The 57,671-nt window shown below is 49.1% G+C and carries 48 protein-coding genes and 4 tRNA genes (1 of these 52 running past the window's edge); 26 read left to right on the top strand and 26 right to left on the bottom strand.

Going from position 1 to position 57,671, the window contains the following annotated elements:
* The 7 genes from NXS08_RS06245 to NXS08_RS06275 all read right to left on the bottom strand — a co-directional run.
* The coding region (locus NXS08_RS06245) for a DUF5979 domain-containing protein (RefSeq protein ID WP_259138566.1) at nucleotides 1–2,662 on the bottom strand (2,662 nt) is incomplete at its 3' end.
* A 491-nt stretch (nucleotides 2,663–3,153) separates the two neighbouring features.
* Nucleotides 3,154–3,226 (bottom strand) — tRNA-Arg (locus NXS08_RS06250).
* Between the two features lie 114 nt (nucleotides 3,227–3,340).
* Complete coding sequence (locus NXS08_RS06255) at nucleotides 3,341–4,225, bottom strand: metal ABC transporter permease (RefSeq protein WP_259138569.1); 885 nt, start codon at nucleotides 4,223–4,225, stop codon at nucleotides 3,341–3,343.
* Nucleotides 4,226–4,238: 13 nt separating this feature from the next.
* Nucleotides 4,239–5,276: a metal ABC transporter permease gene (locus tag NXS08_RS06260; RefSeq protein WP_259138571.1), complete on the bottom strand. Its 1,038-nt coding sequence runs from the start codon at nucleotides 5,274–5,276 to the stop codon at nucleotides 4,239–4,241.
* Between the two features lies 1 nt (nucleotide 5,277).
* The gene (locus NXS08_RS06265) at nucleotides 5,278–6,018 is read right to left on the bottom strand and encodes a metal ABC transporter ATP-binding protein (RefSeq protein WP_259138573.1); all 741 of its coding nucleotides are present in this window, start codon (nucleotides 6,016–6,018) and stop codon (nucleotides 5,278–5,280) included.
* A 106-nt stretch (nucleotides 6,019–6,124) separates the two neighbouring features.
* Nucleotides 6,125–7,093 carry a metal ABC transporter solute-binding protein, Zn/Mn family gene (locus tag NXS08_RS06270; protein ID WP_259138576.1) on the bottom strand — a complete coding sequence of 323 codons (969 nt, stop codon included), beginning with the start codon at nucleotides 7,091–7,093 and terminating at the stop codon, nucleotides 6,125–6,127.
* 254 nt (nucleotides 7,094–7,347) lie between these two features.
* A tRNA-Ser gene (locus NXS08_RS06275) sits at nucleotides 7,348–7,437 on the bottom strand.
* Nucleotides 7,438–7,611: 174 nt separating this feature from the next.
* Here NXS08_RS06275 and NXS08_RS06280 point away from each other — a divergent pair.
* Nucleotides 7,612–7,701: transfer RNA gene (locus NXS08_RS06280), tRNA-Ser, on the top strand.
* 300 nt (nucleotides 7,702–8,001) lie between these two features.
* Here NXS08_RS06280 and NXS08_RS06285 read toward each other — a convergent pair.
* From NXS08_RS06285 to serS, 6 genes are all read right to left on the bottom strand, one after another.
* Nucleotides 8,002–8,637 carry a GntR family transcriptional regulator gene (locus tag NXS08_RS06285; RefSeq protein ID WP_259138578.1) on the bottom strand — a complete coding sequence of 212 codons (636 nt, stop codon included), beginning with the start codon at nucleotides 8,635–8,637 and terminating at the stop codon, nucleotides 8,002–8,004.
* A 48-nt stretch (nucleotides 8,638–8,685) separates the two neighbouring features.
* Nucleotides 8,686–9,576, bottom strand: a complete 891-nt coding sequence (gene pflA / locus NXS08_RS06290) for a pyruvate formate-lyase-activating protein (protein ID WP_259138579.1) — start codon at nucleotides 9,574–9,576, stop codon at nucleotides 8,686–8,688.
* A 45-nt stretch (nucleotides 9,577–9,621) separates the two neighbouring features.
* Nucleotides 9,622–9,870 carry an autonomous glycyl radical cofactor GrcA2 gene (gene grcA2, locus NXS08_RS06295; protein WP_259138580.1) on the bottom strand — a complete coding sequence of 83 codons (249 nt, stop codon included), beginning with the start codon at nucleotides 9,868–9,870 and terminating at the stop codon, nucleotides 9,622–9,624.
* 88 nt (nucleotides 9,871–9,958) lie between these two features.
* Nucleotides 9,959–12,052 (bottom strand): pyruvate formate lyase family protein, encoded by a 2,094-nt coding sequence (locus tag NXS08_RS06300; RefSeq protein ID WP_259138582.1) that lies wholly within the window; start codon nucleotides 12,050–12,052, stop codon nucleotides 9,959–9,961.
* A gap of 111 nt (nucleotides 12,053–12,163) precedes the next feature.
* Nucleotides 12,164–13,075: an HAD-IIB family hydrolase gene (locus NXS08_RS06305; protein WP_259138585.1), complete on the bottom strand. Its 912-nt coding sequence runs from the start codon at nucleotides 13,073–13,075 to the stop codon at nucleotides 12,164–12,166.
* The gene (gene serS, locus NXS08_RS06310) at nucleotides 13,072–14,334 is read right to left on the bottom strand and encodes a serine--tRNA ligase (RefSeq protein ID WP_259138587.1); all 1,263 of its coding nucleotides are present in this window, start codon (nucleotides 14,332–14,334) and stop codon (nucleotides 13,072–13,074) included. The genes NXS08_RS06305 and serS overlap by 4 nt, the downstream gene beginning before the upstream one ends.
* 79 nt (nucleotides 14,335–14,413) lie before the next feature.
* Between serS and NXS08_RS06315 the strand changes: the two genes are divergently transcribed.
* From NXS08_RS06315 to NXS08_RS06340, 6 genes are read left to right on the top strand one after another with little or no spacing between them, the layout of a single operon-like run.
* Nucleotides 14,414–15,682, top strand: coding sequence for a hypothetical protein (locus NXS08_RS06315; RefSeq protein ID WP_259138589.1), 1,269 nt, complete (start codon nucleotides 14,414–14,416; stop codon nucleotides 15,680–15,682).
* A gap of 11 nt (nucleotides 15,683–15,693) precedes the next feature.
* Nucleotides 15,694–16,392: a hypothetical protein gene (locus tag NXS08_RS06320; protein ID WP_259138591.1), complete on the top strand. Its 699-nt coding sequence runs from the start codon at nucleotides 15,694–15,696 to the stop codon at nucleotides 16,390–16,392.
* Complete coding sequence (locus tag NXS08_RS06325; RefSeq protein ID WP_259138593.1) at nucleotides 16,392–17,615, top strand: DUF4350 domain-containing protein; 1,224 nt, start codon at nucleotides 16,392–16,394, stop codon at nucleotides 17,613–17,615. Before NXS08_RS06320 ends, NXS08_RS06325 begins: the two co-directional genes overlap by 1 nt.
* Nucleotides 17,608–18,606 (top strand): MoxR family ATPase, encoded by a 999-nt coding sequence (locus NXS08_RS06330; protein ID WP_259138595.1) that lies wholly within the window; start codon nucleotides 17,608–17,610, stop codon nucleotides 18,604–18,606. Before NXS08_RS06325 ends, NXS08_RS06330 begins: the two co-directional genes overlap by 8 nt.
* Nucleotides 18,603–19,916 carry a DUF58 domain-containing protein gene (locus tag NXS08_RS06335; protein WP_259138597.1) on the top strand — a complete coding sequence of 438 codons (1,314 nt, stop codon included), beginning with the start codon at nucleotides 18,603–18,605 and terminating at the stop codon, nucleotides 19,914–19,916. Before NXS08_RS06330 ends, NXS08_RS06335 begins: the two co-directional genes overlap by 4 nt.
* A 54-nt stretch (nucleotides 19,917–19,970) precedes the next feature.
* Entirely contained in the window at nucleotides 19,971–20,771 is an 801-nt protein-coding gene (locus tag NXS08_RS06340) for an RDD family protein (RefSeq protein ID WP_259138599.1), read from the top strand.
* 15 nt (nucleotides 20,772–20,786) lie between these two features.
* Here NXS08_RS06340 and NXS08_RS06345 read toward each other — a convergent pair whose 3' ends face one another.
* Both NXS08_RS06345 and NXS08_RS06350 read right to left on the bottom strand, forming a co-directional pair.
* Entirely contained in the window at nucleotides 20,787–21,614 is an 828-nt protein-coding gene (locus tag NXS08_RS06345) for a glycosyltransferase family 2 protein (RefSeq protein ID WP_259138602.1), read from the bottom strand.
* 89 nt (nucleotides 21,615–21,703) lie between these two features.
* On the bottom strand, nucleotides 21,704–22,588 hold the full coding sequence (locus NXS08_RS06350) for a DUF5926 family protein (RefSeq protein ID WP_259138605.1): 885 nt from the start codon (nucleotides 22,586–22,588) through the stop codon (nucleotides 21,704–21,706).
* Nucleotides 22,589–22,748: 160 nt separating this feature from the next.
* Here NXS08_RS06350 and pgm point away from each other — a divergent pair, with 160 nt between their 5' ends.
* The 4 genes from pgm (at nucleotide 22,749) to NXS08_RS06370 (ending at nucleotide 28,157) form a co-directional block, all read left to right on the top strand.
* Complete coding sequence (pgm, locus tag NXS08_RS06355; RefSeq protein ID WP_259138608.1) at nucleotides 22,749–24,428, top strand: phosphoglucomutase (alpha-D-glucose-1,6-bisphosphate-dependent); 1,680 nt, start codon at nucleotides 22,749–22,751, stop codon at nucleotides 24,426–24,428.
* 296 nt (nucleotides 24,429–24,724) lie between these two features.
* The gene (locus NXS08_RS06360; RefSeq protein WP_259138610.1) at nucleotides 24,725–25,939 is read left to right on the top strand and encodes an MFS transporter; all 1,215 of its coding nucleotides are present in this window, start codon (nucleotides 24,725–24,727) and stop codon (nucleotides 25,937–25,939) included.
* A gap of 61 nt (nucleotides 25,940–26,000) precedes the next feature.
* Nucleotides 26,001–26,885, top strand: coding sequence for a GRP family sugar transporter (locus NXS08_RS06365; RefSeq protein ID WP_259138612.1), 885 nt, complete (start codon nucleotides 26,001–26,003; stop codon nucleotides 26,883–26,885).
* A 12-nt stretch (nucleotides 26,886–26,897) separates the two neighbouring features.
* Complete coding sequence (locus NXS08_RS06370; RefSeq protein ID WP_259138614.1) at nucleotides 26,898–28,157, top strand: App1 family protein; 1,260 nt, start codon at nucleotides 26,898–26,900, stop codon at nucleotides 28,155–28,157.
* Between the two features lie 80 nt (nucleotides 28,158–28,237).
* On the opposite strand, the gene NXS08_RS06375 is transcribed toward NXS08_RS06370, so the two are convergent.
* From NXS08_RS06375 to NXS08_RS06390, 4 genes are all read right to left on the bottom strand, one after another.
* Nucleotides 28,238–28,978, bottom strand: a complete 741-nt coding sequence (locus tag NXS08_RS06375; RefSeq protein WP_259138616.1) for an HNH endonuclease family protein — start codon at nucleotides 28,976–28,978, stop codon at nucleotides 28,238–28,240.
* Between the two features lie 91 nt (nucleotides 28,979–29,069).
* Entirely contained in the window at nucleotides 29,070–29,768 is a 699-nt protein-coding gene (locus tag NXS08_RS06380; RefSeq protein ID WP_259138618.1) for a trimeric intracellular cation channel family protein, read from the bottom strand.
* A 13-nt stretch (nucleotides 29,769–29,781) separates the two neighbouring features.
* Complete coding sequence (locus NXS08_RS06385; protein ID WP_396232258.1) at nucleotides 29,782–30,855, bottom strand: VIT1/CCC1 family protein; 1,074 nt, start codon at nucleotides 30,853–30,855, stop codon at nucleotides 29,782–29,784.
* A gap of 68 nt (nucleotides 30,856–30,923) precedes the next feature.
* Nucleotides 30,924–31,247 (bottom strand): YtxH domain-containing protein, encoded by a 324-nt coding sequence (locus NXS08_RS06390; RefSeq protein WP_259138622.1) that lies wholly within the window; start codon nucleotides 31,245–31,247, stop codon nucleotides 30,924–30,926.
* Between the two features lie 157 nt (nucleotides 31,248–31,404).
* Here NXS08_RS06390 and NXS08_RS06395 point away from each other — a divergent pair, with 157 nt between their 5' ends.
* Complete coding sequence (locus tag NXS08_RS06395) at nucleotides 31,405–32,172, top strand: alpha/beta fold hydrolase (protein WP_259138623.1); 768 nt, start codon at nucleotides 31,405–31,407, stop codon at nucleotides 32,170–32,172.
* A 91-nt stretch (nucleotides 32,173–32,263) separates the two neighbouring features.
* Here NXS08_RS06395 and NXS08_RS06400 read toward each other — a convergent pair whose 3' ends face one another.
* A complete protein-coding gene (locus tag NXS08_RS06400; RefSeq protein WP_259138625.1) occupies nucleotides 32,264–33,256 on the bottom strand; it encodes a PfkB family carbohydrate kinase in 993 nt (330 codons plus the stop codon).
* A gap of 160 nt (nucleotides 33,257–33,416) precedes the next feature.
* Here NXS08_RS06400 and NXS08_RS06405 point away from each other — a divergent pair, with 160 nt between their 5' ends.
* The 4 genes from NXS08_RS06405 to NXS08_RS06420 all read left to right on the top strand — a co-directional run bounded on the left by NXS08_RS06405 (nucleotide 33,417) and on the right by NXS08_RS06420 (nucleotide 41,276).
* Entirely contained in the window at nucleotides 33,417–38,216 is a 4,800-nt protein-coding gene (locus tag NXS08_RS06405; protein WP_259138627.1) for a DUF3418 domain-containing protein, read from the top strand.
* A 64-nt stretch (nucleotides 38,217–38,280) separates the two neighbouring features.
* Nucleotides 38,281–39,987, top strand: a complete 1,707-nt coding sequence (locus NXS08_RS06410) for an ABC-ATPase domain-containing protein (RefSeq protein ID WP_259138630.1) — start codon at nucleotides 38,281–38,283, stop codon at nucleotides 39,985–39,987.
* Nucleotides 39,984–40,394 carry a hypothetical protein gene (locus NXS08_RS06415; RefSeq protein ID WP_259138632.1) on the top strand — a complete coding sequence of 137 codons (411 nt, stop codon included), beginning with the start codon at nucleotides 39,984–39,986 and terminating at the stop codon, nucleotides 40,392–40,394. The genes NXS08_RS06410 and NXS08_RS06415 overlap by 4 nt, the downstream gene beginning before the upstream one ends.
* A gap of 78 nt (nucleotides 40,395–40,472) precedes the next feature.
* On the top strand, nucleotides 40,473–41,276 hold the full coding sequence (locus NXS08_RS06420) for a formate/nitrite transporter family protein (protein WP_259138634.1): 804 nt from the start codon (nucleotides 40,473–40,475) through the stop codon (nucleotides 41,274–41,276).
* 138 nt (nucleotides 41,277–41,414) lie between these two features.
* On the opposite strand, the gene nrdE is transcribed toward NXS08_RS06420, so the two are convergent.
* The 4 genes from nrdE to NXS08_RS06440 all read right to left on the bottom strand — a co-directional run bounded on the left by nrdE (nucleotide 41,415) and on the right by NXS08_RS06440 (nucleotide 46,294).
* Entirely contained in the window at nucleotides 41,415–43,571 is a 2,157-nt protein-coding gene (nrdE, locus tag NXS08_RS06425; RefSeq protein WP_259138636.1) for a class 1b ribonucleoside-diphosphate reductase subunit alpha, read from the bottom strand.
* Nucleotides 43,556–43,957: a class Ib ribonucleoside-diphosphate reductase assembly flavoprotein NrdI gene (gene nrdI, locus NXS08_RS06430; protein WP_259138638.1), complete on the bottom strand. Its 402-nt coding sequence runs from the start codon at nucleotides 43,955–43,957 to the stop codon at nucleotides 43,556–43,558. The genes nrdE and nrdI overlap by 16 nt, the downstream gene beginning before the upstream one ends.
* 80 nt (nucleotides 43,958–44,037) lie before the next feature.
* Nucleotides 44,038–44,286: a glutaredoxin-like protein NrdH gene (nrdH, locus tag NXS08_RS06435; RefSeq protein ID WP_259138641.1), complete on the bottom strand. Its 249-nt coding sequence runs from the start codon at nucleotides 44,284–44,286 to the stop codon at nucleotides 44,038–44,040.
* A gap of 394 nt (nucleotides 44,287–44,680) precedes the next feature.
* The gene (locus tag NXS08_RS06440; protein WP_310546945.1) at nucleotides 44,681–46,294 is read right to left on the bottom strand and encodes an L-serine ammonia-lyase; all 1,614 of its coding nucleotides are present in this window, start codon (nucleotides 46,292–46,294) and stop codon (nucleotides 44,681–44,683) included.
* Nucleotides 46,295–46,384: 90 nt separating this feature from the next.
* Between NXS08_RS06440 and mtnN the strand changes: the two genes are divergently transcribed.
* On the top strand, nucleotides 46,385–47,116 hold the full coding sequence (gene mtnN, locus NXS08_RS06445) for a 5'-methylthioadenosine/S-adenosylhomocysteine nucleosidase (RefSeq protein WP_259138643.1): 732 nt from the start codon (nucleotides 46,385–46,387) through the stop codon (nucleotides 47,114–47,116).
* Nucleotides 47,117–47,188: 72 nt separating this feature from the next.
* Here mtnN and NXS08_RS06450 read toward each other — a convergent pair.
* Nucleotides 47,189–47,272, bottom strand: a tRNA-Leu gene (locus NXS08_RS06450).
* Between the two features lie 124 nt (nucleotides 47,273–47,396).
* Between NXS08_RS06450 and NXS08_RS06455 the strand changes: the two genes are divergently transcribed.
* Genes NXS08_RS06455 through pknB form a run of 7 tightly spaced genes read left to right on the top strand, consistent with a single transcriptional unit; the run spans nucleotide 47,397 to nucleotide 56,058 of the window.
* On the top strand, nucleotides 47,397–48,095 hold the full coding sequence (locus tag NXS08_RS06455; RefSeq protein ID WP_259138646.1) for a DUF3662 and FHA domain-containing protein: 699 nt from the start codon (nucleotides 47,397–47,399) through the stop codon (nucleotides 48,093–48,095).
* 54 nt (nucleotides 48,096–48,149) lie between these two features.
* Nucleotides 48,150–48,638, top strand: a complete 489-nt coding sequence (locus NXS08_RS06460; RefSeq protein WP_259138648.1) for an FHA domain-containing protein — start codon at nucleotides 48,150–48,152, stop codon at nucleotides 48,636–48,638.
* Nucleotides 48,635–49,867: a PP2C family serine/threonine-protein phosphatase gene (locus tag NXS08_RS06465; protein ID WP_259138650.1), complete on the top strand. Its 1,233-nt coding sequence runs from the start codon at nucleotides 48,635–48,637 to the stop codon at nucleotides 49,865–49,867. Before NXS08_RS06460 ends, NXS08_RS06465 begins: the two co-directional genes overlap by 4 nt.
* Nucleotides 49,867–51,267, top strand: a complete 1,401-nt coding sequence (locus tag NXS08_RS06470; protein WP_259138652.1) for an FtsW/RodA/SpoVE family cell cycle protein — start codon at nucleotides 49,867–49,869, stop codon at nucleotides 51,265–51,267. The genes NXS08_RS06465 and NXS08_RS06470 overlap by 1 nt, the downstream gene beginning before the upstream one ends.
* Nucleotides 51,264–52,727, top strand: a complete 1,464-nt coding sequence (locus NXS08_RS06475; RefSeq protein ID WP_259138654.1) for a penicillin-binding protein 2 — start codon at nucleotides 51,264–51,266, stop codon at nucleotides 52,725–52,727. Before NXS08_RS06470 ends, NXS08_RS06475 begins: the two co-directional genes overlap by 4 nt.
* A complete protein-coding gene (locus NXS08_RS06480) occupies nucleotides 52,727–54,178 on the top strand; it encodes a serine/threonine-protein kinase (RefSeq protein WP_259138656.1) in 1,452 nt (483 codons plus the stop codon). Before NXS08_RS06475 ends, NXS08_RS06480 begins: the two co-directional genes overlap by 1 nt.
* Nucleotides 54,172–56,058, top strand: a complete 1,887-nt coding sequence (gene pknB / locus NXS08_RS06485; protein WP_259138658.1) for a Stk1 family PASTA domain-containing Ser/Thr kinase — start codon at nucleotides 54,172–54,174, stop codon at nucleotides 56,056–56,058. The genes NXS08_RS06480 and pknB overlap by 7 nt, the downstream gene beginning before the upstream one ends.
* A 142-nt stretch (nucleotides 56,059–56,200) precedes the next feature.
* Here the strand turns inward: pknB and NXS08_RS06490 are convergent, their stop codons facing one another.
* Nucleotides 56,201–56,470: a cell division protein CrgA gene (locus tag NXS08_RS06490; protein WP_259138661.1), complete on the bottom strand. Its 270-nt coding sequence runs from the start codon at nucleotides 56,468–56,470 to the stop codon at nucleotides 56,201–56,203.
* A gap of 120 nt (nucleotides 56,471–56,590) precedes the next feature.
* Here NXS08_RS06490 and NXS08_RS06495 point away from each other — a divergent pair, with 120 nt between their 5' ends.
* On the top strand, nucleotides 56,591–57,310 hold the full coding sequence (locus NXS08_RS06495; RefSeq protein WP_259138663.1) for a DUF881 domain-containing protein: 720 nt from the start codon (nucleotides 56,591–56,593) through the stop codon (nucleotides 57,308–57,310).
* Nucleotides 57,291–57,671, top strand: partial view of a class E sortase gene (locus NXS08_RS06500; RefSeq protein ID WP_259138665.1) — the start only. The gene runs 402 nt beyond the window's last position; only the first 381 of its 783 coding nucleotides appear in the window; its start codon is at nucleotides 57,291–57,293; the stop codon falls past the right edge of the window. Before NXS08_RS06495 ends, NXS08_RS06500 begins: the two co-directional genes overlap by 20 nt.

A 57,671-nucleotide genomic window follows, 5' to 3' on the forward strand; every position in this document is an offset into this window, starting at 1 on the left:
TCTTATTGTGGCCATCGAAGTCCGGAGCAACTTCACTGATGGTACATACGGTTCCGTGTGGAATACCGTTGATAACTTCCTGCGCATTATTTGCTAAGGTCACCGTCTTATCACGGAAACCATCCGCGTCACAGGTGTAGTTAATGGTGAAAGTATCGTTAGCAAACGCTGCACCCGCAGGAACTTCTAGCACCTTCTTGATAGCCAGGGAACCTGGGTTACGGGTGTAGGTGTTTGTTACCGTCACCTGATGGTCTTGACCCTCTACTACGGTGATCTTTGGCTGGTCGATTACTGGATCTGCCAAAGAGTAACCGGGTACTTCAATTGCAGCTTTATTTTCGCTGATGGTACAGATGTCACCTTCAGGGATGCCAGTAACGGTCTGTGGCTGTCCGTGCTTTAACATCAGTGTCTGATCGTCATGCAGTAAACAGCTAACGGTAACTGGGAACTCTTTAGCGTCGCGTTCAGCATCAGTTTCAAACCCATTAGCAATCTTAGTTACTTGAATATTGCCAACTTTTTGTTTGTAAACGTTATGCATTGCAACTTCTGCAACCGGGGTGCCGGCAGCGAGGGTTACTTGAACTGGTTGAGAAGCTAGGTTATAGCCGGGAACCTGTGCTACGGCCATATCTTCGGTAACAGTACAGTTGCTACCAACTGGAAGCACTTTAGAAGTCCATTTTCCACCCAGGGTTACTTGACCCTTTTCGGTGAACTTATCTGCGCCACTGGTGCACTCCAAAGTGAAGGGGAATGCTTTACCTAAGATTTCGCCTTCATTAATACCCTCAACGGTCTTAGTTACAGAAACTTGAGCACCTGGAGTGTAAACGTTGGTGAAATCAGCTACTGGATTTGCATCGGTCATGTCCAAAGCGATTGGAGAAGGGACAGATACCAGAGCGTATCCGGGAATAACTGTCTTTTCTGCTTCTTCGCTGATGACACATCGGTCGCTTGCTGGTACGTGAGCGTCGACGAGGTGTGCTACCCCATCTGCCATTACCTGTACTCGTCCGGTAGTTCCGCTGTCACAAACGTACTTGAAGAAGAAAGGTTGGTTAGCTCCGCCGGCAGGAATACCTTCGACAACCTTCTTAATGGAGAATTGCTTGGTGGTGAAAATAGCGCGGTTTGTTAGAGTAACGTTTTCGTCTGCCTGATTCTTAATCACCAAAGTGTTAGCCACTTTGTTTTCAACCTTGAATTCTGGTGTTTGCCATTCCAAGCCGTTGATAGCTGGAAGGGCAGTAACATCTTCTTCCAAAGTAACGGTAGTTCCAACTGGCAGTAGCGCGATTACAGGATCTGTTTCGCCGGGAAGCTGCCCTTTGGGGTAGCCTTTCTTCCCTGGGCTTAGCTCAAGCACTACTGAGCCACCCATTTTGTCAGCGTCCAAGGTACCTGGGTAACGGTACGGTCCCCCGTTAGTTTGATAATCATCTGCGGTTTTATTATCTGGGAAACGGTACTTAGCGATTACTCGGTAAGTGGTGTCATTAGGAACTAGTCCGGAAGCATTTCCGCCCAGGCTCTTCATTACGTTAAACAAACCGTAGTTTTGTACCATCTCGATATCGATAGCAAAGGATTCTGCGAAGGAACGAGAATTTTCAGAGCTCAGATCCATTCCTTCTACCTTGACGCTATTTGAGTATTCGTACCCTGGTTGCGCTGGTAGGTCGGTAATATTTGCTGGCAAATACAGCTGGTAGTTTACGCCGGATTCGAAAGCTCCGGAGATGGTTACCTTTGCGTAGGTAGCTGGCGCATTCTTCTCAACTTCCAAAGACCAACCAGGAGTTTCTACTGGTCGATTCTTGTCGATTTGGGAAAGAACTACGGTTGAGCCGTCAATCTTTTTCACAGCCAGTGAGGCTTCTACCCCTTCACCTGAGCTTCTGAACTTTTGCTTCGGCCCTACGGAATCTTCCAGCACGATAGTTGCTGGATTCCCGTCAGTTGGAATTGGCTGGAGTCCTTGTTCTACGCGAACTTTATTCAACTCATCAATTGAGAAACCAATGTACCAGTTACCTGCAGTTGATTTCTCACTCATACCAGTAGAGAATTTAACGAATTTTGTAGGGGTAAAAGGTGGTTTTGGTGGCGCTACGATCCCTCCGCCACCTGGAAGCGTAACTGGTAATACAGTTCCGTTGAAGTTCATGTCTACATGATCAGCGTCAGTTTCTTTATCGGCATTGATGTGCATCTTGCCTTTACCGAATACGCCCTCTGGATGCAGAGCTAATACACTTTCAATTTCATCATTAAAGGTGCAGACGAAATCATCAGCTCCGGTAACACAGGTACCCACTACCTTACCTGAGACTTTTAGAGGAAAGCTGACTCCTGGAACACGAGTGCTGAAGTGTTCCCCAAAGTTAACGGAAAATGAATCTCCTGATTTAATGTCTACGCCTCGGGCATCCCATTCAAAAGACAATAGCCCGGTCTCGTTTAATGGGATGGGTCCTTCAAGGACTTTACCACTTGGGTCAAAACGTACTAGCCCGGAAGGTTTAACTTTAATTCCCGGGTTTGGAGCAGCATGACTTGGGGTGAGGCCAACAAATCCTACTACACCCCCTAAAATGAGTGTGATTACAGCAAAAACAGCTAGTAATCTGTTTTTATTTCCCAATGACATGTACTTCCTTTCGTAAATAACATGTTTTTCATGCCATGCTCGCCATTTAAGGTTTACTATCTGCCTAATATGAAGGGGCTCAAATTCAACTTACTTGATTAAATATGGGGAGATTATATTTTAAATAAACTGATTCCTTTTTAGACACAATACAAATCCATTATATTTGTAGATACAGTTATCGTAAATAGATGGGACTAACATTCCTATAGCATTCACGGCCTCACCGATTTTCTTAAGAAAATCAGTTTCCCATAAAAAACCATGCTTATATCTTTAAATACGTTTATTTAACTTACTAAAAGATTCAAATTTTTTACTTTTTTGCAAAATAACCGCTCTATTAAGCGGATTATGAATTGCCCCACTTATGGTAGATTCTATATTTTCACCAAACCAACATTGCAGGTGCGGCTAGAAAAACCCAACCTGGGTAACTGTTTACGCATATGCTAAACCCCGCCGGTGGGTCTCACCGACGGGGTCTGCTGCGCGCTCGAAGGGACTCGAACCCCCAACCTTCTGATCCGTAGTCAGATGCTCTATCCATTGAGCTACGAGCGCATTGTCATCAACTGACTATATTAGTCTAATACCGTTAGCGCGAAAACACAAAATCAATTCACTGTATCGCTGAACACACTTACTGGCGCCCTCGAAAAGTATTCGACCGAAACCTCACGCAGCCAACCGGTGCAATGCCCGCTGCCCCTTAAACCGTGTCCACTGTTTAGTTGCCACGAAAACAACTAAAAATACCAGCCCATCAACAACTGACATCATTGCTGAGGTCGCCAAGTCAAACTCAAGAGCGATCCAAAACCCAACTAAAGCCGTAACCACAGCAATTCCCAGACTCAGCATAATCATCTGCGGGAGGGTGCGCGCCAGCAAAAGTGCGGTAGCTGGAGGAACCACCATTAATGCCACCACCAGGATCGCTCCGGCAGTATCGAAAGCAACCACCACGGTCATTGAAACTAACAGCATCAAACCATACTCTACTAAGCGAACAGGAAAGCCCATTGTACGAGCCAAAAGCGGATCAAAAGTAGCCAACTTCAAAATCCGGAAAGTAACTCCAATGTAAAGGCAGTTTAGAGCGAAAACTCCCAGCATTATCCACATGGTACGCGGACCAAAATCTAAGGACCCCGCAATAATATGTTCCGGTTCCAGTGCCATTAAATTAATGTCACCCGTGAGCACCGTATCTTCACAAATGTGTACGCTCTGCAAAACTGTGGAAAGCAGGATAATCCCGATCGCCAACAGAACTGGGAAGATAAGTCCTTGGTTTGCGTCCCCCGCGATTAACCCAGTATTCCGTAGTTTTTCTGCACCAATTACCACCAGCATTCCCATGGCTGATGCTAAAACAATCATCAGTGGAGAATGTGTGCTGCCCGAAAGTAAGGCGCCAATCACGATTCCGGGAAGTACCGCGTGGCTCATTGCGTCAATTAGCATGGCTTGGTGACGTAACACCAGGAAAGTTCCTGGAAGTGCGCAAGTCAAAGAAGTAACTACTGCTAGCAGCGCCACAGAAAAAATAAACGACATGATACTTCCTTACTTAGCGTCCCATAGTTTTTTGGTTACGAAACTCGGGCTGATTATTTAATGCCCGCGCATCTTCATAGGACAGTTCTCCGCGTACGATTGCTTCTAGTTCTTTCGCTTTTGCTCGTCTCATTACCAGACGGCGCAGCACGGAACGTTCGGGGGCAAAGGTTAAGGAAACTAGGAAAATCGTAAAGAGGATAATCACTACGATCGGGCCGGTGGGGACTCTTCCTAAGTTAGCGGAAAGGTAAGATCCTACGGCTCCTGAGAAACCGCCAATTAGTGCTGAAAGCAGCACCATTGAGGAAAGCCGTTTAGTCCATTGTCTCGCTGCAGCGGCAGGCATAATTGCAAAAGCGATCATGAGGATTAGCCCAACGGCTTTCACGCCTATGACGATCGCGATGGTAACTGCGCCCATCATCAGTGGGTTGAGAATCCTTGGGTTGAATCCCATTTGGGTAGCGAGTACGGGATCGAAGGTGAATACTTTAAACTCTTTCCAGAAGATGAGCATGATCAGCAGAGCCAAGCCACCGAAGAAACCAATGGTATAAAGGTCGGATTCCAGTAAGGTGGCGGCATTTCCGAACATATATTTGTCGATTCCGCCGCGCCCTTGTAAAGAAGAACGAGTGATTTGGCGCATTAGCACCATGCCGATTCCATAAAAGAGGGAGAGGCTGATTGCCATGGCAGCGTCGATACTGACGCGTGAGTCTTGAGTTACCCAGTTGGAAATCAGGACTGCAATTGTTGCTGAGATAACTGCGCCGATTGTGAGGACTAGCATGGAGCGGCCCTCAATATTTAGGATGCCAGCGGCAATAATGAATGCCAGCATGACTCCGGCGATTGCGCTGTGCCCAATTACGTCTGAGATTAGGGATTGTTTCCGCAGGTAGAGGAAGCACCCCAGTGCGCCGGAAGTTAAACCGATTAGGGTGGTGCCGATTAGCATGGTGCGGAAAGTGTAGTTTGTGAGAAACTCGCTAAGGGAGATGGCACCGTCTAGGGTGACAATCCAGTTTAGGAAGAAGGCAGTCACGTTATTCTCCCAGGTCGATTTGGTCGAATCCGTAGGCGCGGTGGATATTATTTGTGGTGAATGCTTCCGCGAGCGGGCCGCTGGAGATTACTTGCCCTTCTTTTAGTAGGGTTACGTAGGTGCAGAAGTCTTTTACGGTTGAAAGATCGTGGTGCACTATCAGGAGTGTTTTTCCGGCTTCTTTTAGTTTTCCGAGGGCGCCTACAATCGCTTTTTCGCTGGCTACGTCTACTCCGGCAAAGGGTTCGTCCATGATGTAGAGGTCTGGGTCTTGTGCCAGGATTCGGGCCATGAAGGTGCGTTGTTTTTGTCCGCCGGAAAGTTGGCTGATCTGCCGGTCAGCTAAATCGGTGATTCCGACCGTTTCCATTGCTTTTTCAACCAGTTCTTTTTCTTTTTGTCCGCTTCGCTTTAGCCAGCCGAGTTTTCCGTAGGTTCCCATTGTGACTACGTCATAAACTGTGGTGGGAAAGTCCCAGTCTACGTCGGCGCTTTGGGGCATGTAGCCTACCTGTTTGCGTGCTTTGTTTAGGGTTGTGCCAAAAAACTTTGTTTCTCCGGCTAAGGGTGGTACTAAACCTAAGGTTGCTTTGATTAGGGTTGATTTTCCTGCTCCGTTTGCCCCTAGGATGGCCATTACTTCTCCGGCTGGAAGTTCAATATTTACGTCGTGTAGTACGATGCGGTCATGGTAGGCGGCCGTTAGTTTACTGACGGTTAAGGGCATTGCCGGAGTTTTCATTTGCTATTCCTCTGTTCGCAACTGCTTTGGGGCTTTAAGTGGTGATACTCCGCCTGCGTTCTGAGGTGGAGTATCACCGTTACGTGTTTTTGTTTAATGCTTTAGTTTATTTTTTGGGGGTGAGGGCTTCTACAATCGCATTAACATTGTATTCAAACACTCCCAGGTAGGTGTCTACTGGAGCGGCTTCACCTAATGAATCTGCGTAGAGTTCTTTATCAGAGATTTCTACTTCCCAGCCCTTTGCTTTTACGGCTTCCTTGAGGTGCTTGATTGCCCCTGGGTTAGCCAGGTTGTCTTGGAAAATGACGGGGATTTTCTTTTCTGCGATTAGTTTAGCTAGTTCATCTAGGTCAGCTGCGGTAATTTGTGCTTCAGAAGAAACGAAGTCGGTGGCGTGGATTTCGATGTTGAATTCTTTACCCAGGTAGTTGAATGCGTCGTGTCCGGTGATCAGAACACGGTTTTCTGCTGGGATCTTATCCAGTTCTGTTTTTGCCTTTGCCTTGATTTCGTCAATTTTTTGGTTGTATGCTTCAGCATTCTTTAGGTAGGTATCCGCATTTTCTTTATCAATTTCTGCGATCTTTTTCGCGGAGGCGGTAACTACGTACTTCCAGCTATCTGGGGAGTTCCATACGTGTGGGTCGTGACCTTCAACTACACCGTCTTCTTCCCAAGGAAGCAGATCTGCTTCTGGAATGGCTTCAGCGGCGGCTATCTGTTTGTCACCGAGTTTTTCTAGCTGCCCCATCATTTGGTGTTCCATGTCGTGGCTGGTCCACAGAACTACGTCTGCACTATTGAGCTTTTCGGTGTCTTGGGTGGTTAGTGGTTGGGTGTGTGGGTCTCCCCCTGGCCCAACTAGAACGATTACTTCTGCATCTGGTGCAATGTTGCGGGCTGCGTCACCTAGATATCCGGTGGTTGCCACGATGGTTAGTTTTTTGTCGGCTTTAGCGTCTTTTCCTGCTTCCGGGGTTTTTCCGGCGGTGGAGCAAGCTGCCATAGTGAAAGTTAAGGTTGCGATTAAGCCTGCTGCCAGGGTATGTTTCCATGTTTTTAGGGTACGCATTAGTTTAGCTTTCTTTTAGAGCGAATAACTACACTCTAAAATCTTAGCTAGGATAGGCTTGCCTAACTAGGTCTTTTGGCTTTTTTGTAGCTTTTCTATCTGACATTTGTTCACAAAGATATCCGCGCGGCTATTCAAAGAGGCGTATTTCTTTAATGCGCGCATATCTTAAAAAGGATTCCGCTCTTAACCAGACGCAGCTGTATAAAACGTAAAATCCCGAACCGCGTTTCACTTGCGATTCGGGATTTATTTGGCGGAGAGTAAGGGATTTGAACCCTTGGTGCCCGTAAAGACACAACGGTTTTCAAGACCGTCACATTCGGCCGCTCTGTCAACTCTCCAGGCTTATTGCTAAGCTCTCATATTCTATCGAAATTTGTTCTTGATGCCAAACTTAAAGGAACCTTTCACTGATATTTCCGGAAGTAACTTCCCTATCTCAGTTGTTTTTTCCGTACCTTATGCGATTGTCTGTTTGGCATTTTCGTGAGTTTTCGGTACTCTATAAAGGTACTGGAGATGTCGCATAGTGGCCTAGTGCGCCTCCCTGCTAAGGAGGTTGGGGTGTTCGCCCCTCGCGGGTTCAAATCCCGCCATCTCCGCCAGCACCCCGATATTTCTTTGAAATATCGGGGTTTTTCGTTCTACAGTGAATTTATAGTTTCTAGTCCCCTTGCTCTATTAAAGGGAAGGCGGGATCCCATATGACACTAGAATACTTTTAGTTAATAGTTCCCGTTTGAATGAGTTCTTTAATTGCTGGAATCGTTAGGCTCTTGCGGAAAAGATTGCGTTCTTGATATTTAAATAGAACTGTGCGAAGCAGGTGGGTAGATGAGAAAGCAATGAAAGTAAAGTTACTTATTACTTTCCATTTTCCAAACCAGTTTTACTGCAGCTCTCGCTCAAAACTCGCTTAAGTACTCGCCTAGTTGCCGGTTGTATTTTAGGAACGCTACGTAGAGGGCTTTTTTGTCTCTTGCTTTGAGGGCCTGCACTATTTCTTTATGTGCTTCGTAGTTGATTTGCGCCAGTTCTGCTTTTGGCAGGTGCCAGGTCATTAGGAATTCGGTTTGCTGGCAGGTTTCGATCAGGTACTGATTGCCGGTGGTTTCTCTGAGTAGCCGGTGGAATGTAAAGCAGTTTTCTAAAGCGCCCTCGGAATCTTGGTTCTCCAGGGCTTGCCGTGTTTTGGCCAGGTTTTCATCCAGTTTAGTTAAAGTTTCGTCGGTTAGGTTTTCATAGACTAGGCGGATTACCAGGGTGTCTAAAGCGGTGAGCACTTCATGATATTCGCAGTTTTCTTCCGCGTTTACTTCTACTACGCAAAGCCCCACTTCGGGCTTGTCGAAAGCCAGACCGTCTTTGCGGAGCATTAGTAGTGCTTCGCGAACGGGGACGCGGGATACTTCCAGCTCTTTCGCCAGGTTTCTTTCAATTAGTCGAGCTCCCGGCAGAATCTCTTTATTGCAGATCATTTGCTTCAGGCGATCGTAAACTACGCTGGCTAATGATGGTGGTCTCTCATTTAGGTTTGGCATAGTTCCTCCTAAATTTGGTTCCGATAAGATGCGTGCTGGGGATTAACTTTAGAATACAAGCAGTCCGCGGGAGCGGAATACTTCTCGGGCAGCTTCAGTGGCTTCTTTCGAGGGCGGCTGCACGTCCTTTAGTTGATATTCCATACCTAGTTCCGCCCATTTGTCTCTTGCCATTTGGTGGAAGGGTAGGACTTCCACGCGTTCAACGCTGGCCCATTTTGCAACTATGTCTGCTACGGCGTTTACGTTTTCGGGTGAGTCGGTTAGTCCGGGGACCAGGACGAAGCGGATCCAGATGGGTTTACCCATGTCGGAGAGGCGTTGTCCGAAGGCAATGGTGGGTTCTAGTTGCCGGCCGGTAGTTTTTTCGTAGACTTCTGGAATACCGCTTTTTACGTCTAATAGGACCAGATCAACGTTTGCCAGCAGTTCATCTGAAGCGTGGTTTCCTAAGAACCCGGAAGTGTCTATGGCGGTGTGGATGCCGCGTTCTTTAGCTGCGGCTAGTAGTTTCCCTAAGAAAGCTGGTTGCATGAGGGGTTCGCCACCAGAGAAGGTAACTCCTCCGTGGGAAGCTTTGAATACGGGTGCGTAGCGTTCGATCCGTTTAATAATTTCTTCTGCGTAGACGGCGGTACCGTCACGCATTTTCATAGTGTCGGGGTTGTGGCAGTAGAGACAGCGTAAGGGGCAGCCGGCTAAGAATGTGGTCATGCGAGTTCCGGGGCCGTCTACTGCGGTTACCAGTTCCCAAGAGTGGATTGACCCAATTTCGCCGGCGCGAACTGCCATTAGGTGTTCGTGGTGGCTGAGTTCTCCGGCGCTTTCTACTCCGGCCAGGCCGGCACCTTTTACGCGGGGAACTTCATAATCTAAAGGATCGGGACGGTATTCTCCTGTTGACCCGTCTCCGGTGAAAGATGAGTTTTCAGAAGTCATTACTGTCCCGATCCTTTATTTAGATTTTAGGTTGAAAAGTAGTTATCACATACCGTCGTGGAAGGTACGGGAGATAACGTCCAGCTGCTGTTCGCGGGTGAGGCGTACGAAATTAACTGCGTAGCCGGACACGCGGACGGTTAGCTGTGGGTACTTTTCTGGGTTTTCCATGGCATCTACCAAGGTGTCCTTGTTAAGCACGTTGATGTTTGCGTGGTACAGGCCTTTTACACCACCGGTGGCAGCGCGGTTTGCCTTCATGGATGCTAGGCGGTCTTCGAATGAGGTTGCCATTGTTCTTCTCCTATTTTGTGGGTGGGTGGGATTATTTTCCGAGGGCGGTTTTCTAATCCCGTTTTGTTTGTTGGAAGGTCTGTTTGGTTCAGCCCTTCTTGATGAATCCAGCATCCATGATGCCGACTAGGTTTGTGATTTGTTCGTCCAGGTTGCGTCCCAGTGAAGATGGCACGATGGTGTTGGTTAGGGATATTCCGTCCAACGCATCGTTGTAGTCGAGTTTACCGACGGAGAGCATGGAAGCTAGCATTCCATGGGTGTCGTAGCCGTTTTCTGGGTTTGCACCTGGGGCGAATGGGGTGCCTGCACGGTGTCCGGATGGGAAAGACCCGGTTGCTTTTCCGTAAACCACGTTTGAGGTGATGGTTAGTACGGATTGGGTGGGGATTGCATCGCGGTACATCGGGATGGACTTGATCTTTGACATGACGGTGTGAACGATGGTGGCAGCAATGTCGTCTGCTGCGTCGTCGTCGTTTCCGTATACCGGGAATTCTCCTTCGGTTACGTAGTCTACGATCAGACCGGTTTCGTCACGTACTGGAGTTACCTTCGCGTATTTAATTGCTGAGAGTGAGTCCGCTACGATTGATAGTCCGGCGATACCGCAACCCATGGTGCGGATGATGTCGGAATCGTGGAGGGCCATTTCCATTGCTTCGTATGCGTAACGGTCGTGGCAGTAGTGAATGATGTTAAGGGCTTCTACGTAGGTGCCGACTACCCAGTCGAGCATGTCTTCGTATTTTTCCCAAACTTCGTCGAAGTCCAGTGGGCCGTCACCCTTGATTGGTTCGTATCCGTTTACTACCTGTTTGCCTGAGACTTCGTCGCGTCCACCGTTGATGGCGTACAGCAGTGCTTTGGCTGCGTTAACGCGAGCGCCGAAGAACTGCATTTGTTTACCGATCTTCATGGGGGATACGCAGCAGGCGATGGCTGCGTCGTCGCCCCATTGGCAACGGATTTGTTCGTCAGCTTCGTACTGGACTGAAGATGTTTCGATTGAGATACGTGCACAGAAACGCTTGTATCCTTCAGGTAGTTTTTCAGACCAGAAGAGAGTGATGTTGGGTTCTGGGGCGGGACCGAGGTTTACCAGGGTCTGCAGGAGACGGAAGGAGGTCTTTGTTACTAAGGAACGTCCGTCTTCACCGAAGCCACCATCTGACCAGGTTGCCCAGTAGGGGTCGCCTGAGAAGATTGCGTCGTAGTCGATGGTGCGTAAGAAGCGAATGATACGCAGTTTGATTACCAGCGCGTCGATGATTTCCTGAGCGCCTTCTTCGTTTAGGATACCGCGTTTGAAATCGCGTTCGAAGTAGATGTCGAAGAAGCCTGAGAGACGTCCAATGGACATGGCGGCGCCGTCTTGGCTTTTCACGGAAGCTAGGTAGCCAAAGTAGGTCCACTGTACGGCTTCTTGTGCGGTGTTTGCCGGACGGGAAATGTCATAGCCGTAGCGTGCAGCCATGGACTTTAGCTTCTTTAGAGCTTTGATTTGCTCTGAGTGTTCTTCGCGGTAGCGTGCCCAGTGTTCTGAGAATGGCTGGTTGGCTACCAGGTCTTTGTCGCGTTCTTTTAGTTCGATGAGGCGGTCTACGCCGTAGAGGGCTACGCGGCGGTAGTCTCCGATGATACGACCACGGCCATATGCGTCTGGCAAGCCGGTGATGATGTGTGAGGAACGGGCAGCGCGAATGCGGGGAGTGTAGATGTCGAATACTGCGTCGTTGTGGGTTTTGCGGTATTCGGTGAAGATCTTTTTGATGTCTTCGTTTGGTTCTTTTCCGGCTTCGCGGATTGCGGTTTCAACCATACGCCAGCCACCGTTTGGCATCATGGCGCGCTTTAGTGGCACGTCAGTTTGTAGACCTACGATTACGTCGTCATCTTCTGAGATATATCCGGCAGGGAATGCGTCTACGTCTGCTGGGGTGTCCGTGTCTACGTCGTAGACGCGCTTTTCGCGTTCTACTGAGAGGTAGTCCTTTTCCAGGGTTTGCCATACGCGCAGGGTTTTTTCAGTTGGTCCTGAGAGGAAACTTTCATCCCCTTCGTAGGGCAGGTAGTTTAATTGGATGAACTCGCGGACATCGATTTCATCAGTCCAGGCGCCGGTAGCAAATCCCTCCCAGCATTCCTTTTCGATGTCGGTTAGTTCCCGCTTCTGATTCATGCTCACGTATATCTCCTTTGGGTCTACGTTAGGATTACCCTATATCTTGAATTTTACGCTCTTACCTGTTTTTACCCAACGTGATTACAAGATTTGTGCGTATATCACACTTCATTCTGCGGGTAGTTTTAGGTGTCGAATTAAGGCTTCTAAAACGGCTCCGGCGCCGTCATGTTCTACTGGCCCGGTGACCGCTTTTGCACTTTCTATTACATCCCGAGGAGCTCCGCCCATGGCTACTGAATAGTGCGCCCACTGCAGCATGGGAATGTCGTTCCTTCCGTCTCCAACTGAGATGGTCCCTAAGTGAGAAACGCCCAGTTTTTCACGCATTTCTTCTAATCTGCTGGCTTTGGTAACACCTTTTTTCATGATGTCCATCCAGGCTGTCCAGCCCATACAATGCTGGTAGTTTGACAGGTCAAGTTGCTTGATTTTTTGTTTAAATTCCTTACGGGTGAGGTGGGGCATGCGGACAATAATTTTTGTTACGAGGGCGTCGCGCAGCACCTCTGGGGGAGCGGATTCCCACTCTCCGAAGATTTCATCTTCCGGAAACCCCTCCAAGACCAAAGTCCTATAGTTTTTTCCTTCGGTGGCTATCGTCGCCTCTGGAACATTCTTTAAAACCTGGTCAATTATTTCACTGCCTTCAAACAAGGTTGCTTCAACAACTCTAATTTCTCCGTCTTCTACCTCTAAAAGAAGAGCCCCATTTGAGGCCACTATCCAGCCGGTAGCTAATCCCAATTCGTCAAGAATGTTTCTAGTTCCCGCTATTCCACGTCCTGTGGCAATAAGCAGTTTTACCCCCGCTTCAGAAAGTATCTTCATCCGAGACTTCACTGCTGCCGTCACGCCCTCTTTAGTTAAAAGAGTGCCATCAACATCCAAAGCAACCAGCAATTCCGAAGCAGTAGTGGGAAGATCCGGCGGAAGAGTTACCAAAAGCCCCTCCACTTGCGTCTCAAAAGGAACATAGGGAAGTGACGAAGGTGGAGGGGTTAGGAAAGTTCTTTTCACGCAGTTGGCTCCAGTTTTTCAACGCCACCCAGGTAGGGGCGCAAAGCTACTGGAACATAGATAGAACCGTCCGCATTTTGATGATTTTCTAAGAAGGCTACCAGCCAGCGGGTTGTTGCCAACGTGCCATTTAGGGTAGCAACAATCCGTGTGCCCTCCGCGGTGCGTTCGCGAATATTTAAGCGACGCGCCTGGAAAGTGGTGCAGTTAGAAGTGGAGGTAACTTCCATCCACCGATTTTGTGTGGGTAACCATGCTTCACAATCGAACTTTCGCGCTGCGGAAGTCCCCAAATCGCCGGCAGCAGTGTCAATAACTCGGTAAGGTAGTTCCATTTTTTGAAGCATTTCTTCTTCCCAAGCTAAGAAACGAGCGTGTTCTGCTTCCGCTTCTTCAACCGGGCAGAAACTAAACATCTCTACCTTATTAAACTGGTGTACGCGAATAATCCCACGGGTATCTTTTCCAGCTGAACCAGCTTCACGCCGGTAACAGGTAGACCAACCTAAGTAGCGTTGCGCAGTTCCGTTTAACTCCAAAATTTCATCTTTGTGATAGCCCGCCAACGCAACTTCAGAAGTTCCAGTTAAATAGAGGTCATCTGCGGGAAGATAGTAGATTTCATCCGAATGTTCATTTAAGAACCCGGTTCCCCCCATAATCTCTGGGGTCACTAAAGTGGGAGTAGTTAAAGGCGTGAAACCGTACTTTAACCCCTGATCTAACGCCATGGTCAGTAGTGCCAGTTCTAAACGAGCGCCAATCCCAGTTAGGTAGTAAAAACGCGATCCTGATACTTTTGCGCCGCGCTTCATGTCGATTGCTTGGAGGCCTTCCGCTAATGCCAGGTGGTCGGCTGGTTCAAAGTCAAACTCACGGACAGTTCCTTCTTCGCGTAAGACAACGTAGTCTTCTTCAGTTCCTACCGGCACGCCAGGCACAATGACGTTAGGAATTTTCCGAATCAGCTCTTCCGCTTTTTGATTTGCTTCGTCAGCGCGCGCTTCCAGTTCTTTAACTTCTTTAGCAAGCTCCTGGGCCTGTGCTAAAACCGCTTGCCTTTCAGCGGGGGCAGCTTTCCCAATGGAACGGGAAATTTCTTTTTGCTCTGCTCGCTTAAGTTCAAATTCTCTCAGCGTCTCACGGCGCAGCTCATCTGCAGCAAGAATTTGATCCACCAACGCAGGGTCTGCTCCACGAGCGATTTGCGATTGGCGGGCTGGTTCTGGGTTTTCGCGAAGTGCCTTAATGTCAATCATGTTTATAGATTACATCTTCTAACTAATTTTTAATAACATTGCTATCCTTAATTTGAGCAAAGACGTGAAGGAGAAGACCATGAGCGATACACATCCGGAAGAAACTCCGCAGCCTAGTGGCTGGACGATGGGAGAAAGCTCCGCTGATAGCTCAAACTTAACAAATTCTCCTCAGGCTGGATACGGACAGCCCACCTCTGCACAACCAGGGTCTCAGCCAGGTTATGGGCAAACAGCCCCCACCCCAAGTGGTTACGCACCCGCGGATTTAACACAACCTGGATACGGGTATCCCACTACCTCACAACCTGGATACGGGTATTCCACTACCGCACAACCTGGATACGGTTATCCAAATGGTTACGGCTCCGAGGGTAATACGCAAGCAACAGTCCGCCCAGGTAACTTCACGTGGGCACAAGCAAAACCAGGAATTATTCCAATTCGCCCGCTGCAATTAGGCGACCTCTTTTCAGGGGCCCTTTCACTACTGCGCTACAACCCTAAGCCCACCTTAGGAATCCCCGGGCTAATCATCGTTATTGGTATAATTTTCAGCACCTTCTTTTTCATAGTCTCAGGTGTGCCCCTGGTGCAATCACTCGATGAAAATAGCCCCAACTTAGCTGCAAGCTCAATTTTGGGAATTAATTTATTTCCAATTTTGCTCGCCACCTCTCTTTCTTCCGGACCACTCTCGATTGTCACAATTGAGGCAGTTAAAGGCAGGAAAATTTCCATCAGTGAAACCTGGGCTGCGTTTAAACCCAATTTATGGAAATATCTTGGAGTTTCCCTTTTGACATCACTGATCGTGTCTTTAACCACCGGCGTGGTTATAGGCATCAGCTCAGTGGCTCTACTGGCTATCTTCATAAATTCCGCTACAAGTTCCGATATTTTAACTGCAATAATTTTCTCTATATTCGCTTTCTTACTAATCGCGCTTTTCTCTTACGGTTTATACATGAAGTTCGTTTTCGCACAACCAATTTCTGTAACTACTAATTTGGGTGTGCTTAGCAGCATAAAACGCGCCTGGAAGCTATCTAACAAAGGTTTCTTACGTCTAGTAGCTCTGGGACTGATCTTCATGTTTGCGCTTAATATCGGGCTTTCCTTGCTCCTTGGTCCCTTCAGTGTAATTTTCTCTATACCTTTATTCCTAGTGAATAATCCAGCATTTGCCGCCGGAGCACTGGCTTTTATCCCCCTCATCTTCAACGCAATCACTACTTTCATAACCGTCCCTCTTTACACCAGTTTCCACACGCTTTTATACGTTGATCAGCGCATCCGGTTAGAAGGCTACGATATTGAGCTTCTAACCTCAGGGGAATTAAAATAAGGTAAAATCCGATGCTCCCTTTATTCACTATGCTGTCCACTATTGAAGACTACAGCCCAGATCCAGACAAGCTCCAAAAAGAACTAGTAGACGAAGCTACCCGTTGGGAATACCTATCAAAAAGAAACTGGATTGAGGAAATACTAGACATAATTTTTTCTCCTCTACGGCACTTAACAAATACTGCCGCCAGTACCACCAGTATTATACTTACGATTTTTTTCGTCACCGTTCTTTTAACCCTAATCACGTGGATTGCGTACACCTGGCGCCCTCGGAAAAAAGAAATTGTCGAAGAACAAGAAGAGCAGCTAATCGACCCCCGGATTCCTCCCGAAAAATACCACCAGTGGGCTTTGCAACTGAGAGAAACCAACCCGGACGAAGCTGTGAAGAATGCTTTCCGTTGTGCAGTAGCCACTTTGGACCGCGCGGAAATTATTGTAGTTACTCCCGGACGCACAGCTGGAGAAGTTGCCCTGCTAATGCGGAAAAACTACCCGGACTTAACTCAAACTATTAACGCATCTGCCCTGGCTTTCAACACGGCTGCCTACTCCACCTTGCCCGCTCCCAGAGTAGATGTAAATGCGGTAAATACTGTGCTGATTTTAGCTGATGCGCTCAGAACCCGAATCGAAGCAAATGCCACCGCAGCAAATATCATACCCCCAGAAATACCTAGCCCCCAGTGGGAGGTGAACCTGTAATGAGCGAGCCTAGTTTAGCAACCCCCGTTTCCAAAAGCATTAAAGAACACCTTAAATCTTGGCGCACCTGGGCAACGGTAATGATTGTTTTCATGACCCTCACCATCTTGCATGTGGTAACCAGCCAAACCCCGGAAGCCCAGCTCTCCCCCTATTCCGCCGCTCCCTCCGGAACCAAAGCTTTCTTTAAAATCCTCAGTAAAAATGCTGAAAGCGTCGAATATTACACGGATGCTTACGCTGCTCCCGAAGCAGATGAAGATACCACCGTCGTAATCATAAATAGTACCCATACAAGCCCTTACGACATAGCAAAAATCTTCGAAAAGTCTTCTCAGGCTCGGCGGATTGTCTTAATCGGTATCTCAGATACTGCATTAGAAGAGGTGGGCATAGTAGTAAAACTATCCAGACCCAATTTCGATCAGCACGAAACGCTACAAAAAGGAATCTGCCCCGTTGATATTTTCGGCCAAATTGATGAAGTAAGCTCCACCCAACGCGTTTACGATTCTAGTTTCCATCGCCCACCCTATCAGTGCTTCCTCAAATACGGGCAGTCACCGATTGCAATCTGGCCAGCAAATACAACCACGCACTATGATCAGAAAACTATCTCCCACCCGCAGATTGTTGGTTTTGCTGACGGCACATGGTTCACCAACCGGAAAACTATCGATCATCAAAATGGGGCTTTAGGGATCACCGTAATAAACCGTACTCCAAAAATTCAGGTCTACTATCACAGTTATAATACGTATACTGACCCAGGTTCTGAGGGGAATAGAAACCCCGACGAAACCTTGCAGGAGTTCTTCCCCCTCTGGGTAGCCCCGGTTGGTTACCTGCTGATTTCTGCTATGCTCTTCGTCATCGTTGCACGTCGTAGAAGATTCGGAAGATTAGCTTATGAAAAACTCCCCGTCACTGTTAAGTCTTCGGAAACTATCCAATCTCTGGGGCGTTTATACGCGCAAAATCAATCAAACAAGCATACCGCTCACCTACTCCAAACCGATGCTGTTCGGCGGTTACGGAGAGTGCTTTACCTGAACTCACAAAATACGGACGCTGACTTAGTACACGTAATTTCAGTTCGCACCAATAGAACTCCCGCAGAAATTAATCAACTTCTGTTCCAGCCTTTCAACGGTTCAGCTAACGAACTTGTAATATTCAATAAACAACTCGATGCCCTTATCCAGGAGGTCACAAATGTCTGATACGCCAACCACCCCAGCTGCTCCCCTGCCAGCTGACGCTTCCACACAAGCTCGTGACGCTCTGCTTCGAGTACAAGCGGAAGTTTCTAAAGCAGTAGTTGGGCAAAATGTGGCTGTAACCGGTCTGATAATTGGTCTACTCTCCCAAGGGCATGTCCTTTTAGAAGGCGTTCCCGGCACTGCGAAAACCCTGCTTATCAGAGCCCTCTCTAAAGCCCTCTCAATAGAATCTAAACGTGTTCAGTTCACCCCAGACTTAATGCCGGGGGACGTAACCGGTTCACTAATGTACGACCGGGCGGAAGCCGAATTTAAATTCCGTCCCGGCCCGGTATTTACCAACCTCCTGTTAGCTGACGAAATTAACCGTACCCCTCCTAAGACTCAAGCGTCTTTGTTAGAAGCCATGGCTGAACGTCAAGTTACTGTAGATGGCCAGGCAATGCGACTGCCCTCCCCCTTCATGGTTGCTGCCACACAAAACCCGATTGAACAAGAGGGAACTTACCCGCTTCCTGAAGCCCAGTTAGACCGTTTCTTACTGAAGTTAAAACTGGATCTTCCTGCACGTAATGAAGAAATTGAGATTGTTAATCGTCACGCCGCCGGATTTGATGCTTCCAACCTTGATGCGGCCGGTCTACGTCCAGTTGCATCTGCAGCGGATATTGAAGCGGGCATTGCCGCTGTGAAGCAGGTTTCTATCAGCCCTGAAGTTTCCGGTTATATTGTTGATATTGCCCGAGCCACCCGAGTGTCCCCTTCCCTTTCCTATGGAATGTCCCCTCGTGCTGCGGTGGCTTTGCTGGCAACTTCTCGCGCTTGGGCTTGGCTTTCTGGCCGTGACTTTGTCACCCCAGATGACGTGAAAATGCTGGCTAAACCAACTATTGCGCACCGTTTAGCACTACGCCCAGAAGCAGAACTAGAAGGTGTGAATATTGAAAACGTACTTAGCTCTGCATTGGATTCAGTACCGGTACCGCGATGATTATTAGCTGGCGCACGCCAGTGCTGGTCCTTTTAGGGCTACCACTGGTTGTATGGAAACCAACGATTCTTACAGTGACCAGCTGGTCCCTGTTCGTAGCTTTACTTGTTCTTATTGACGTGCTGCTGGCTCCCAATCTTCGGTTGCTCAGCATCCGCAGAGAACAGCCGAAAACAGTACGTGCCTTGCAGCCGTCTGCTTCAATCATTGAGCTGCGCAGTCCGAAAAAAATGAAAATCCAAGTCCGGGACGCTTGGCAGCCCAGCGCCCAAGCTGGTTACCCGAACTTAGAAAAGCACTTTGGAAATCGGCATACAGTCCAGTTGCTTCCAGAAGAGCCAAGCTACGTGGAGACTCCTTTACTTCCGGCGCGGAGAGGAAAGTTGTGGGCAGACCATGTGACAGTGCGTTCCTGGGGGCCATTTGGTTTAGGTGGCAGACAGCTTTCCTTTAAGACTGCTACATTTTTAGAAGCCCTCCCTGCATTTCCGTCAATCAAACAGCTTCCGAGGGCGCTGGCGAAACTACAAATCGCCGAGGGGCAAGCGTTAGCTAAACAGCGTGGGCAGGGAACTGAATTTGATTCACTGCGCGAATGGGTTGATGGTGATGATGTACGTTCGATTGACTGGCGGGCAACCGCCCGCCACGGGGAATCTATTATAGTACGCACTTGGCGCCCTCAGCGGGATCGTCACATTATGATGCTGTTAGATACTTCCCGAGTGTCAGCAGTGCGTTTAGGGGATGTTTCTCGTTTGGATGCGCAAATGGATGCAGCTCTTTTACTTGCTGGTGTTTGTGCTAAAGCAAATGACAATATTTCTTTAGTGGCTGGCTCTCAAGCTGTGCGCGCCAAGTGTATTCTTCCCCAGCGCAATCAGGTGTTAAATGCCATGTCTAAAACCATGACTGAGCTGCCGGCAGAGATTATCGAAGCTGATTGGAATAAATTGGCTCACTCGTTAAATGAGTTCGGTAATAAGCTTTCCCTACTGGTGATTTTCTCTCCGGTGGAACCGCATATTCTGGAGGCTTCTTTGCTTCCAGTTTTAGCTACTTTACGTAAGCGCACTAAGGTACTAATTGCTTCAGTTATCGACCCTGATTTAACGGATTTAACTGAACAACGTAATTCTAAGACTGATCTTTATACCGCTGCCGCAGCGATCTCAGTGCGAGATGACCATGAAAAAGCTCTCCAAGGGTTACGAACTGCCGGAATTTCAATTGTGGAGGGAACTCCCCAGTCACTTCCTATGAAGGTGGTTGATCATTATCTACTGTTGAAATCCCAAGCAGAACTTTAAATTAAAAGAAGATTCTATAGGCGTTTTTGTTTCGCTTATTTTGAAAGGATTGTCATGGAAACCCAAAATCACTTAGTTGCTGACGATATTATCGTTGGCGAGGGGGTGGCTCTGGATGTCCCCAAGGCAAGCCCTGTTCAACGTATTTCCGCAGCCCTGATTGACGCTTTTATCACTGTTTTGCTTATTAGTGCGGTTTTTTATACTTTTTCCAATTACCTTCTTTTCAGTAACGCCGCTATTGCCCGCACCATTTCAATTAGTGTGATTGTGTTCTTCCTTGTAGTTATGCCCACGTTAATTGAAACGCTTTCTAAAGGTAAATCTGTGGGGCGGTTCATCATGGGGACGCGGGTGGTACGCACTGATCATGGGGCGATTTCTTTCCGACATGCTTTTACTCGCGCCATGATTGGAGTGATTGAAATCTGGTTATCAGCTGGATCTATTGCCGCGGTAAGCGTGTTTTTTTCAAAACATGGTTTGCGCGTTGGTGATTTCGCTGCGGGCACGCTGGTAATCGTTGATCGGATCCCGTTGCGGCTTACCCAGCCGATCTTGATGCCTAAAGAAATGGAAGCTTGGGCAAGTTCTGCTGATATTGGGAGTATTCCTACCCCTACAGCTTTAAGTGCCCGCCAGTTTTTGCTGCGTAAAGACACTCTAGCGCCAGCTTCACGTCAGGAAATTGGTTTACAGTTAGCCCAGCAACTACAAGAATTCGTTTACCCACTTCCCGCCCAAATGCCTCATCCGGAAGTTTTTATTAGTGCGATTTTAGCTGAGCGTAGTCGGCGCGCCACGCAGCGGGCTTTAGCTAATCAGAAGATTGCGCGGACGCTTTTAAGACAGTGATAGTTTATGCTCCGGTTAGAATTCTAGGTGATAGGGAATTCCGGGGCCCTGTTTGCTGGTAGCGGTTTGGATCGCGTTTTTCATTTGCTGGCGGCTTACTTTTTGTCCATCTTTCACGGTGAAAAGCTGTTTCATTCTGGCTAATTTTCGGCTGGCGACAGCCAGTAGTACATCTTTGTATTGTTCTGCGCCATGGAGTTTTCCAACAACATCTGTTCCCAAGTCGCGGTGGCTGAAATCGCAGGGGACTTCCTGGACGGTAAAGCCAGCTCTTAGCAGGTCAATGGTCATGCCTACTTCCACTCCCCAACCGTTTGCAAATGGCATGACCTGATCCAGGGCTTGGCGGGTGATTAAGCGTTGGCCTGAAAGGGGGCATTGTGGTTTCCACCCGGTGGCTCGGTAGATTGCTTTGCGCGCTAGTTTGACTGCGGTTTTGTTCTTCGGTTGTTTCGCCGGAAGTAGGGTGGCTATCGCGCAATCGACTTGGCCGGTTTGGAGGATTTCTATTAGGGCAGTTGCTTCTACTGCTGAGTCTGCTAAGTCTGCGTCGAGAAAGAGAATATCCCGGGGTTTTCCATTTTCGAGGTCGCGCATAGCAGCAACTTTCACTCCGGTTTCCATAGCGGATGCTTTTCCACGGTTCACTGCGTGGCGGACTACTACGGCTCCGGCTCCGCGAGCGTAGTCTTGGGTGTTATCTGCTGAACCGTCATCTACTACGATGAGTAAGTCTACGCCCGGGAGGGCGCGGCAGGCGCGCACAGTGGCGGCGATTCGTCTGGCTTCATTATGAGCGGGGATAACTACTGCGATTTTGTTTTGCCGACGGGTGGTTTCCATGGTTGCTCCAGTAAGTGCGTCCAGGCTGGGGATTATTTGTCCGTGGGTTAAGTGAATTTGTGCCCCGAGTTTCCTCGGGGCTTTTCACTTTAGCGGAGTGAGACTTGGCGTGAGACCAGTCCGGCGCGGACTCTCCGTTCGGTTTCACTCAGTGGTTCAGTTGTTTGTAAGGCTTTTTCGAGTTCTTTCTCCAGAGTTTGTACTGCGTCTGTAAGTTCTTCTGCGTCTACTTTTTCTGGGAATTCAAAGACGGGGATAGATAGTCCGGCGGCACGGAACGCGCCGATACAGCGGGAGTTGCGTCCCAGGGTTAGTTTATCGGCTGCTCCTAGGCGGGCGAGGGCGGTAAGTAGTTCTGTTTCGTCCTCGTCACGGATCCAGCGTACGAAGATTTTGGTCATGTCGTGCCAGTAGGTGTGGTTGGTACCGGGGATTGCTTTGGTGGGGATAAGTTCGGTGGCTGATTCTTCGATTGCGGCTTTGGCTTCAGCGGCTTTTGCTGAGCCGGGCGCCAACCAGAATCCCAGGTCGCCTTTGAGTTCCAGTTTGTCGTATTCGGCAACGATTTCATCTAAGCGGGGGCCGGCTACGCGGACATCTACGGCGATTACGGCTGGTTCGGCTTCTCCTGCTTCAACCAGTTTTGCGTGATCGAGGGCAGCTACGATTGCAACTCCCAGGTCGTGGCTGTTGTCGCCAGTGCGGGAGCGGGTTTGCAGGGCGATGAGGATTTCACCATCGGCGCGGATCATCGCAGTAGCGGCATCTGGGAGGACGGTTACAAAGGTGATTTCTTTTTCGCCGTATTCTTTGGTTAGTTTTGCTTTAAGGGTGGCTGCGGGGAGGATTTCTCGCATGGCAACCAATTCGCGTTCTGCGGGTAGCCCAGCAAAGGGGCGTGCTACGTGGGGGATTACTGGCAGGGCTGGTTTGATTGGTCCGGTTACTTTTTTACGGCGAGAGGCTTTGCCCATGTTTTTCTTCTTTCTGTCCAGTTTTTCTTTCCCGAGGGCGGCGCCCCACGGTACTGGTTAGTTTTACGGTTTCGCCTTATTTTACCGAGTTTTTGAGTGCTTTTACAGGTGGGGTGGTTAAAACTGTGACAAATCGTTTTCTTCCTGCGAAAATGGGTTTATGCATGAAAGAGCGGGCACTGTTGCCAAACCAGAAGATTTAATTAATGTTGAAGAGCTTTTAAACTCGTACTACGAGTTAGAGCCTGATGTGAATGTGGCTGATCAAAAGGTTGTTTTTGGAACTTCCGGTCACCGCGGTAGTTCTTTGGATCGGGCTTTTAATGAGGCTCATATTGTGGCTACCACGGCTGCGATTGTTGAGTATCGCAAGGCGCAGGGGTTTGATGGCCCTTTGTTTATTGGACGTGATACTCACGCGTTGTCTGAGCCTGCGTGGCGGTCAGCTTTGGAAGTTTTAGTTGCCGCTGGGGTTGATGTTTATGTTGATAGCCGTAACTCTTATACTCCTACTCCCGCGGTTTCTCACGCTATTTTGAAAGCTAATGGGGCGGGGACTCCAACTGGAGTGCGTTTGTCTGGTTCTGGTTTAGCTGATGGGATTGTGGTGACTCCGTCGCATAATCCTCCGCGTGATGGCGGGTTTAAGTACAATCCTCCCCATGGTGGTCCAGCTGATTCTGACGCAACCAGTGTGATTGCTGCTCGCGCAAATGAGATTTTAGCTTCGGGTTGGTCTGCGGTAGCTCGTTACACGGCAAATGATTTGTTGGAACACCCGCGGGTGCATCGCTATGATTTCCGCGCTAATTACGTTGCGGACTTAAGTTCCATTATTGATATGGATGCGATCCGTAATGCTGGCGTGCGTATTGGAGCTGACCCGCTTGGTGGCGCTTCGGTAGATTACTGGGCGGCCATCGGTGAACACTACGGTCTGGATCTAACGGTGGTTAATCCGAAGGTTGATCCTACGTGGCGTTTCATGACTTTAGACTGGGATGGAAAGATCCGTATGGATTGTTCCTCTCCTAATGCAATGGCTTCGTTACGTAAGCTGATGACTCCGGATGCTTCTGGGAAGACTCCCTATGATGTGGCACATGGTAATGATGCGGATTCTGACCGCCATGGGATTGTTACTGCTGATGGTTTGTTAAATCCTAACCATTATTTGGCGGTGGCTATTGAATACTTATTTAATCATCGCCCTAAGTGGCGTAAGGACTGTGCGGTGGGTAAGACTTTAGTGTCTTCCGCGCTGATTGACCGAGTAGTGGCTGATTTGGGTCGCGATTTGGTGGAAGTTCCGGTTGGTTTCAAGTATTTCGTCCCCGGTTTGCTGGATGGTTCAGTTGGTTTCGGCGGGGAAGAGTCTGCGGGAGCGTCTTTCTTACGTAAGGATGGGACTGTGTGGACTACCGACAAAGACGGAATCATCCTGTGCTTGTTAGCTGCTGAAATGATTGCTGTTACCGGCAAGACTCCTTCACAGTTACATAAAGAGCAGGTGGAGCGCTTTGGGGCTTCTGCGTATGCGCGGATTGATTCAGCAGCTACGCGAGAAGAAAAAGCGAAATTGGCGAAGCTTTCACCTGCTGATGTGACCGCTACTGAGCTGGCCGGTGAAGAGATTACGGCTCGGTTAGTTGAAGCTCCAGGAAATGGAGCGGCGATTGGCGGGCTAAAGGTAACTACTGAGAACGCTTGGTTTGCGGCACGTCCATCTGGCACGGAAGACGTATATAAAATTTATGCGGAAAGTTTCCTGGGAGCAGACCATTTGGCGCTGGTACAAGAGCAGGCGAAAGTGGTTGTTTCTGACGCTTTAGCACAGTAGTTTCCCAGTTTTATTTGGATTAGGGAGTGACTCGTAGATGCGAGTGACTCCCTTTTCCTTTTACCACACGATAGATAATGGAATACTTCTCCACTTGTTTCTCTGGATCCCAAACGGCTTGGCGCGTGACTGCTAATCCAGCAGGGCTTTGGCTTTGTTCCAAGCTCACTTCAATCTTTTCAGGAAAACTTTATGAAAGTTTACAGGTTTTCAAGTAAAAACTCCCATCCCAAGGTAAGCAGTATCTCACCACTGTCGAGGGTAATTAATTCCCGGCATACCGCTAGAATTTGAATGTGCTGAAAAACTATCGTGAAATCTTAAGTATCCCCGGAGCCTGGCAATTTTCTGCCGCCGGACTAATTGCGCGTTTCCCTATGTCTATAGTTGGAATCGCGCAAATTCTCATGATTACTGCCCTTTATGACTCTTATACTTTAGCGGGGCAAGTCAGCGCAGCCAGTATAATTTCCTATGCGATTTTCGCTCCTCTCCTGGCCAAACTCGTAGACCGCTACGGGCAAGCAAAAATAATGACACCAGCTTTAATAATCTGCGTCACCGCCCTGGGGTTACTAATCAGCAGCGCCTTTCTTAAAGCAGCTCCGCTCTATCTTTACCTCTTCACTTCAATTGCCGGAGCTTCTTCAGGATCACTGGGAGCCTTAGTCAGGTCGCGCTGGACTATGGTAGTGAAAACTCCAGCGCAAATGCACACTGCCTACGCTATGGAATCCACCATCGACGAATTCGTGTACGTTGTGGGTCCCGTTTTAGCTACTCTCCTAACCACCAGTATTCACCCCGCTGCCGGTTTAGTTCTAGCAATCACTTTCACGCTCACCGGTGGAGCCTGGCTACTGAGCCAAAAAGCCACTGAACCACCCGCAAATGTAAAGCAGATAAGTGGACCGCAAACGCAGATCATTCTCCACCCGTTAATCCTCTCCCTCGGACTGGTATACCTATGTGCGGGAACAGTTTTCGGTTCCATCGACGTAGCCGTAGTGGCCTTCACTGACGAACTCGGAAATAAAACCATGGCCGGCGTCCTCCTGGGAATCTTCGCCGCCGGATCAATGGTTGCCGGACTTCTCTACGGCTCCCGCACCTGGCGTTTTCCCCTATGGAAACTATTCGTCTTAGGCGTAACCGCCCTGGCAATTGGAACTACTCTCATCACCTTCTCAAATACAAACTTCTCCATGGCGCTAACCATGTTCATCACCGGCTTCACTATCAGCCCCACCATGATTAACGTAAACACCATGGTGCAACGCACCGTTTCTGCAAACCAACTCACCGAAGGCCTCACCTGGATGTCCACCTTCATGTCCATCGGCATTTCCTTAGGGGCGGCACTCACCGGAAGAATCATTGACCACACCAACTCAGCCGGTGGCTTCACCGTCGCGATTGTAGCCGCCTGGGTAATGGCTACTATCACCCTAGCAGCCATTCCAATTCTGCGAAAAGCCTCCCAAGCAACTGACGTAATGGGAACACACTAATCTGCTAAGCTTCCTCTAAATACTGTTTTCAACACAATCAAAATTCACAAAGGACACCAGCTTGGACCTGCTAATCAGTTTACTCCCCTCCCTCATGTTCGGAGGTATGAACGTATTAACCGGATACATCGGCGGAAAACCTCGACAACAAAACCTCGGGTTAGCTTTGGGAGCTGGCACTCTCTCCCTGTGCCTACTTCCCCTCATCAACCACAGCTGGTCACTGCACACATTCACCCTTGGTTTCCTCGGAGCCGTGTTCTGGTCCTGCGGTCAAGTATTTCTTCTCCTAGCATTCAAATACCAAGGCGTCTCCAGATCCATGCCCGTCATTGTCGGCGTGCAACTTGTACAAAATGCTCTAATTGGAGTGCTCCTATTAGGGGAATGGCGTTCCCCCATAGCTTTCACCCTGGGATTCACTGCCCTGACTATGATTATCACCGGCATCTACTCCACCAGTTGGCATGAAAAAACCTCCGTCCAAACCGGAACTTTCAACCTTAAAAAAGGCATGACCGCTTCGATTATTTCTGGAATGTTCTACGCCATCTATCCGGCAATGTTCCAATACTATAAGCTTCCCACCGAAGACGTACTGGGCCCTATGGGAATCTCTATCCTCACCTGCGGAATCATCTTCACCGTACTTTTGCGCCCAATCGACCCCGTTCCAGTCCTAAACCGAAAACTAACTTTTCTAATGGTTCCCGGCATGATGTGGGCCTTAGGTAACTTAGCGTTACTTACTTCCGCGACCAAACTGGGCATTGCCACCGGCTTCACCCTCTCACAGCTAGGGGTAGTTATTTCCACCCTGGGAGGAATCTACATTCTGGGAGAAAAACGAAGCCAGAAAGAAAAAATCTTCGTATTTATAGGCATTGCCCTGGTAGTAACCGGTGGAATCCTATTAGGTATAGCCAAAAGCTACGAAATTAATTGATAGGCTATTAAGGTGATTCTTACAGCAGTAACCCGTTTCGGAGACTTCTTTAACGCCACCATCGCGCAACTAATGCACGAGCTAGGTTGGCGTCCTGAAATGATCGGCTACGGCGGTGTAGGGTCAGAAACTGAAGCCCGCATCATTGGGCGCGCTCTCATGTCCCCCACTCCTTTCGAAGAACGTTTCGAAGCCTGGGCAAAAAATGTTGGGGTCCCCACTGTTCACGACGTAGCAGAACTGGCTACCTCAGTGAAACTTCCCGGCGTGAACCTGATAGCCGACGCCCTCGGAGAAAACTATCAATCCCCCAGCGGCGACCCAACTTCTTCCGACTCGCGTGGCGAACGGGGTTGGCGCCAGTTCATTGACGCGCAAATCCCCTTCCAACCCGTCTTAGTAACCCTCGGAAAAGCTCGCAAAGTCCTCAACGCTGACCGAGGTGGCTACGTGGATGTAGTCCTCAAAAATCACGCGCTGGAACCCGGCTGGCAAATCGCCACCATCCAAGCCTTAGACGCAAGAGCCGTGGAACGCGGGGATAAACGCGTGCGAGCTTCCAAACCCATGCTGGTGCCCGTGCGGATTATTTCCACCCAAGAATCGCATGGCATTATTTCTGACGTAGATGACACGGTAATGATTTCTTGGCTTCCACGCCCCATCGTGGCCGCTAAAAATGCTTTCTTCACCTACGTTTCAGACCGGCAGGCAGTTCCGGGAATGAGTAAATTCCTGCAATTCCTCTCCCATTCTCACGCCACTAAAACCTTGGCAGATTCAGAACAGGTGAAGAAATTCCTGCCTCCTACCGTCTATCTTTCAACCGGCGCTTGGAACGTAGCGCCCAGTTTGCGGCGTTTCCTGGCCCGCGGTATTTTCCCCGCTGGCATTCCTCTGATGAGCGACTGGGGCCCCTCCCAAACTGGTTGGTTCCGTTCCGGCCCTGAGCATAAGCGAAAAGAACTACGCCGACTAACCCAACTGGCTCCGCATATCAAGTGGTTCCTAGTAGGTGACGACGGTCAGCATGACCCGCAACTTTACGCCGAATTTGCGAAAGAATTCCCAGATCGCGTAGCTGGGATTATGATTCGCACGCTCACTCCCGCTGAGCTGATTCTTTCTTCTGGCAAGCCCAGTGCCTTAGGGCAGCTTTCGCAGGTTTTCGAGGGCGTTCCCGATACTATTCCCGTTTACGTGGGGCATGATGGTTTTGATTTAGCTCGTCAAGGTCGGATTAGTGGTCTTATAAAATCAAGCTACCGGTAAACGCATTTACCGTTGGTTTCCTAAGCGACTAAAAGCGACCTCGGTTTTCTGCTTTTAACCCGACTTACTGCTGGTATACCTTATTCCACGGCGGGACACTTCGCCAGCACCGCAATCATCGTTTCTTTCTCAGCGGAAGTAACCGACAGCTCCCACTTAGCTTTCACCCTAATCTGCCTAGCCACATAAGCACAGTGATACTGCGAGTTAGGCGGAAGCCACTCGTCCGCACGTTGCCTTCCCTTATCCTCATTCGCGTAACCAACTACTGCCAGTAGATTCTCAGGGTCGTTCGCAAACTCTACTCGCTTAGCAAAACCCCACTGGTAAGCCCCGGCTCGCCAAGCGTCCCCCAAAGCAACCACATGGTCTATCTGCACTACAGGGGAAGTCTCTGGCCCACGAACAAAATCTATTCGCTTTCCCGTATACGGGTCCTCTAAGACACCCCGATTAACCACACAGTTACGAGGGCGCCCCTTTTTGAACTCTACCTGCGTTAAATCTCTACGCAGAACATCATTTCGAGTATCACACCCATTATTATCCGTATCCTCCCAGCTTGGCCCGAAAACCTCTCTCCTATATTCCGGGGCTTGCTCTTTATCACGCACCTTTAGAGACAGCAAAGCAGTTTTCGCCTGCGAAGCCGGTAAATCTTCAACTCGTTTTCCCCAAAAAAGGTTTCTGCCAATAGTTGGATTCAGAAGAAAAAATAACACTAAGGCAAGCAAAGCTACTACTGCGTAAATAAAAAGGTCTGCTTTGGAAACCCCAAATTTAGCTGACTTTTTTGGAGGATTATTTCCAGTTGAAACCATTTTCACCGCCCTCGAAAACTATTCTATCCACAGCCACTTGTGGAAAACCTGTGTATTTTTCTGAAATCTGTGGAAAAACCAAGTGAAATTGTTAATTTCCCCAGCGGGCGCGAGACTTAAAATTCCGCAAGTCCAAAGTCCACTCCGGATTAGTTGGCAACCGCCACTTCCGCCAATGCGCCAACACTGTGAAAGACGAACCCACAATAGTTGCCACCAACATTCCCAACATCGGCAACTCCAAATAGAAAAACCCAATCGTAATCAACGAAGCAACAAAAGCTGGCGTCGCATAAAGATTATTCCCCCCAAAAACCATGGGAACACTTCCTGAAGAAACATCGCGGATCATGCCACCCCCCACAGCTGTCATTACCCCCAGCATCAAAGCCGGCATCACGCCAAACCCCAAACTAAGCGTCTTAATCGCACCCGTTGCTGCCCAAGTACCCAAAACCACTCCGTCAGCGAAAATAATCATTCGCACCGACCACTTAGAATCTAACTTCCACAAAAACGCAATCAAAGCACCGGATAAAGCCGTCACCAAATAGTAAGGGTCCGTCAATGCCACCGGCGGGCCAGCTTGTAACATTACGTCACGTACAATCCCCCCACCTAAAGCAGACATGATTGCCAACACCGCAAACCCCACAAAATCAAAATGTTTTTGCCGAGCAATCCGACCGCCAATAATGCCGTTTAAGAAAACTCCCGTTAAATCGATTACTCGAAATAAATCCGGCAAACTCTCATTTAAATAATCCAACCAAGCGTATCCAGTCACCATCAGCAATCACCAACTAACCTATTGCCGCTACCCCAAAAATCCAACCCAAAAAGTAAGTCACCGCCGCAGCCCCGTAGCCAACCGCCAGCTGACGAACCCCCCGCAAAAACGGTGGTTTCCCTGACAAAATCCCCACTATTCCCCCAATCAGCAGTAAGGCAACTCCCACCAGTGCGGTAGCCACCACCACCCCAGTTAAACCAGAAAGCCCAAATAAGAAAGGAAGCAAAGGAAGTAAAGCACCCGTAGCGAAGAAACAGAAAGAAGAAACGGCAGCACTTAAAGCCGTACCAATTGAAATATGCTGATTCGTGGCGGTACGCGCATAATTACTGCCCAGCATCGACATGCGAGTTACCATAAAACCGGTAGAAACATCCGTTTCGGGTTTGTTAATCGCTGCAAATAACGTAGCCGCATGAGAAGCAGCTTGCTGCGGAGAATCTCCGCGAGCGCGAAACACCAGTTCTAACTCATTCGCATTCACATTTAGTTTAGTTAAGGCGCGGTGAGCTTGAGGATCTGGGTCTGATGCTTCCAACAGGTCACGTTGGGAAGCTACTGAAATGTACTCTCCTGCACCCATTGAAAGTGCGCCTGCTAAAAGACCCGCTAATCCGGTGATTATTACTATCAGGTTAGACGTGCCAGTGGCGGCAATTCCTAATATTAGCGCCAGGTTAGAAACCAGTCCGTCGTTGGCGCCGAAAACTGCGGCGCGGAAAGTTCCGGACATATTTTCGCGGGAGCGGGCTGCTAAAGCGCGGACAACTTCTTCATGAATATGCTCATCAGCAGCCATTTCGGCAGTTGCGTCACTGTCCGTGTCGTAGCCGCTACGCTGTTCGGCGCGTTGGGCTAGGGCGAGGACGAAAATTGAGCCGAAAAGTCGCGCTAAAGTCGCTAGGATTCGTGAACCTACGGGGGGTTTTGGTTCCGGGTGGGCGTGTTCACCCAGTCGGTCACGCCAATACTGCTCGTGGCGTTTTTCGGCTTCTGCTAATCCGCGGAGGATCTCAGCTTCTTCCCCGGTGCGTTTCGCCGCCATTTCCCGGTAGGTTCGCCCTTCCATGCGTTCTTCCGCCATGTAGCGGCGCCACCGTTTAATTTGTTCGGCAGTGGGTTGCCCGGCTTTTTCTTCAGTCACGCAAAATCCTATTTGTTTTCGGTATTTTGGTTTTGTTCTGAGGATACTTCTACTTCAACTACTTCCGCTTCAACGTATTCAACTCGCGTTTGGGATTGTCCGAAAAGTTGTTCTTTTACCAGGGAAACTACTTTGTCGGTGGCAGCTTCTCCGCCTTTACGAACTGCGTCTGAGACTTTTTCAGCGGCAGCGTCTAAGGGTTTGGAAACGAGTTTATTTTGGCGTATTTTTGTAGCCCAGGTGCGCAGTTGTTCATAGCGTTCTTTCCCAGCGCGAGTTCCGAGCACGTATCCTAAACCGGCTCCAACGAATAAACCGAACTTAGTTCCCATTCTGCTTCCTCTCTTAGGCGTTATTTGTTCTCTTTGAGTTTATCTCACTTCCCCAGCTCCATAAATGGGATAAACCTTTTATTATGGGTCTGTACTTAGTATGTAACAGCTTGTCACTACCCCAGCAAAAGCTCGTTGAATCACGTAATCTTAAAGAGTGAGTGAAATCAGCATCCCCACCCCGCGAGGTAAGAATCTTTCCGGCACTTTCGTCAATCCAGTTGACGCCACTGATTGTGCTGTGATTTTTTCGCATTCGTTTTTAGCTGACCGTCATTCTGGTGAACATTTTGACCGGTTAGCAGCCGCCTACCGGGCGGCTGGTTACGCGACTTTAGAGTTTGATTATTCTGGGTGTGGTACTTCGGACGATGACGTAATCACCTTACAAAATCAGGTTGAGGATCTTCATTCTGCCTCTAACTGGTTGGCTGACCAGGGGTTTGACCGGCAGGCGTTACATGCGCACAGTTTCGGGACGCTTCCCGCGTTGAAAGCTTGCCCGGCGCGGGTGGAAACGATGGTGCTTACTTCTTTAGTTGCCGGTCAGTTATCGATTCCGTGGAATCTTATTTTTGATTCGTCGCAATTGGACGACCTCGAGAAATTAGGGCACGCGCGGATTCCTGACGATTCTTGTGCGGAGCGGGATTTCTTTGTGATTTCTCGGCAAACTCTGCTGGATCTGTCTTTGAATCGGACGGAAGATATTTTCGCAGCTGTTAATGTTCCGCTGCTGATTATTCACGATTTGGCTGATGAGGATCGTGGTTTACTTGAGCTGACCGAGGGCGCTAAAGAGCTTTTCCCAGCTGGTTCGCATTTGGAAATTACTCGCAAGTATCGTTTTGGGTTGGGCGAGGGCGCAGATTTCTTAAAGAACCAGTCTGTGCAGTGGGTGACGCAGCATTTGCCTGTGCGCTAAGTTTACTAGCTGTTCCCGCTGCTAGCTGTTCCGGCTGGGTTTATTAATGTTCCGGCAAGGTTTTTTAGGTGTTTGCTTTAGGGTAAGCCGTTCACCAGTTATCTGGGCGAGTTCCAAACGTCTGCACTGATTTTGCTGCGATTGAACTGGCAAACTCGATTGCCTTCACCACCTGCCCGGTGGATTGCAAGTTTCCTTGGTCAGCGCAGTACCAGGCGAAAGCCCCGTGGAAAATGTCTCCCGCTCCCAGTGTGCAAACTGTTTCTACTTGGGGCACTTCCACCTGCCCAGTTTCGTTTTCCCAAAACCAGCGAACCGACGCTTCCCCATTAGTTTGGATTACTTTCGTAATCCCAAATCCGCGTAAGAATTCAACGGTGGATTCTAACCCTCCTCCTAAAGGAGTGGTGAAATCTGCAGAAATAATCGCAACGTCGATGAAGGGAAGGAGCGAGGGTAGCCAAGGTTTCCAAGAGCCGCCATCAAGAATCCGCAGATAGTTTGGTTTGGTTTCTACCGCTGCAAAAGGGTCAGCTGCTGCGAAAGATTCGACTGAGTGGGCCTGTGGCAGGTGCGCTTTCAAAGCCGCTTCTGCGAGTTTCGGGTTATGCCCATCTACCAGCATCACTGCGGTTGGCTGGTCATTCACCACAGGTTCCACCAGCTGCACAGTCAGTGGCAAGCGCGAGTTAGTGCTCGCTAAAGTGCGGGCACCGTTACTTCGGTTTACAAAAATCGTTGATACCGCGGTAGTGAAATCAGTTTGCGTTGCGTCCCCAAAGTCGGTGCAATCATAGGCATTTACTTGGTTTTCTTGCAGATCTGCACGGATTATTTCAGCGGTTTTTCCTTTCCCGAGGGCGCTGAGCAAACTCGTTTTAATATAAGGACGTACCTTTGTTTGATTTTGGGATGCGGCTGCTTTTTTCGCTTCCAACCGTGCAAATGTAACTGCTGCGTTAGTGGCGGGCCCGCCAGCGCAAATTAGTTGCGCTAAGGAAGTTACTTTTTGATTTTCCGCAACCGTTTTAGAAACCAATTGCGCTACGTCTAAAGTGGTAAGTCCAATGAAAACTGCTTGCATACCCCGATTATGCCATTACTGGAGGCAAACAGTACTCTAAAAAGCTCCTTCAAGAAACCCTTGTTTTCCCAAGGTACATCAACACCAAAAGCCCACAGCTTCCCTCCCGCCCACAAATTCTCAAGGTACGTCATTGCCGGAAAACCCGTAAACTAAGAAGGTGGCAGATTCTCAAGCTCATTTTTCACAAGCACGTACCTCCAGTACAGACCGGCCGGGGCAAACTCACGGCGGTAAATCAGGGGGCTTTAACCGGCGTCCTCGGAAAAATTCGCAAAAAACTCTGCCGAAAAAACAGCGTAGGCACGCGCGGAAAAGTTACTCCCCTGAACAACTAGCTGCCCGCGCCGCTTCGATTCCCGTAATTGACTATCCTGAAAACCTCCCTGTAACCGCCTTACGCGCAGAGATAGCCGCGGCAATCAAAAACCATCAGGTAGTAATTGTTTCGGGGGAAACCGGTTCAGGGAAAACCACTCAGCTTCCAAAAATCTGTTTGCAACTGGGGCGGGGCGTAAAAGGCTTGATTGGGCATACGCAACCACGGCGTTTAGCTGCCCGCGCAGTTGCTTCCCGCATAGCCGAAGAACTTTCCACCACCGTGGGGGGAACGGGCATAGTCGGATACCAGGTGCGTTTCACTGACGAAGTTTCCCAGCATACGCTGGTTAAACTCATGACTGACGGCATTTTGCTTGCCGAAATCCAAAATGACCCGCTTTTACGCCAATATGACACCATCATCATTGACGAAGCCCACGAGCGTTCACTCAATATTGATTTCCTCTTAGGCTACTTAAAGCAGCTACTTCCCAAACGTAAAGACCTAAAAGTCATCATCACCTCTGCCACTATTGACTCGCAGCGTTTCGCTAAGCACTTTGCTGATTCGGCGGGTAATCCCGCTCCGGTGATACGTGTTTGCGGACGGACTTTCCCCGTGGAAATTCGCTACCGTCCCCTAAGCCCCAGTGAACCTCCTTTACCAGCTTCACCTCAGTCCAACGCCGGGCAGGCAGCGGCTGACAATGGTAGCGAGGGCGGCTTTGAAACCGAAGAACAATTTAAGAACCTAGTTTTAGAAGACCCCGACGATGACCTGGCTTTAAACGGTTACGGCTATGGGCAAGACATTGACTATTTGACGGCTCTTTGCGCGGCGGTTGATGAGCTGTGCGAAGAAGCCGACGCTACAGCCACTGACCGTGATATCTTAGTTTTTCTTCCGGGGGAAAGAGATATTCGCGACGCCACTAACGCGTTAAAAGAGCATTTAGGGACGCGTTTCCTAAAAGCCGGGCACGCCCAAGCTGATTCTCCGTTAGACGCAGTTGAAGTCGTGCCGCTTTATTCGCGGCTTTCCGCGGCAGAGCAGCAACTAATCTTTACTACCCACCCGCGTCAGCGGATTGTTTTAGCCACTAACGTAGCTGAAACCTCCCTTACTGTGCCGGGTATAAAATACGTGATCGACCCTGGTTTAGCGCGTATTTCCCGTTATTCTAACCGCACTAAAGTGCAGCGGCTTCCCATCGAACCTGTTTCACAAGCCAGCGCTAATCAGCGAAGTGGCCGATGCGGGCGCGTCTCTGACGGGATTTGTATTCGCCTTTATGCGCAACGTGATTTTGACGCTCGCCCCCACTATACGGAACCTGAAATTCTACGTACTTCTTTAGCGTCAGTTATTTTACAGATGGCTGCTTTAGGGTTAGGTTTAGTTGAAAAATTCCCTTTTTTGGACGCTCCCGCCCCTAAAGCAATTAAAGACGGTGTGGCCCTTTTAAGTGAGTTAGGTGCGATTACCGTTGATAAGCACCAGTTGCAACTAACTAAAATTGGTAGAGATTTAGCTAAACTTCCCATAGACCCGCGGTTAGGGCGGATGCTTTTGGAATCCGTAAAGCTAAGTTGTGCTTCCGAAGTACTGGTAATCGTCGCTGCTTTATCAATGCAGGATGTGCGTGAACGCCCCGAAGCAGCTGCGGCAGAAGCTGATTTAGCACACGCCCGTTTCTTAGATCCCACGTCTGATTTCCTAACCTACTTAAACTTGTGGCGATACCTGCGGGTAAATGACCGAGAGCTTTCTAACTCTGCGCTGCGCCGACTATGTAAACGCGAGTTCCTACACTACCTGCGTTTTCGAGAGTGGGAAGATGTCGTTACTCAGCTGATCGAGTTGGCAAAACCACTAAAACTAAACTTAGAGCCACTTTCCTTACCTTCTAAAGCTGAGATTGTGAAAGCTCAAAATATGCAGGGGCTGGCCAAAGGTGATTCCTTAGCTGCGGTTAGTGCCGTGAAGTCTTTTACGGAAAAAACTTCTGCACGTAATGCTGATTTGATTCATCAGGCTCTGCTAGTTGGTTTACTTTCTAACCTGGGAGCTTATAGCCCGCAAAAAAGCGCTTACTTGGGGGCGCGGGGCACAGTTTTCACGATTTGGCCTGGCTCTGGTTTGGCGCGTAAACACTACGATTGGGTGATGGCTGCTGAGCTGGTGGAAACGTCTCGGCTTTTTGCGCGTACCGTGGCGCGGATTCGCCCAGAGTGGGTGGAGCAGATTGCCCCGAACTTAGTGAAACGTTCTTATTCTGAACCTTTTTGGTCAGCTACCCGCGGAGCTGCTTTAGTCCGCGAAAAAGTCACGATTTACGGTTTAACCCTCACTGCAGATAAAGAAGTTCTTTTAGGTAACTTACCGGCTTCAGTTAATTTGGATGCTTCCACCGGAAGTGGATTCAGTATTGGACAGCGCACCGAAACGGTAGCGCCTTTAACGCCTTTAACGCCTGCTGAAATTGCCAGAGAAATGTTTATTCGCAACGCGCTGGTGGAAAATAATTGGCGTACTCACCATAAGTTTTTAGCTGATAATCAGCGGGTTTTAGATGAGATTCATGCAGAAGAAGCGCGTCTGCGTACCGGTGGGGTGGTCAGTGAGGAAACGATTTTCGCTTTCTATGATGAGCGTTTACCTGATTCGATTGTTTCCGCAACGCATTTTGATAGTTGGTGGAAGCGCCAGCGCAATAAGCGGATTTTGCTGCTTTCTAAAAAGGCACTTTTACCTGATGCCAGTGATTTAAGTGCTGTTGATTTCCCTACGGTTTGGCGCCAAGGTGATTTAGAGTTCCCGTTGCACTATCAGTTTGATCCCGGTTCTGCCCGTGACGGGGTGAGCGTGCAGATTCCGTTGGCTTTACTTCCTCGCGTTAGTGAGCTTGGTTTCGCCTGGCTGGTTCCAGGAATGTTGGAAGAACTTTTAACTGCGGTTATCCGTGGGCTGCCTAAATCGGTGCGCCAGCAGTTAGTTCCCGCTCCGGATGTGGCTCGTCAAATAGCTGGTTGGATTCGCACGCACATATGGGGGGAAACTTCTGCCGAGGGCGAAGTTAGCGACCTGCTTTTGCCATCTACCGAAAATAGTTCTCAAGCAGATGATCCCCTGTCTTTAGAAGCCTCTTTAGCTCGTTTAGCTGACTGGGGGGCCGCCACCGGCACCGTCCGGCAAAGCAACGCAAAGAAACCCTCCCCTTCCCGAAGCGTAACACGCCGAGATGACCATACAACTCCCCGAAGCGTAACACGCCGAGATGACGAAAAACCCACCTCACCTCCGGCAGAACCACTCATTCCCGGAACCACCCATTCCCTCGAAATTCCAGACTTTCACGCAGCCTTCACTCGCGCCGTACGCACCCTAAAAGGCATTGACGTACCTTCAGAAGTTATAGCTGAAGTAGAACTACCCGCCCACCTACAGTTCACCTATATCGTGGTAGACGAAAAAGGCAAAGAACTCAAAGCCGGTAAAGACCTCTTATGGCTTCAAAAAGAACTTGCCGGACGCAGTCAAAAAGCCGTCCGTACCGCCCTAAAAACCGCTTTAGCTACCGCCCTCGAAGCCCAACAAGAACGCGGAAAACCCAAGAAAAAATCAGCTTCACCCACAGGAAAAGACGCCCCCCAACGCCCTCGGAAACCGCAAACTACAACTGACCCCAACACAACTGACCCCAACCAGCTTTTCACCCAAAACTTCACAGAAATCCCCGCGCTCACAAACTGGCCAACAACCGGCTTAACCGATGACGCACTCCCCAAAGACATTGACGCAACCGCAGTCACAGGACTACAGGTACGCGCCTACCCCGCGCTGTGCGCCAACCCCACAACCGGCTTAGAATACCGCGCCGGAACCAGTATCTTCACCACCTTAGCGGAAGCCGACCAAGCCCACCGCGAAGGACTAACCCACCTGCTCTTAACCCAGTTAGCTCTAACCCCCACCCGCGTAACCACCCGCTGGAGCGGAGCCGAAGCCCTCATGTTAGCGGCCTCCCCCTACCCAAACACACAAACCCTCGTCTACGAAGCCCACCTGGCCGCCACCCGCGCCCTCTTAACCAGCTACCCAACAAACCCAGTACTGATACGAACTCGCTCAGCCTACAACGAGTTATCCAACTGGGTGAAACAACGTTTAGAAGACAAAATCTACGAACTAATCGGCTACCTCAGCAAAGCCCTGGAAGCCTCTGCCAGCTTAGAAAACACTCGCAAAACCCACGCCACCCAGTCACTGCTAAAAGTAAATCAGCAGATAAAAACCCACGCCAACACTCTAATAAACGACCGTTTCTTCACCCACATTCCCGCTCAATGGTTACCGCACATAGCGCGCTTCATAAAAGCTGACGAACTACGCCTGAAAAAAGCCGCCCAATCCGCGAGCGCCCTCAACCGCGACCAAGAAATCCAGCAGGAAATCGCTGAGCTGGCAGCAGAAATCAACCAGCTAATGCAGGTGACTGCGCCCACCGAAACCACTCGGCAAGCCAGGCTAATCGAAGCCAAATGGCTTCTTGAAGAACTGCGCGTATCTTTATTCGCCCAAGAGCTGGGTACTTCGCAGAAAGTTTCCTTAAAGCGCCTGTGGAATCTGCTTAACTAGGGCGGGCAAAAAACTGCTTCCACCCCGCCCAGCTATACTAATAGCAGACTTAGAAAGGACTCCCATGTACTCAGAGGACACTCGGCAAACCGGTAGTGACCGTGATTTGATTGACCGTTGTTACGACCTAGACGGACGCAACTACGGAGCGTACAAGTCACTGCGCGGAGACTACGATTATCAAGACTTCACCCTCCATATTGATCGAGTCCAATCAGACCCCTACGCTCCGCCCTCGGCCCTGCGAATCACTGCCGACCCCCGCCAACTGGGGATCCCCGCGCACTTACTGGACAGCAAAGCCAAACAGATTGCGGTAGCAGATTTCCTGGCGCGGCTTTTCCATCAAGCAGTCAAACAAACTCCGGAACTTTCCATTGCTCGCTGCGGGCAAGAAATTTTAGAACGCTCTTACGCGCACGCCACCGCGAAAACCATAGAACTGCGTTTCCAATGCCAGTTTCCCGCTCGCGGGCGCACCATTTTAGGGCGAGCCATGGCGCAGCTTATGGACGTAGAAATTCCCTATACGGCGCAAGATACTTTAGATTTCACCTCCCCCGAAGCTCCTTTAGCGCAGTTACAGGAACACGTGGAAACCTACTTGGATTACCTGGCGTTGCAGCAGGCGTTGAAAGAAAATAACTGGGTGTCATTTATTGCTGACGGCGCTATTTTGCCGCGCCGTTCAGGGATTTCTGATCTGCCTTTAACTGACGCGATCGCCTTTAGCAGCCCTGCTTCTTTGCGTGCCACCGTGGAACTTCCCTATGTGGGAAGTGTAAGTGGCATGGCGCTTAAACCTGGGGTTACTTTGATTGTGGGTGGTGGTTTCCATGGGAAATCTACCCTGTTGAACGCTATCCAACGCGCAGTTTACCCGCATGTTCCGGCAGATGGGCGTCAGCTTGTTGCTACTCGCCCGCAGGCGATGAAAGTGCGTGCCGCTGACGGGCGAGCTGTCACGAAGGTGGATATTTCTCCTTTCATTACTAATCTGCCCGGGGGTGCGCGCACAACCCAGTTTTCCACTGAGAATGCGTCCGGTTCCACTTCCCAGGCTGCTGCGATTATGGAAGCCTTGGAGGGCGGTGCAGATACCCTCTTAATTGATGAGGACACCTCTGCTACTAACCTGATGATTCGTGACGCGCGGATGCGTCAGTTGGTGGCTAAAGAAAAAGAACCGATCACGCCTTTAGTGGATCGGATCAGAAGTTTAGCTGCTGCGGACGTTTCAACGATTTTAGTGATGGGTGGCTCGGGTGACTACCTGGACGTTGCTGATACTGTGCTGTTAATGGACGAATATCAGTGTAAGGACGTTACCGTTCAGGCGCACGAAATCGCCAGAGAGCTTCCCCGGGATCGTTTCGATGCAACTGAGTTTCCGCGGTTTTTGCAGCGTTACCCGCAGCCTTTAGCTTCGCCTAAGGGGAAGTCAAAGACGCGCAGTCGCGGGTTGAATCAGATTTCTTTAGACCGTGTGGATATTGACCTTTCTGACGTGGAGCAGATTGTGGATCCGGGGCAGACTGAATCGATTGCTTGGGCGTTAAGAGGTTTATTGGATAGTTCTCGGCCCACTGGATTTAGGCAGGGGCTTTCTTTACGTGAAACTGTGGATGCTTTAGATCAGGCGATTGAAACTCACGGGCTGGTTGCTTTAGGTGGCCCTGATAAACCGGCGTTTTGGGTGCGCCCTCGGAAGATTGATATTGTGGCAGCTTTAAACCGGTTGCGCACTTTGAGTTTAGGAGCGTCCGCATGAATGCGCGTCCTCGCCCAGTGACTTTTCCGCGTGTAGCTGATGGTTTCCAACCGGCTTGGAGTTGGGAGGGGCAGCGGCTTACGCACGCGTATGAAGCTCGGTTGGAGTATCTTTTTAACGCTATTTCTTTATTTCCGAACTGGACGCCAGCGATTGAGTTCGAGGGGTCGGAAGATGGTGAGGCTGTAGTTGCCTACTATCAGGACACTTCTAAGTGGCGGTATTTGTTTGCGATTGAAAATCCAGCTGAACAAGAGTGGGTGGATCAGCTTATCGCCGCCGATCAGCGTTGCGGTGTTGCCTGTGAGGAGCCGGATACTGCGGAAACGGAAGTAGTTTTAGGCATGGCGGTAGCTAAAGATGGTTTATTCGCACATTTGCAGCGGGAGCTTCCCGATACGTTTTAGGGGCGCTTAGCGGGCTGTTTTGCTGATCCGGGACTTGCGGGCCGTAAGTTTTAGGTGCTGACCTTTTAAACTAAAGTCATGCTTAATCTTCAAGAATCTTTAGCCGCGCAAATGGAATCAGGTCACCATAAGGCTGCTGGCATTAACCGTCCTTTAGCTTTCGCTGTTGCTACTTTACTTGGTGGCATTTTTATTGGAATCGCAGATATTCTTATGTTTACTGCGGCCGGCCCGTTTTATGTGGCGCAAAGCCCGGCTGCGCCACTGCTGTCTGGGTTGGTTTTTGGTTTAGGTTTAGTGCTGGTGGTTTTTGCAGGGGGCGAGTTGGCTACTTCTGCGATGATGGCCTTACCCCAGGCGGTGGCGGGTAAACAGGTGGCGTTGCTTCGCGCTGTTACTGTGTTAATGCTTATTTTGCTTGGTAACTTAGTGGGTTCTGTTCTTTTGGCGGCGCTGGTGAGTTATTCCGGTGTTTTCGCTGCTGATACTGCGGCGGGGGGAATGTTGGAAGGCGTTGTTGCTGCGAAGGTTCATAAGAGCGATTTGGAGCTTTTTGTTCGCGGGATTATGTGTAACGTGCTGGTTTGTTTAGCGATTTGGAGTCAGGCGCGTACTCAGAATGATGTGGCGAAAATCCTGCTGATGGGTTGGGCTATGTTCGCTTTTGTGACTTCTGGTTTTGAACACGTTGTTGCTAATATGACTACTTTTTCGTTGGGGTTATTCCTGGGCGTTGAGCAGGCTACTTTATTTGAAGCTGCCCGTAACTGGCTGATTGTGGGGGCGGGTAACTTAGTTGGGGGCGCTGTGTTTATTGGGGGTGCTTACCTGCTGGTGGGTGGCCCGGTTAAAGAGGCTACCGCTTTGGTGAAGCGCCACTGAGTTTCCGCTGTTTCGCATCCAGGTGAGCGGTTTACGAGTCGTAACGGGGGCCTAGACTCGTATTTCACACCGATTTCGGTATTTTTAAGGCGGTTTACGAGTCTTACCGGGCTGGTAGACTCGTAAACCGCCTTTTTCTTATAGCTGGCAAGAAACGCAGTCTTCTACCTGAGTACCTGCTAAAGCCATCTGCCTAATTCGCATGTAATACATGGTCTTAATCCCTTTACGCCACGCGTAAATGTAGGACTTGTTCAGGTCTCGGGTGGAAACTGTGTCCGGATAGAACAAAGTTAAAGACAGCCCTTGATCGACGTGCTGGGTAGCTACTGCGTAGGTGTCGATAATCTTTTCTGGCCCGATTTCGTAGGCGTCCTGGTAGTACTCTAAGTTCTCATTTGTCATGTAAGGCGCCGGATAGTAGACGCGCCCAATCTTTCCTTCTTTGCGGATTTCGATCTTTGACACGATCGGGTGGATCGAAGAAGTTGAGTAGTTGATGTATGAGATGGAACCGGTTGGAGGTACTGCCTGCAGGTTCTGATGGTACATTCCGTATTCGTGTATGTCGGCGGCGAGCTGCTTCCAATCTTCCGGAGTTGGCAGGTAGATGGTGGAGTTAGCGATGATTTCGCGAACTCGGTCTGTTTGTGGTTCCCAGGTGCCTTCAATGTACTTGGTGAAGTATTCTCCGGTGTAGTACTTAGAGTCGGTGAAGCCGTGGAAACTTTCGCCGCGTTCGCGCGCAATCTTGTTGGAGGCGCGCAATGCCTGGTAGGTCACTGCGTAGAAGTACATGTTGGTGAAATCTAGGGCTTCTTCAGACCCGTAGAATATGCGTTCGCGAGCCAGGAAACCGTGCAGGTTCATCTGTCCCAGCCCGATTGCGTGGGACATGCGGTTTCCACGTTCGATCGAGGGCGCTGAAGAAATGTTAGATAGGTCAGAAACTGACGTTAGCCCGCGGATCGCGGTTTCTACAGTTAAAGCGAAGTCTGGTGAGTCTACTGCTTTAGCGATATTTAGTGAACCCAGATTGCAGGAAATGTCTTTACCTACGTGTGAGAAAGTGAGGTCTTCGTTGTAGGTGGAGGCTTCTGATACTTGGAGGATTTCCGAGCAGAGGTTAGACATGGTGATGCGTCCCTTAATGGGGTTTTCGCGATTCACGGTGTCTTCAAAAACAATGTAGGGGTAGCCGGATTCAAATTGGATTTCGGCGATAGTTTGGAAGAAACGACGCGCGTTGATTTTCTTCTTGCGAATCCGCCCGTCCTCTACCATTTCACGGTACTTTTCGGTTACTGAGATTTCGGTAAAGGGAACTCCGTAAACCCGTTCAATATCGTAGGGAGAGAATAGGTACATATCCTCATTGTTTTTTGCCAGTTCGAAAGTAATGTCGGGAATAACTACGCCCAGAGAAAGTGACTTAATCCGGATTTTTTCGTCGGCGTTTTCGCGTTTAGTGTCAAGGAATTTCATAATGTCCGGGTGGTGTGCGTGTAGGTACACGGCTCCGGCTCCTTGGCGTGCTCCCAGCTGGTTTGCGTAGGAAAATGCGTCTTCTAGTAGTTTCATGACTGGCACGATGCCTGAAGATTGGTTTTCAATCCGCTTAATGGGGGCGCCGGCTTCACGTAGGTTGGTGAGGGACAGGGCCACTCCTCCGCCTCGTTTGGACAGTTGTAGCGCTGAGTTAATCCCTCGAGCGATAGATTCCATATTGTCTTCTACCCGCAGGAGGAAGCAAGAGACCAGTTCCCCTCTAGCTTTTTTCCCGGCGTTGAGGAAAGTTGGGGTAGCTGGTTGGAAGCGTCCGCTAATGATTTCATCTACCAGGTATTCCGCTACTTCTTTGTTCCCGCGGGCCAGGTAGAGGGCAACCATTGCAACGCGATCTTCGAAACGTTCTAAGTAGCGTTTTCCATCAAAAGTTTTCAGCGTGTAAGAGGTGTAGTACTTAAACGCGCCCAGGAATGAGGGGAAGCGGAATTTATGTGCGTATGTACGTTGGAAGAGGCTCTTAATGAAAGGAAAGTCGTACTGTTCTAAGACTTCTGGTTCGTAGTAACCTTCAGTGACTAAGTAATCGAGTTTTTCTTCTAAGTTGTGGAAGAAAACCGTGTTTTGGTTGACGTGTTGCAAGAAATACTGGCGGGCAGCTTTCTTATCTGCGTCGAATTGAATCTTTCCGTCTTTGTCGTAAAGGTTCAATTGGGCGTTTAGTGCATGGTAATCCAATTCCGGGGAGGGTGCCGTTTCCAAGCCGGTGTCGGTTAGATTTTCTGCCAAAATTCTCTCAGTCCTTCTTGCACTTTAGCCACGTCACTTGCCGTGCCTAAAAGTTCGTATTTATACATGTGGGGCACTTTTAGCTTAGCTGAAATAATGTCACCTGCTAGGCAAAAGGCCGTTCCGAAGTTGGTGTTTCCTGAAGAGATTACTCCCACGCATTGTGCGCGGTTTGCCTCATGGTTGAGAAACTTAATCACTTGTTTTGGGACGGCTCCTTTAACGTTTCCGCCGCCGTAAGTGGGGGTGATTAGCACGTAGGGTTTATCTACGTATAAGAGTGGTTCCATTGCTCTGAGCGGAATACGGTCAGCTTCAAAACCAAGCTTTTCAACAAATCGCTTAGTGTTTTCAGTTGCTGAAGAAAAGTAGACTACATAAACCATGGAAGTCTCTTAACTGGATAACTACCGTCTTTAACAAGGCTTAAATAGGCTTTGTTAAAGACGGTAGTTTCCGTTTAGTTTTAACCGTTTGCCACGGCAGCGGCAGCTTGAGCAATCTGTTTGATTAGGTCTGGACGGTATCCTGACCAGTGCTCGTCGCCAGCCATCACTACTGGTGCTTGAACGTAGCCTAGTCCTTTAACGAACTCTAGTGCTTCCAGATCGAGGCTCATGTCGATGACCTCAAAGTCTAAACCCTGCTTTTTTAAAGCTCGTTTAGTTGCATCGCACTGCACGCACTGTGGCTTGCTGTAAACGGTAATTGTCATCGGAGCCTTCCTTTCTATTCTTAAAGACTTACCGACACGTTTAGCCTACCGTTAGGGTCTGACATATTTTTTGTCTTATCAGTAAGTACTTCCTGCTAAGAGTTACACCCCTGTGTTTATTAATTCTCAACAGTATTTTCTTCTACCTCAATAAACACTACACCTAGTGGTTAAAATGTTCCACCACCACAAAATGGCGTGTTTCCACCTTGGTGATTCGCTCTCTGTGGAAGAGAATTCGTGCATTCACTTGAAATATAAAGAAGACCCTGTTTCGCTTCAGTGGAAACTGAAAATTAACAGCCTGTGAAAATGTGGAAAAGCTCGCGAAATTAAAACCCTCGTACACCCGCATTCGGGCGTGTCGATTAGGGTCATTTGAGAACAGGACAGTTCAACATTCGACCACATTAACCGCTAAACCACCGGCGGAAGTTTCCTTATATTTCGAGTGCATATCCACCCCGGTCTGCCGCATAGTTTCAATCGCCGCGTCCAAAGAAACCGTATGCCGGCCATCTCCCAATAACGCCATACGAGCAGCATTAATCGACTTAACTGCCGCAATCGCATTACGTTCAATACAAGGAATCTGCACCAGCCCTCCAATCGGATCACAGGTGAGCCCCAAAGAATGTTCCATCGCAATCTCTGCCGCATTTTCCACCTGCGCAGATGTTCCTCCCAAGGCGGAAGCCAACCCAGCAGCTGCCATTGCAGAAGCTGAACCTACTTCGCCTTGACACCCAACTTCCGCTCCCGCGATCGAAGCATTCGTCTTAATAATCGCCCCAATCGCAGTGGCTGCCAGCAGGAAGTTCCGAACCGCTTCAACACGGTTTTCCTGCCCCTCAGGACAAAAATTCACTAAGTATCCGAGCACTGCTGGAATCACTCCGGCCGCACCGTTTGTTGGAGCAGTTACGACTCGATGCCCTGCAGCATTTTCTTCATTTACTGCCAGGGCATACAGATTAACGAACTCCATCGCTCGTAACGGATCGTTCTCGCACCCCAGCCAAGCACCTGGGCCACACGGGTTAGCTACCGCTTCTTCAACCGTTTCCCCTTTACGCCCTCCTAAAGCTCGGAAAAGACCCGGCGCACGGCGATTCACCTTTAACCCACCCGGTAAAACTCCTTCGGTGGAACAACCAGATTCAATACATTCAGCCATAGTTTGATGAATTAAATCTAAATAGGCATTCACTTCCGCCCTCGGACGCGAAGCCTCCTCATTTGCTCGCACTACATCGGCAATACTCAACCCGTTTTCCGCACAAATCTCCAATAGCTGCGCGGTATTCGCAAACGGATACGGAGCAGGATTAGCGTAAGTTTCCACTGCAGCTGGAGCAGCTAACGCAACCACATCTGGGATAGCTGGATCAGCGGAACGGTCCTCCATCACAAAACCGCCCCCCACTGAATAGTAGGTGCGCGCAAAATCAATCGTCTGCACCGGTTCAACCTCGGTGTTCACCAAACGCGCTGTAATCGTCAAACCATTCACATGATAGGGCAAAACTGTAAACGGCTTGAACTGCATATCTTTAGCATGGTCAAAAGCAACTTCACAGCCGCAGGCTAAGTTAATTTTCTGCTCTGCGATCACTCTTTCTAAACAGTTAGCTACCACTGGTCCCGGAACAGTATCCGGCAAGTACCCCTCTAAACCCAGTAGCACTGCCCGGTCAGTGGAGTGACCTTTCCCAGTTGCCCCTAAGGAGCCGAAAAGTTCCACCGTAAACCCGACGATTTGTAGTTTCCCATCTTTAATCTGATGTGCGTGGGCTTCTTCTAAGGCAGTAACAAAAGCTAAACCGGCGCGCATCGGACCCACCGTATGTGAAGAGGAAGGGCCAATCCCAATTCGGAACATGTCAAAGACAGAGAGGGGGCGAGCCACTTCCTCAGCGCGGTCATGTCCAGAGATTAACCCAGCTGCCGTAGCAAATTCAGTTGGCTCAATCAGAGGCTGGTTAGAAACCTGGTTTGCGTCCCCCACGTTACCTGCCCTTTCGCGTTTTCTCAGTTAAGATTTCATTGTTAAGTATTTACTAATACTACCTGCCTACGCGAATTTGGAGCGGTTAAGATGAAGTTTCCTCAGTTCAAGTTTGAAACGCCCGCGGTAACGGTCATTGTCGCCGCGATGGAACTGGAATTGGCGCCCTTTTTGCAGGCAACTAAAGTGCGGCAGTCATTTTTGGTAGCGAATCAGGAGTTTCATTTAGGCACTTGGCTGGGCAGAGAAGTTCTTTTAGTTCGCTCTGGAATTGGTTTAGTTAATGCGGCCACTGCTGCTAGTCGAGCACTTTCATTTGTATCTGCTGGCAGTAGCGCCGTGGCCGGTTACCTGTGCGTCGGCACCTGTGGCGGTTTGGCAGCTTCAGTTAGAGTTCGCGACGCGATTGTGGGGAGTTCTTTTATTTTCTCGAGGGCGGACGCCACTGCCTTTGGTTATGCCCCCGGTCAGGTCCCCGGACTTCCGGTAGATTTTCCTGCAACGTTGGAGGTTTTACCGAACCTATCTAAAGTAAGTGCTGACAGTGAGTTTCCGCGGGTGCTGGTGGGGGCGGTAGCGTCATCGGATGCTTTTGTGACGGAAGCTAATGTGGAAGATACCCGCGAGCGTTTCCCCGCTGTGTTGGGAGTGGATATGGAATCTGCTGCGGCTGCGCAAGTGTGCTTTTTAAGTGAGGTGCCGTTTGTTTCGGCGCGGGGAGTTTCTGACCTGTGTGGTCCAGCGGCGGGGCAGGATTTCCATATTGCGGCAGAAGAAGCTGCGTTAGTTTCTTTCCGAACTGTTTCAAAACTTTTAGGGTGATTTATCCCCCAGTTATAGGGGGGTAGATAGCAAAAAACTCCGTCGCCAATTTGGCTTCGGAGTTTAATCTTGTGCGCGAGGGGGGAGTCGAACCCCCATGCCCGCAAGGGCACACGGACCTGAACCGTGCGCGTCTACCTATTCCGCCACCCGCGCAAGACTAGATAAGTCTACCTAAAAAAATCCCGGTTACGCAAATTCAGTTTCCTTTCCTCTAGGGTAAACTAGAAATAATACGAGTATCTAAACGGAATCGAACATCTTATGGAAGGAGCCAAAATTGGGTATCCTAAGTCGGTTTGAATCCGCCATGGAAAAAGGCGTGCAGGGGACTTTCGCGAAAGTGTTTCGCAGTAGTCTAAAACCGGTTGATATTACTTCTGCGGTGCGTAAACGCATGGAGGAAGATGTTCAGGAATTTGCGCGTGACCATATTGTGGCTCCTAATCGTTTCGTGGTGAGTGTTTCACGGACTGATTATAAGAAGTTAGAAGATTTGGGTTTAGAAGCTATTGCCAGCGAAATTGAAAATACGGCACTGCAGTATGCGCAGGAAAATGATTATTCTTTGCTGGGTCCAGTTTCCGTTGAATTTGAGTTGGGAGCTGATGAGCTTACTGGACAGTTAGAGATCAGCGCTCAGTTGGAGCGTGGTCCGGTGGCTCCAGCTGTTAGCCAAGCTGCTTCAACTGATCATCCGATTATTGAAATTGAAGGGGAGCGTTGGCTTTTAACTCAGCCAGTTACGGTGATTGGTCGGAGTGTGGAAGCCGATATCACTATTGCCGATTCAGGGATTTCGCGGAAGCATTTGGAGTTACGGAAAACTCCAGACGGGGTGATTGCCACCGATTTAGGTTCTACGAATGGGCTATTCGTTGAGGGCTATAAGGTAGATGCCGCAACTTTGGTTGATGGTAATCAGCTGGTGATTGGCCGGACACGGATTTTGTTCCGCACCTCTGATGAGGTCTACTGAACTCATTTCAACTTTATCCATGCACAGTAACTATAGTTTTCAAGGACAGCACTCATGACTTCAGATTTAGCGTTCACGGTTTTCCGTTTCGCCTACCTGTTTTTATTGTGGGCAGTTGTTTTGGGAACTATCTCAGTGCTGCGCCAGGATATTTTTGGAACCGTGGTTACTCCCCGGGGTAAAGGGCGGTTAAGTAAAGAAGTTAAGGAAAAAAAGCGGCGAACCCGCGGTTTGGGTAAAGCGCCACTTGATAATCCGGCTTTACTGATTACGTCCGGTCCACTGCTGGGGACTTCGTTAGCTCTGACCAATGCGGAAGTAATTATTGGTCGGTCTCCGTCCGCTACTTTAGTTTTAGATGATTCTTATGCTTCTTCTCAGCATGCGCGGATTTATAAGGCAGAAAATATTTGGTATGTCGAAGACTTAGGTTCCACTAATGGAACTTATTTGGATGATGAGCGGATTCATTATCCGCAGCCACTTAGTGTTGGGAAAATTTTAAGAATTGGTCAATCTACCTTTGAGTTGGTGAACCAATGACCGTAGAGTTTCGTTATGCTGCCCGCTCTGATGTGGGTTTGATTCGTAAGTCTAATCAGGATTCTGGTTATGCTGGCCCGCATCTGCTGATTTTAGCTGATGGTGTGGGTGGCTCTGCTGGGGGCGATTTAGCGTCTTCAATTGTGGTGGGACACTTAGCTCATCTTGATACCGACTCTTATCCTGCTGAAGATATGTTAGGTCTGTTGCGTAAAGGGTTGGCGGATACGCGTACGGAACTTTTAGAGCGCGCTAAGGTTGATCCGAAGTTAAAGGGGATGGGAACTACCTGCATCGCTTTAATGCGTAGTGGTAATAAGTTAGCGATGGTTCACGTGGGTGATTCGCGAGCTTATTTGCTGCGTGATGGGCGTCTTACGCAGGTTACTTCTGACCATTCTTTTGTGCAGTATTTGGTTGATACGGGGCAGATTACTGAAAAGGAAGCTGAAACTCACGCGCAGCGAAACGTGGTTTTGAAGGTTCTTTCTTCTACGGAAATTGATGGCACCCCTGATGAGTCTTTGCGTGAGGCTATTGTGGGTGACCGCTGGCTACTTTGTTCTGATGGTCTTTCCGGGGTGGTGTCTGATGATACTATTTGCGCGGTTATGCAAGAGTATGCTGACCCGGACGAGTGTGCCGACATACTACTTGAGTTAGCTTTGCGTGCGGGAGGACCGGATAACATCACAGTTGTGTTAGCTGAGGTGGTTCCGGCAGGTACTTTAGTTGAGCAGACTCCGCAGATTGTTGGTGCGGTTGCTGTTGATCGGGCTCGTCCTACTCGTGGTTCTAAAGGGGCGGCGGGGAAAGCAGCTTCTATTTCTGCGGCAGATAATTTAGATTTATTCGAGGACGATGCTCCGTCCCTTCCGGTACCTCGACGCACTTGGCTAACTCCGTTTTTGGCTTTAGTTATTACTGCGGTTCTGGGCTTAGGAATTTGGGCTGGTTATGCCTGGTCGCAACAGCAGTATTATGCGTTGATTAAAGACGATAAAATCTTAATTTATCAAGGTATACCACAGACTATTGGTCCGATTGAACTATCTCATCCGGTTGGAATTTCTAAAGTTGATCCAAAACTATTGCGCCCAGTTGAGTTAGAAAGACTTAAAGAACCAGTCCGCCGCAATAGCCGCGAAGCTATCGATAGCTACCTGGAAACTTTAGAGAAACAACAGGGAGCAGGACAGTCTAAGCCGGAAAGTTCCGGGGGGAACTAATGGCAACCGTAACTGTTTCAACCAGTAAACCGCAACCCGTTTTTCAGTATGTTTTGCTGCTCTTAGCGTTAGCGATGGGAGTCGGCGGTTACATCCTCACTTCTTTAAACCGCACCGGAGCACTCCCTGCTAATTTAGGGGTTCACATTGCCCTTTTGGTGGCGTTGGGCCTGGGGGGAACTCTCTTAGTGCGCTACTTTGCCCCTTATGCCGATCCGGTGATTTTGCCTTTAGCGGTTGGCTTAACCGGTTTAGGTTTGGCCATGATCTATCGGATTGACATGGCTTATACGATTACCGGCGAACCGGTGGTCGGCATTAAACAGCTGATTCTGGTTGGGGTAGGCTTAACCGCAGCATTCGTAGTACTAATCGTAATTCGCGATCATCGAGTACTGCGAAAATACACGTTCACCGCCATGTTCGTCTCCATTTTGCTGCTACTGTCTCCATTTATTCCAGGTTTAGGGAGAGCTAAATACGGAGCTAAAATCTGGATTTCCCTGGGGCCTTTTTCTCTGCAACCAGCTGAGTTCGTGAAAATTACCCTGGCTGTTTTCTTTGCCGGATACCTGGTAGCAAATCGTGATTCTCTGGCGGTTGGCGGCCCGAAAGTATTGGGAATTCGCTTGCCTCGAATTAGAGATTTAGGGCCGATCTTAGTTGTCTGGGGTATCTCTGTCATTATTTTAGTAATGCAACGTGACCTGGGTACGTCTCTTCTCTACTTCGGTCTTTTCGTAGCGATGATTTATGTAGCTACCAACCGCACTTCTTGGATTATTTTAGGTGGTTTGCTTTTCATTCCGGCTGCACTGGTGGCTACAAAACTATTTAGCCACGTAGGGCGACGGGTGAATATTTGGCTCAATGCGTTTGACCCTGAGATTTATGATATGGTGGGCGGTTCCCACCAGGTTGTGCAAGGACAGTTCGGCATGGCCTCTGGAGGACTCTTTGGTACCGGTTGGGGGTTGGGCTATCCGAACCTGGTTCCTTTTGCGAACTCTGATTTCATTTTGGCGTCCTTAGCAGAAGAACTGGGTTTAACCGGTTTAATGGCTATTTTACTAATGTACTTAATCTTGATTGAACGTGGTTTCCGCGCTGCGATTGGGGTAAGAGACGGGTTTGGAAAACTCTTAGCTGTCGGTATTTCTTTCTCTCTAGCCCTGCAACTTTTCGTTGTTTTAGGGGGAATCACCCGACTAATTCCACTAACTGGTTTAACTGCGCCTTTCTTAGCGCAAGGCGGATCATCCATGGTTTCTTCTTGGATCGCGATTGCGCTTTTACTTCGCATTTCTGATGCGGCGCGTCGCCCCACGCCCCTGCCAGTAAACGATGCGGGGACAGAAAAATCTAAGAAAGTTACTGTCAGAAGTGGAGCGTCCGCATGAACCCGCAGATTCGTAAACTTTTCTTAGTTGCTTTCTCAATGGTTATTTCATTGATGCTAGCCTCCACCTACTTGCAATTTTGGGCAGCGCCTTCTTTAAATGCCGACGGGCGTAATACGCGCACTTTCTTACACGCCGCAGAAAAAGACCGCGGCCCAATTGTGGTGGACGGTGAAGCAGTCGCAAAATCTGTACAAATTGCTAACAGTCGCCGTTTTGATCGCACCTACCCGCAGGGACCTCTCTATGCGCCTGTAACCGGCTGGTTTTCAGCAAACTTAAACTCGGCAACTGGTTTAGAGTCTGTTTCAGCGCAGGTTCTAAACGGGGAAGCTCCCAGTTTGTGGACACAACGTTTCCTTAATACGATTACTGGTAAACCACGCCAAGGCAACGGCATTGAACTCACCTTAGATTCTCAAATGCAGCAGGTAGCAGCTGCCGCATTAGGAGACAAAAAAGGCGCGGTTGTGGCATTAAATCCGAAAACCGGAGAAATCTTAGCTCTCTACTCATCTCCCAGTTTCGACCCTAATCAGCTAGCGGGAAGTAATTCCGAAGCTGCCCTAGCCTACGCTCAAACTCTAGAAACCGATCCGAAACGACCTTTAAATAATCGAGTTACCGACGGTTCTTCCTATGCTCCGGGGTCAGTTTTTAAAATAATTACCACCGCTGTTTTATTAGAAAATGGGGTAACTACTGAAACTCAGTTGCAGGGCCCAGCACAAATTACCCTACCTGGCTCAAACGTGTCTGTCCCAAACTTCTCAGGAGGCCCCTGCCTGAACGGGACACCAACTTTAGCGGAAGCATTCGCTATTTCTTGTAATACTCCGTTCATTGACGAAGCCCTTAAACTTGACCCACAACTACTGCGGGATAAAGCCGAAGATTTTGGCTTCGGTGAAGCTACTGAAATCCCTCTAAAAGTAACTGCCTCTAACTTCCCTGAAGAAAACGATTTAGCGCAAATCGGGTTAGCTTCCATCGGACAGGGACAAGTTACTGCTTCACCTTTACAAATGGCAATGGTTACGGCGGCGATAGCCAACGAGGGTAAAATCATGAAACCTCAGCTGATTCGCTCAGTTTTGTCTTCTGATTTAGAAAAAGTACAGTCCATTACCCCAGAAGTTTACGCCACCCCAATTTCTGCTGAAGTAGCTAAATCCTTAACTACCTTAATGGTAGAAACCGTTAATCAACCGTATGGCACCGGAACGGGAATTTCTATTCCCGGGGTGCAGGTAGCTGCGAAAACTGGCACTGCGGAAACAGGTGTACCCGGGTATGCCAATGCTTGGGTGACTGCTTTTGCGCCGGCGGATAATCCCCAGATCGTTGTTGCCGTTTTAGTTGAAGGTGATGAATCTAAACCAGCTCGCTACGGTGCTGTAGATGGAGCACCCATTGCGAAAGCAGTTCTTGAAGCCGGATTGTCGAAAGGAGGTAACTAGTGAACTATCACGCAGCTACCTCTAATCATCCTGGAAAAGTCATTGGCGGACGCTACACGCTGATTACTCAGCTTGCAATTGGTGGCATGGGAGAAGTTTGGGCTGCTCGCGACCAAATTACTGCTCGTAAAGTTGCCATTAAAGTATTGAAACCAGAATTAGCTGGGCAAGAAGCGTTTTTAACGCGCCTTCGTATTGAAGCGCAAAATGCCATGCAAATCCGCCACCAAAACATTGCCGCTGTCTTAGATCACGGCGAACTTAACGGGGTGGGTTGGATTGTTATGGAACTGGTTGAAGGTCGTCCCTTTAACGAGTTTTTACAGCCTGGACATAGGCTCTCCCCAGCCGAAGTTGTGCCAGTACTCATTCAAATCGCACACGCCTTACAAGCTGCCAAAACAAGTAACGTAGTACACCGCGACATTAAACCTTCGAATATTTTAATCACCGATTCTGGGATTGTGAAGCTCACTGACTTTGGGATTTCAACTATGCCTAACCAGGTGGCTTTAACTGATGTGGGGATGGTGATGGGAACCGCCCAGTACCTCTCCCCAGAACAGGCCATGGGAGAATCAGCCACGCATTTATCCGATCTTTACGCCCTGGGGGTAATCGCGTACGAAGCACTGTGCGGACGCCGTCCTTTCACAGGAAAAACTCAAGTTGATATTGCCTTTGCGCACGTAAACGATCCGGTTCCAGAACTGCCCGCTTTTGTCCCTAATCAGTTACGGAAACTGATTTTACGAATGCTTCGTAAACATCCAAAAGATCGTCAGCCAGACTTTACTGCGGTAATTCGTGAGTTAGAAAAAGCAGCTAAATCCCTGGAGATTTCTACAGCTCCGCGTCCAGTTACGCTCCCTCAAACTGATTCCGCGCAAAGATCTAGCAAACCGGCAGATCGGTTAAAAACACCGTTAAGCAGCTCAGCCAAAACCGGTTCAGCCAGACGAAAAACCGTTTTGGGGCGCCCTCGGGTAAGAAGAAAACTTGCTGACCCACTCAAAGGGCAAACCCGCGCACTTTGGCTTTCTCAGCCAGCGGATCCTGCCAATGCCAGCGAGGGCGCAGCTAAATCACCAACCCGCCCCCGCGTCGCAGGGGCTTCGACCGATGAGCGCGACTGGAAACCCAAAGCTGATTTGCGTCCGCAAAATCCCGGTGCGAAAGCTGCCGATAAACACCTGTTTTCTCCTTACGGTCCGCTCTACGGAGGGCGCACCCAACGCTCACCGGCAAATTCAATCCGGCACCAGAGGGAAAATCCTAATGGCACAATTACAGAACTGCTTGTTTTCGGATTAGTGCTCTTCCTCTTTTCCTTTATCTTTTTCTACATTCAATCCAGTCCCCCAATGCAGACAACTCAATCTGCAAACTATCGAGTTACGCCAGTAACTCACTTGATAAAAAATACCCCTTCGGAGGTCCAAAAATGGTAAGTTCCCAGCCCACTTTGTTAGGTGGCCGTTATGAAGTACGCACCCTGATTGGGCGCGGTGGCATGGCGCAAGTTCACCTGGGTTTCGATACGCGACTGTCTCGCATCGTTGCAATTAAAATGCTTCGCACCGATTTAGCGCGTGATTCTATTTTCCAAACTCGGTTCCGACGTGAAGCTCAGGCAGCAGCATCACTTAACCACCCAAATATCGTAGCCGTCTATGATACGAGTGAAGAAAATCTTAAACTACCAGATGGCTCCGTAGTCTCAGTTCCCTACATCGTCATGGAATACGTTGAGGGGCACACGGTGAAAGAACTGCTGGTGGGGGGCACTCCAGTTCCAATCGATGAAGCAGTTGAGATTATTTCTGGCGTTTTATCCGCTTTAGAGTATTCGCATACGCAGGGTTTCGTACACCGCGATATTAAGCCGGGAAACATTATGCTCACCAACACCGGCAAAGTTAAAGTAATGGACTTTGGGATTGCCCGGGCTATTGCCGATTCTCAAGCGACTATGACGCAAACTAATGCGGTAGTGGGCACTGCACAGTACCTGTCTCCGGAACAAGCGCGTGCGGAAGTTGTTGATGCCCGTTCTGACTTGTACTCAACCGGTTGTGTGCTTTTTGAACTTCTGACTGGACGCCCTCCTTTTAAGGGAGATTCAGCAGTTGCGGTAGCCTACCAGCACGTTTCTGAAGTTCCCCCTACTCCATCTTCAATTACCCAGGATATTCCTGACGCGATTGACCGAGTAGTTTTGAAGTCTTTAGCAAAATCAAAGCAAGAGCGTTATACCAGTGCTGCGCAAATGCGAGTGGACTTAGAAAGAGCTTTAGCTGGTTCAGCGATTTCAGCTCCGGCGGTTAGTTCCTGGGAATCTCCTGCGGCAGGAAGCGCCGCTACTGCAACTACTGTTTTACCGGCTACTGCCGCAACTACAGTTATGCCGGGTTCGGTGAAAGCTGCTGGACTTACAGAAACTAGCACTGATATGCAGGCAATTGGTAATGGAAAACAGGTTGAAGAAAAGCCTTCCAAACTTTGGCTGTGGATTTCTTTAGCTTTTGCTACTGTAATAGCTTTAGTTTTAGGTTACTGGCTTCTTTTTGCTTCCCAGGCAGTTGATCCGGAAACAGAAACTGTTGAAGTTCCTGCTTCAATTTTGAATGTAGATTTCGCAGAAGCTCGTAAGCAGTTAAATGAACTTGGTTTAGAAGGTGTCCAGGGGGAACCGGTTGCTTCCGATGAGGTAGAAAAAGGTAAAGTCGTTTCTTCCGATCCGGCGCCGGGCACTAAAGTTAATAAAAAATCTAAGGTGCAGCTGCGGATTTCAAGTGGTCCGAAAGAAGTTACAGTTCCCAACATCAAGGGGATGACTCAAGACCAGGCGCGTGAAGCCCTTAAGGCAGCTGGTTTAACGATTGGGGAAATTAACCGGATTGACGAACTGGGTGAACCTAAGGATCGGATTTTGCGAACCTCCCCAGAAATTGGTGCTCCGATTAAAAAGGGAACTGCGATTAACATTTTCATTGCTTCTGGGAACGTGATGGTTCCGGCAGATTTAGCTGGAAAACCGTTAGAGGAAGTGCGGACTATTTTGCAAGAACTTGATCTGCTGGTAGTTGAAAAGCAAGTGGAAACTGATGAACACTCCCAAGGAACGGTTATTTCAGTAAGCCCTCAGGGAATCTTACCAACTAAAACTAGCATTACTGTGGAAGTGGCAGTTCCAGTTCCGGCTAAACCTGAACCGCCGAAAAACAACCCAGAAAACCCTGGCTCGGGTACGGATCCCAGTAAGCCAGAGGGCCCGGGAAATGAATCAGATAAACCAAAAGATCCTGAAAAACCGGGTGGGAACGGCTAAGGGCCGGTCACTTTGATAGGTAGCTGGTGGAAGTTTAATGGCTTCCGCCAGCTACTTTTTATTTAAAACTGTCCCCTTGAAAGATTTTCTTTCAAGGGGACAGAGAAACTTTAAACTAAATTTTCAGTTAGCTGACATTCACTTAACGCCAGCGTAAGGTCATGAAGAACCCCACTAGCATTAGGCCCAAACCTAAGGCCATATTCCAGTGTCCAACTCCGGGGATGGGGTACTGGGCGCCGCTCATGTAATAGGTCAGCATAACCAGTAGGCCTAAGATCATTAGGGTAATGAAAGTAGGTGCCCACCAGGTAGGTGAAAGAGGCACATCATCTACCCATGACTTTTGAATTTCCGTATCAGCCTGTACGACTTGCTTATTCTTCTTTTTACGTTTACGTGATTCAGGCACCTACGTAACCTTTCTAGTTTTATTAGATGAGTTAGTTTTCCACTTGAAACCCATCGATTATCAATCAATACTAAAATTAGATTATCAGTAAAAACACTATCTGGGGAGGAGCCTTCACGCGTGGGCAATCAGAAAACGAAGTTCTCCTTAGTTTCCAGTCTCTTTGTGTTACTACCAATGGTTGCCATTGGGATTCTCTTTACGATCAGCTACCTTTCAAACGACACAACTCAAACCACTCGTTTAGGGGTAGACCTGCCGTCTTTGGCTCGAAATAAAGAAGCTACTGTTGAAGCATTACAGGCGGAAGTTACTGCAGCTAAAAACCAAGTTGAGTTACTTACGAAGCAAGCAAAAGTTCCCACTTCTGACGCCGTTACCCAACCTCACGGATACCGTGGGCCTGGAATCTCGGTAGCTTTAACAGATGCCCCCTATACTGATAAATTGCCTGATGGGGCGTCTGCGGATGACCTGGTGATTCACCAGGGTGATATTGAAGCGGTCTTTAACGCGCTTTGGGCTGGCGGAGCAGATTCTGTGGCCATTGGTGGGTTGGAAGTTCGCCCAAATACGTTAGTGCGTTGTGTGGGTAACGTGATTAACATTAACGGTAAATTACACTCTCCGCCTTTTGTTATTTCAGCTATCGGTGACCCGCAAAATCTGAAGCAAGCAATTGCTAATGATGAGGCAATCCAGATCTTCCAACAATACGTAAACCGCTACCATTTAGGTTTCCATGTCGAAGAGTCATCGGATATTGTTATTACCAGGGTTAAAACGCTAACCGACTATAAGTATGTGAGAGTATTAAAAGATGGAAGCACGTCACGCTAGGCATGAGAAGCCTCGCCACGCTAAGCCAATTGAAGAGCAGGAAAAACCAAAAACTCCTTTATTTGCAGCACTAATTGGGGTAGTTGGTGAAGTACTAATTACGATTTCTTTAGTTTTGGGTCTGTTTGTTTTCTGGCAGGTTGTCTGGACTTCTTGGGAAGTTAATCGCCAGCTCGATCAGGCAGTTTCCCAGTTCGATAAAGCTTTGAAACCCCTCCCTAAACAGGGCAATAAGTTGAAGATTGGTGAACCTCGTACAGATGCTCCGCCAGTTGCTAAGGTTGATGCGAATGGAGCTCCTTTAGGTAAGTTGCACGTTCCTCGTTGGAACGCGATTGTGCCCATGGCTGAAGGGGTCGGA

The organism is Gleimia sp. 6138-11-ORH1, assembly GCF_024814355.1.
Classification (GTDB): Bacteria; Actinomycetota; Actinomycetes; order Actinomycetales; family Actinomycetaceae; genus Gleimia.

Bases quoted from the DNA above. Each gene is read 5' to 3' on its own strand.
- NXS08_RS06255 (WP_259138569.1), bottom strand. From the start codon at position 4,225: ATGTCGTTTATTTTTTCTGTGGCGCTGCTAGCAGTAGTTACTTCTTTG.
- NXS08_RS06265 (WP_259138573.1), bottom strand. From the start codon at position 6,018: ATGAAAACTCCGGCAATGCCCTTAACCGTCAGTAAACTAACGGCCGCC.
- NXS08_RS06270 (WP_259138576.1), bottom strand. From the start codon at position 7,093: ATGCGTACCCTAAAAACATGGAAACATACCCTGGCAGCAGGCTTAATC.
- NXS08_RS06285 (WP_259138578.1), bottom strand. From the start codon at position 8,637: ATGCCAAACCTAAATGAGAGACCACCATCATTAGCCAGCGTAGTTTAC.
- pflA (WP_259138579.1), bottom strand. From the start codon at position 9,576: ATGACTTCTGAAAACTCATCTTTCACCGGAGACGGGTCAACAGGAGAA.
- grcA2 (WP_259138580.1), bottom strand. From the start codon at position 9,870: ATGGCAACCTCATTCGAAGACCGCCTAGCATCCATGAAGGCAAACCGC.
- NXS08_RS06300 (WP_259138582.1), bottom strand. From the start codon at position 12,052: ATGAATCAGAAGCGGGAACTAACCGACATCGAAAAGGAATGCTGGGAG.
- serS (WP_259138587.1), bottom strand. From the start codon at position 14,334: ATGATTGACATTAAGGCACTTCGCGAAAACCCAGAACCAGCCCGCCAA.
- NXS08_RS06315 (WP_259138589.1), top strand. From the start codon at position 14,414: ATGAGCGATACACATCCGGAAGAAACTCCGCAGCCTAGTGGCTGGACG.
- NXS08_RS06320 (WP_259138591.1), top strand. From the start codon at position 15,694: ATGCTCCCTTTATTCACTATGCTGTCCACTATTGAAGACTACAGCCCA.
- NXS08_RS06325 (WP_259138593.1), top strand. From the start codon at position 16,392: ATGAGCGAGCCTAGTTTAGCAACCCCCGTTTCCAAAAGCATTAAAGAA.
- NXS08_RS06330 (WP_259138595.1), top strand. From the start codon at position 17,608: ATGTCTGATACGCCAACCACCCCAGCTGCTCCCCTGCCAGCTGACGCT.
- NXS08_RS06335 (WP_259138597.1), top strand. From the start codon at position 18,603: ATGATTATTAGCTGGCGCACGCCAGTGCTGGTCCTTTTAGGGCTACCA.
- NXS08_RS06340 (WP_259138599.1), top strand. From the start codon at position 19,971: ATGGAAACCCAAAATCACTTAGTTGCTGACGATATTATCGTTGGCGAG.
- NXS08_RS06345 (WP_259138602.1), bottom strand. From the start codon at position 21,614: ATGGAAACCACCCGTCGGCAAAACAAAATCGCAGTAGTTATCCCCGCT.
- NXS08_RS06350 (WP_259138605.1), bottom strand. From the start codon at position 22,588: ATGGGCAAAGCCTCTCGCCGTAAAAAAGTAACCGGACCAATCAAACCA.
- pgm (WP_259138608.1), top strand. From the start codon at position 22,749: ATGCATGAAAGAGCGGGCACTGTTGCCAAACCAGAAGATTTAATTAAT.
- NXS08_RS06375 (WP_259138616.1), bottom strand. From the start codon at position 28,978: ATGGTTTCAACTGGAAATAATCCTCCAAAAAAGTCAGCTAAATTTGGG.
- NXS08_RS06380 (WP_259138618.1), bottom strand. From the start codon at position 29,768: ATGGTGACTGGATACGCTTGGTTGGATTATTTAAATGAGAGTTTGCCG.
- NXS08_RS06385 (WP_396232258.1), bottom strand. From the start codon at position 30,855: ATGGCGGAAGAACGCATGGAAGGGCGAACCTACCGGGAAATGGCGGCG.
- NXS08_RS06390 (WP_259138622.1), bottom strand. From the start codon at position 31,247: ATGGGAACTAAGTTCGGTTTATTCGTTGGAGCCGGTTTAGGATACGTG.
- NXS08_RS06400 (WP_259138625.1), bottom strand. From the start codon at position 33,256: ATGCAAGCAGTTTTCATTGGACTTACCACTTTAGACGTAGCGCAATTG.
- NXS08_RS06410 (WP_259138630.1), top strand. From the start codon at position 38,281: ATGTACTCAGAGGACACTCGGCAAACCGGTAGTGACCGTGATTTGATT.
- NXS08_RS06415 (WP_259138632.1), top strand. From the start codon at position 39,984: ATGAATGCGCGTCCTCGCCCAGTGACTTTTCCGCGTGTAGCTGATGGT.
- NXS08_RS06420 (WP_259138634.1), top strand. From the start codon at position 40,473: ATGCTTAATCTTCAAGAATCTTTAGCCGCGCAAATGGAATCAGGTCAC.
- nrdI (WP_259138638.1), bottom strand. From the start codon at position 43,957: ATGGTTTATGTAGTCTACTTTTCTTCAGCAACTGAAAACACTAAGCGA.
- nrdH (WP_259138641.1), bottom strand. From the start codon at position 44,286: ATGACAATTACCGTTTACAGCAAGCCACAGTGCGTGCAGTGCGATGCA.
- mtnN (WP_259138643.1), top strand. From the start codon at position 46,385: ATGAAGTTTCCTCAGTTCAAGTTTGAAACGCCCGCGGTAACGGTCATT.
- NXS08_RS06460 (WP_259138648.1), top strand. From the start codon at position 48,150: ATGACTTCAGATTTAGCGTTCACGGTTTTCCGTTTCGCCTACCTGTTT.
- NXS08_RS06465 (WP_259138650.1), top strand. From the start codon at position 48,635: ATGACCGTAGAGTTTCGTTATGCTGCCCGCTCTGATGTGGGTTTGATT.
- NXS08_RS06470 (WP_259138652.1), top strand. From the start codon at position 49,867: ATGGCAACCGTAACTGTTTCAACCAGTAAACCGCAACCCGTTTTTCAG.
- NXS08_RS06475 (WP_259138654.1), top strand. From the start codon at position 51,264: ATGAACCCGCAGATTCGTAAACTTTTCTTAGTTGCTTTCTCAATGGTT.
- pknB (WP_259138658.1), top strand. From the start codon at position 54,172: ATGGTAAGTTCCCAGCCCACTTTGTTAGGTGGCCGTTATGAAGTACGC.